At 43.0% G+C, this 53,013-nt stretch carries 42 protein-coding genes, 1 pseudogene and 1 riboswitch; of the genes and pseudogenes, 10 read left to right on the top strand and 33 right to left on the bottom strand.

All coding sequences use genetic code 11. The features are described 5' to 3' along the window. Positions 1–439: 439 nt before the first annotated feature. The 4 genes from DSBG_RS12340 to DSBG_RS12325 all read right to left on the bottom strand — a co-directional run bounded on the left by DSBG_RS12340 (position 440) and on the right by DSBG_RS12325 (position 2,219). Positions 440–1,072 carry an N-acetylmuramoyl-L-alanine amidase gene (locus DSBG_RS12340; protein WP_141694306.1) on the bottom strand — a complete coding sequence of 211 codons (633 nt, stop codon included), beginning with the start codon at positions 1,070–1,072 and terminating at the stop codon, positions 440–442. 209 nt (positions 1,073–1,281) lie between these two features. After that, positions 1,282–1,521 (bottom strand): DUF2922 domain-containing protein, encoded by a 240-nt coding sequence (locus tag DSBG_RS12335; RefSeq protein ID WP_068964624.1) that lies wholly within the window; start codon positions 1,519–1,521, stop codon positions 1,282–1,284. Positions 1,522–1,566: 45 nt separating this feature from the next. Then, positions 1,567–1,788, bottom strand: a complete 222-nt coding sequence (locus tag DSBG_RS12330) for a DUF1659 domain-containing protein (protein WP_068964623.1) — start codon at positions 1,786–1,788, stop codon at positions 1,567–1,569. 215 nt (positions 1,789–2,003) lie between these two features. Beyond that, positions 2,004–2,219 carry a helix-turn-helix domain-containing protein gene (locus tag DSBG_RS12325; RefSeq protein ID WP_068964622.1) on the bottom strand — a complete coding sequence of 72 codons (216 nt, stop codon included), beginning with the start codon at positions 2,217–2,219 and terminating at the stop codon, positions 2,004–2,006. A gap of 343 nt (positions 2,220–2,562) precedes the next feature. On the opposite strand from DSBG_RS12325, the gene DSBG_RS12320 reads away from it, so the two are divergent. After that, the gene (locus DSBG_RS12320; RefSeq protein ID WP_068964621.1) at positions 2,563–4,173 is read left to right on the top strand and encodes an N-acyl-D-amino-acid deacylase family protein; all 1,611 of its coding nucleotides are present in this window, start codon (positions 2,563–2,565) and stop codon (positions 4,171–4,173) included. 298 nt (positions 4,174–4,471) lie between these two features. On the opposite strand, the gene DSBG_RS12315 is transcribed toward DSBG_RS12320, so the two are convergent. The 3 genes from DSBG_RS12315 to DSBG_RS12305 are packed head-to-tail and all read right to left on the bottom strand — an operon-like array spanning position 4,472 to position 9,915. Next, complete coding sequence (locus DSBG_RS12315; RefSeq protein WP_242877587.1) at positions 4,472–6,241, bottom strand: DUF2357 domain-containing protein; 1,770 nt, start codon at positions 6,239–6,241, stop codon at positions 4,472–4,474. Continuing rightward, entirely contained in the window at positions 6,225–8,345 is a 2,121-nt protein-coding gene (locus DSBG_RS12310) for an McrB family protein (RefSeq protein WP_068964620.1), read from the bottom strand. Before DSBG_RS12310 ends, DSBG_RS12315 begins: the two co-directional genes overlap by 17 nt. 13 nt (positions 8,346–8,358) lie before the next feature. After that, a complete protein-coding gene (locus tag DSBG_RS12305; RefSeq protein ID WP_068964619.1) occupies positions 8,359–9,915 on the bottom strand; it encodes a hypothetical protein in 1,557 nt (518 codons plus the stop codon). A 173-nt stretch (positions 9,916–10,088) separates the two neighbouring features. On the opposite strand from DSBG_RS12305, the gene asnB reads away from it, so the two are divergent. Then, positions 10,089–11,978: an asparagine synthase (glutamine-hydrolyzing) gene (gene asnB / locus DSBG_RS12300; protein ID WP_068964618.1), complete on the top strand. Its 1,890-nt coding sequence runs from the start codon at positions 10,089–10,091 to the stop codon at positions 11,976–11,978. A 78-nt stretch (positions 11,979–12,056) separates the two neighbouring features. Here asnB and DSBG_RS12295 read toward each other — a convergent pair whose 3' ends face one another. The 3 genes and pseudogenes from DSBG_RS12295 to DSBG_RS12285 all read right to left on the bottom strand — a co-directional run bounded on the left by DSBG_RS12295 (position 12,057) and on the right by DSBG_RS12285 (position 14,330). Further along, complete coding sequence (locus tag DSBG_RS12295) at positions 12,057–13,370, bottom strand: hemolysin family protein (protein ID WP_068964617.1); 1,314 nt, start codon at positions 13,368–13,370, stop codon at positions 12,057–12,059. A gap of 244 nt (positions 13,371–13,614) precedes the next feature. Then, positions 13,615–13,808, bottom strand: a pseudogene (locus tag DSBG_RS21865) (hypothetical protein); the annotation flags it as partial. 135 nt (positions 13,809–13,943) lie between these two features. Continuing rightward, complete coding sequence (locus tag DSBG_RS12285; protein ID WP_068964615.1) at positions 13,944–14,330, bottom strand: c-type cytochrome; 387 nt, start codon at positions 14,328–14,330, stop codon at positions 13,944–13,946. Positions 14,331–14,604: 274 nt separating this feature from the next. Beyond that, a riboswitch (cobalamin riboswitch) is annotated at positions 14,605–14,779 on the top strand. A gap of 112 nt (positions 14,780–14,891) precedes the next feature. Between DSBG_RS12285 and cobT the strand changes: the two genes are divergently transcribed. Genes cobT through cobS form a run of 3 tightly spaced genes read left to right on the top strand, consistent with a single transcriptional unit; the run spans position 14,892 to position 17,409 of the window. Further along, complete coding sequence (cobT, locus tag DSBG_RS12280; RefSeq protein ID WP_083236843.1) at positions 14,892–15,968, top strand: nicotinate-nucleotide--dimethylbenzimidazole phosphoribosyltransferase; 1,077 nt, start codon at positions 14,892–14,894, stop codon at positions 15,966–15,968. Between the two features lie 49 nt (positions 15,969–16,017). Next, positions 16,018–16,665 (top strand): bifunctional adenosylcobinamide kinase/adenosylcobinamide-phosphate guanylyltransferase, encoded by a 648-nt coding sequence (gene cobU / locus DSBG_RS12275; RefSeq protein ID WP_068964631.1) that lies wholly within the window; start codon positions 16,018–16,020, stop codon positions 16,663–16,665. Between the two features lie 6 nt (positions 16,666–16,671). Further along, the gene (gene cobS / locus DSBG_RS12270; protein ID WP_068964613.1) at positions 16,672–17,409 is read left to right on the top strand and encodes an adenosylcobinamide-GDP ribazoletransferase; all 738 of its coding nucleotides are present in this window, start codon (positions 16,672–16,674) and stop codon (positions 17,407–17,409) included. A gap of 97 nt (positions 17,410–17,506) precedes the next feature. Here cobS and DSBG_RS12265 read toward each other — a convergent pair whose 3' ends face one another. Further along, positions 17,507–18,664: an aminotransferase class I/II-fold pyridoxal phosphate-dependent enzyme gene (locus tag DSBG_RS12265; protein WP_068964630.1), complete on the bottom strand. Its 1,158-nt coding sequence runs from the start codon at positions 18,662–18,664 to the stop codon at positions 17,507–17,509. A gap of 477 nt (positions 18,665–19,141) precedes the next feature. Between DSBG_RS12265 and DSBG_RS12260 the strand changes: the two genes are divergently transcribed. Next, positions 19,142–19,792, top strand: a complete 651-nt coding sequence (locus DSBG_RS12260) for a TVP38/TMEM64 family protein (RefSeq protein WP_068964612.1) — start codon at positions 19,142–19,144, stop codon at positions 19,790–19,792. An 81-nt stretch (positions 19,793–19,873) separates the two neighbouring features. Here the strand turns inward: DSBG_RS12260 and DSBG_RS12255 are convergent, their stop codons facing one another. From DSBG_RS12255 to DSBG_RS12240, 3 genes are all read right to left on the bottom strand, one after another. After that, positions 19,874–20,818: a TIM44-like domain-containing protein gene (locus DSBG_RS12255; protein ID WP_242877583.1), complete on the bottom strand. Its 945-nt coding sequence runs from the start codon at positions 20,816–20,818 to the stop codon at positions 19,874–19,876. Positions 20,819–20,899: 81 nt separating this feature from the next. After that, positions 20,900–21,586 (bottom strand): PspA/IM30 family protein, encoded by a 687-nt coding sequence (locus DSBG_RS12250; protein ID WP_068964610.1) that lies wholly within the window; start codon positions 21,584–21,586, stop codon positions 20,900–20,902. A 246-nt stretch (positions 21,587–21,832) separates the two neighbouring features. Next, positions 21,833–22,477, bottom strand: a complete 645-nt coding sequence (locus tag DSBG_RS12240) for an SGNH/GDSL hydrolase family protein (RefSeq protein ID WP_068964608.1) — start codon at positions 22,475–22,477, stop codon at positions 21,833–21,835. Positions 22,478–22,566: 89 nt separating this feature from the next. On the opposite strand from DSBG_RS12240, the gene DSBG_RS21860 reads away from it, so the two are divergent. Then, positions 22,567–22,692 carry a LuxR C-terminal-related transcriptional regulator gene (locus tag DSBG_RS21860; protein WP_491005737.1) on the top strand — a complete coding sequence of 42 codons (126 nt, stop codon included), beginning with the start codon at positions 22,567–22,569 and terminating at the stop codon, positions 22,690–22,692. Between the two features lie 106 nt (positions 22,693–22,798). Here the strand turns inward: DSBG_RS21860 and DSBG_RS12235 are convergent, their stop codons facing one another. From DSBG_RS12235 to DSBG_RS23740, 10 genes are all read right to left on the bottom strand, one after another. After that, the gene (locus DSBG_RS12235) at positions 22,799–23,845 is read right to left on the bottom strand and encodes a phosphodiester glycosidase family protein (RefSeq protein ID WP_207647233.1); all 1,047 of its coding nucleotides are present in this window, start codon (positions 23,843–23,845) and stop codon (positions 22,799–22,801) included. Positions 23,846–24,051: 206 nt separating this feature from the next. Continuing rightward, a complete protein-coding gene (locus DSBG_RS12230; protein WP_068964607.1) occupies positions 24,052–24,765 on the bottom strand; it encodes a hypothetical protein in 714 nt (237 codons plus the stop codon). A 400-nt stretch (positions 24,766–25,165) separates the two neighbouring features. After that, on the bottom strand, positions 25,166–25,525 hold the full coding sequence (locus DSBG_RS12225; protein WP_068964606.1) for a GIY-YIG nuclease family protein: 360 nt from the start codon (positions 25,523–25,525) through the stop codon (positions 25,166–25,168). A gap of 33 nt (positions 25,526–25,558) precedes the next feature. Then, complete coding sequence (locus DSBG_RS12220; protein WP_068964605.1) at positions 25,559–26,038, bottom strand: DUF6530 family protein; 480 nt, start codon at positions 26,036–26,038, stop codon at positions 25,559–25,561. Between the two features lie 355 nt (positions 26,039–26,393). Then, positions 26,394–29,258 carry a phosphodiester glycosidase family protein gene (locus DSBG_RS12215; RefSeq protein WP_068964604.1) on the bottom strand — a complete coding sequence of 955 codons (2,865 nt, stop codon included), beginning with the start codon at positions 29,256–29,258 and terminating at the stop codon, positions 26,394–26,396. A gap of 175 nt (positions 29,259–29,433) precedes the next feature. Beyond that, a complete protein-coding gene (locus DSBG_RS12210; RefSeq protein WP_068964603.1) occupies positions 29,434–32,886 on the bottom strand; it encodes a pyruvate carboxylase in 3,453 nt (1,150 codons plus the stop codon). 882 nt (positions 32,887–33,768) lie between these two features. Further along, positions 33,769–35,874, bottom strand: coding sequence for a glycosyltransferase family 39 protein (locus DSBG_RS12205; protein WP_068964628.1), 2,106 nt, complete (start codon positions 35,872–35,874; stop codon positions 33,769–33,771). Positions 35,875–36,507: 633 nt separating this feature from the next. Further along, positions 36,508–37,281, bottom strand: a complete 774-nt coding sequence (locus tag DSBG_RS12200; protein WP_068964602.1) for a methyltransferase domain-containing protein — start codon at positions 37,279–37,281, stop codon at positions 36,508–36,510. Further along, positions 37,244–37,609, bottom strand: coding sequence for a LeuD/DmdB family oxidoreductase small subunit (locus DSBG_RS21855; RefSeq protein WP_242877589.1), 366 nt, complete (start codon positions 37,607–37,609; stop codon positions 37,244–37,246). The genes DSBG_RS12200 and DSBG_RS21855 overlap by 38 nt, the downstream gene beginning before the upstream one ends. Next, a complete protein-coding gene (locus tag DSBG_RS23740) occupies positions 37,549–37,806 on the bottom strand; it encodes a hypothetical protein (RefSeq protein ID WP_068964601.1) in 258 nt (85 codons plus the stop codon). The genes DSBG_RS21855 and DSBG_RS23740 overlap by 61 nt, the downstream gene beginning before the upstream one ends. A 95-nt stretch (positions 37,807–37,901) precedes the next feature. Between DSBG_RS23740 and DSBG_RS12190 the strand changes: the two genes are divergently transcribed. Further along, entirely contained in the window at positions 37,902–38,795 is an 894-nt protein-coding gene (locus DSBG_RS12190; protein ID WP_083236842.1) for a LysR family transcriptional regulator, read from the top strand. Between the two features lie 310 nt (positions 38,796–39,105). Here the strand turns inward: DSBG_RS12190 and DSBG_RS12185 are convergent, their stop codons facing one another. The 3 genes from DSBG_RS12185 to DSBG_RS23115 form a co-directional block, all read right to left on the bottom strand. Continuing rightward, on the bottom strand, positions 39,106–41,517 hold the full coding sequence (locus tag DSBG_RS12185; RefSeq protein WP_068964626.1) for a PEP/pyruvate-binding domain-containing protein: 2,412 nt from the start codon (positions 41,515–41,517) through the stop codon (positions 39,106–39,108). A gap of 68 nt (positions 41,518–41,585) precedes the next feature. Next, positions 41,586–42,206 carry a TetR/AcrR family transcriptional regulator gene (locus DSBG_RS12180; RefSeq protein ID WP_068964600.1) on the bottom strand — a complete coding sequence of 207 codons (621 nt, stop codon included), beginning with the start codon at positions 42,204–42,206 and terminating at the stop codon, positions 41,586–41,588. 167 nt (positions 42,207–42,373) lie between these two features. Next, positions 42,374–42,529, bottom strand: coding sequence for a hypothetical protein (locus DSBG_RS23115; protein WP_176716263.1), 156 nt, complete (start codon positions 42,527–42,529; stop codon positions 42,374–42,376). Positions 42,530–42,766: 237 nt separating this feature from the next. Here DSBG_RS23115 and DSBG_RS12175 point away from each other — a divergent pair, with 237 nt between their 5' ends. Beyond that, the gene (locus DSBG_RS12175; protein ID WP_068964599.1) at positions 42,767–43,372 is read left to right on the top strand and encodes a TetR/AcrR family transcriptional regulator; all 606 of its coding nucleotides are present in this window, start codon (positions 42,767–42,769) and stop codon (positions 43,370–43,372) included. Between the two features lie 35 nt (positions 43,373–43,407). Then, entirely contained in the window at positions 43,408–46,041 is a 2,634-nt protein-coding gene (locus tag DSBG_RS12170) for a PEP/pyruvate-binding domain-containing protein (protein ID WP_068964598.1), read from the top strand. Between the two features lie 307 nt (positions 46,042–46,348). On the opposite strand, the gene DSBG_RS12165 is transcribed toward DSBG_RS12170, so the two are convergent. The 6 genes from DSBG_RS12165 to DSBG_RS12140 all read right to left on the bottom strand — a co-directional run bounded on the left by DSBG_RS12165 (position 46,349) and on the right by DSBG_RS12140 (position 52,804). After that, positions 46,349–47,458, bottom strand: coding sequence for a fibronectin type III domain-containing protein (locus DSBG_RS12165; RefSeq protein WP_068964597.1), 1,110 nt, complete (start codon positions 47,456–47,458; stop codon positions 46,349–46,351). 547 nt (positions 47,459–48,005) lie between these two features. Continuing rightward, complete coding sequence (locus tag DSBG_RS12160; RefSeq protein ID WP_068964596.1) at positions 48,006–49,205, bottom strand: ABC transporter permease; 1,200 nt, start codon at positions 49,203–49,205, stop codon at positions 48,006–48,008. Between the two features lie 5 nt (positions 49,206–49,210). After that, complete coding sequence (locus DSBG_RS12155) at positions 49,211–50,368, bottom strand: ABC transporter permease (protein WP_068964625.1); 1,158 nt, start codon at positions 50,366–50,368, stop codon at positions 49,211–49,213. Further along, complete coding sequence (locus tag DSBG_RS12150) at positions 50,361–51,068, bottom strand: ATP-binding cassette domain-containing protein (protein ID WP_068964595.1); 708 nt, start codon at positions 51,066–51,068, stop codon at positions 50,361–50,363. The genes DSBG_RS12155 and DSBG_RS12150 overlap by 8 nt, the downstream gene beginning before the upstream one ends. Before the next feature lie 2 nt (positions 51,069–51,070). Further along, complete coding sequence (locus DSBG_RS12145; protein WP_068964594.1) at positions 51,071–52,138, bottom strand: HlyD family secretion protein; 1,068 nt, start codon at positions 52,136–52,138, stop codon at positions 51,071–51,073. Between the two features lie 3 nt (positions 52,139–52,141). Continuing rightward, positions 52,142–52,804, bottom strand: a complete 663-nt coding sequence (locus tag DSBG_RS12140) for a TetR/AcrR family transcriptional regulator (RefSeq protein WP_068964593.1) — start codon at positions 52,802–52,804, stop codon at positions 52,142–52,144. Positions 52,805–53,013: the final 209 nt, after the last annotated feature.

Genomic DNA, 53,013 nt, shown 5'->3' with positions numbered 1-53,013 from the left:
TTGAACAGGGATGTTCAAGGTTAGAGCGCCGGCCAAGGATGGCGAGAAGGGACCAGCGCCATGGATGGCTAACTGCCGTGCCACTTGGACCGGAATTTTATCTTAGCATTTTCAAGTTGCGTTGTCAATACCTTTTTTGGTCACCAGCTTAAAGTATTCAATCAATGTGATTCCCGTGGCTTTAGGCCGGAATTGAATAATAGCATTTCCGGCTCTCGTTGTCAATGACTAAATTAACCAAATTTCAATTGCATTGTTCGACCATGCATTGTTCGATCGAAAAGTTCGAAGTTTTAATCTCTCAGCTATTCAATCACTGTGCGTCGTTTTGGCCAACCCTATGAGACAAAGGCTAAAGGTTACCTCAAACAACAAAGAGCAACTTCATTGGTGTACACTAATAAGGGCTCTATATGGGACAGTTTATCCCTTATGTGGATTATTCGCACAAACTCTTCTCCAATTCCTGCATCAACACATCTGCTGGGAAATATCGTCCTGGACATTCTGTAGCAACCCTTGCTACATCCCGGTGCAGCTCAACGTCCTCGACCTCCAGTTTAAAAGCCGTCAAAAGCTGTGCCACTTTGTTGATAAGTCCCCTGAGTTGAGCCTCTGGTACTTCAGTCTCGCTAAAATTACCAACTAAACACACTCCGATCCCGCGAGATTTACGATGATCTTCGTTACGATTTGCTTCCACTTGGTATAAGTGCCGTCCGTTTTCACAGCTGCCATCCGGCATGATCACGAAGTGATAGCCAATATCGCCCCAGCCCTCACTTAGATGCCACTCCCGAATTATGTCCGCGTCAACAGGAACGGTTTTTCCTGAGCGACGGACTTCTGTAGGGCTTGCCGAATGGTGGATCACTATCTTTTGCCAATTCATTCCCTTTCTACCCATTAACTTACCCTTTGCCCTTCCCTTCAGCTTTAGAGCGGCAGCGATTTGGGCAGGTTCCGAAATGCTTACATAGAATTCATTTAACTTTTTTTCAATTCGTATCAACAAAAAGGCTGTCACTACGATCGGACAATAAAAGCCCGCAAGTTTCAGCATCTCTTCCATGCAATTCCCTCTTTCGTGTCTTTCTCTACGAATAAATTTAACCAGTGTGATTAACCTCGGGAGGTTCTAGCAAGGAGATAGGCTGGGGGAGGAGGGAACCTATCTATCCTCCTCCAGCCTATCTGCATACTCTTAATCTTATTTTAATTTGAAATCGAGGTTTGCTCTTCAAACTTCGTGCTCAACCTAGTAACTTCCGCTCGCCCCGCTTACACTACTGGCAGATCATACAGGTCATCCGTTGTAGTGTCCACGATCTTTACATCTCGTTTGGATACAAGTGCACCGCCGGACGTTAGAAAAATGTCCTTAGCGATGATTTGATCCATGACAGCCTCGATTTGAGCCGCCGTTAAATCCGCTTTAGGTTCCGGCAAGGTAATACTTACCGCACTACCTAAGGCACTGTTAAATGTCATGCGCAACACTTTTTTGCTGGTACTAGCCATCCTTTTCCCTCCTTTCCTTTCATCGGAATCAGCGTTCCAATATTACTACTCCGTCAAATCAACGCGATTGTCCCGTCGCACGCTGATTAAGGGGTAGCTCTGAAGTCCATAAAGTGCTGTAGCCACATCATAGATATCCTGATCCGCAGCATCGGATCTTACATTCTGAAAGCTGCGCTGACGAAGGATGGGCGAACCAGCTGGGGTTAAACCTGTCTGAAAGTTCACAACTAGCACGGTGTCTTTAGCACTGGCAATAACAGCCATCTTATTCACCTCCTTTCACTTTAAAACAAACATTCTTAAAACTAAAAGCAGCTGGCTCCTGCCAACTGCTTTTGGGAGAGAAGGGTAGCACAAATCTCCAGGGCAGGTAGAGATTGTGCGAACCGTTCCCTGCCCGAGAACGTTTGTTCTATTTCGAGTATACTTGACGCGGAATATTATTGTCAATAGGTTCAACGATGATTGGTAATGAAGTGTTACTCGATCAAATCTCCCCAATAACCTCCTATAACCTCAGTAATTCGTTTGGCCCAAGTTGGACTCATTTGACGTTTGCCACGTTCCAGATCACTGATGATACTCGGCGAGATCCCGGTTTTCTCTGCTAGTTCCTTTTGGCTTCCAATACCAGCTTTAAGACGGGCGTTTCTAATTTTTTGACCCGCATAAATCACATGACCTCTTTTATTCAAATCCCCATCTCCTCTAGAATTTAATATCTAAAAGTCATTTCGTGATATAATTTTTTCTAAGCTCACTAAAGACCCTCTACTGGATATCAAAACTCAATCGTGCAGGCAAGAACATATGTTTATTATGCTTTAGCCAAATATTGGTTATGAAATATAACGAGCCATTGTGGGGCTCTAGTACAGAATATGTCTATAGTGGACAAAGTGTTACCCAGCTAGAGTATTAAAGCAACATTCTAACTGGGTAATTCAAATTACTCGCTTCTTGTAAATGAAAGGCACCTTGTCAGTTAAGACGAATGTGATAATCTAGTGTGGAGCAACTAAAAAGGTGGATTAATTAATGGACTGTGATCTTTTGATAAAAAACGGGTTCATCATCGACGGTACAGGAAACCCGGGATTCTATAGTGACCTGGCGGTAAGCGAAGGGAAGATTGTGGAGATATCTTCCAAAATCGAATACAAAACGCCAAGAATTATCGATGCTTTAGGATTAATGGTATGTCCGGGTTTCATTGACCCTCACGTCCATGCAGAACTTACAGTTTTAACGAACGGCAAATTTGAAGAATTTCTGCGTCAGGGAGTTACGACTACGATTAATGGGAACTGTGGACATTCTATAACTCCCTATTCTTCTGATAATATCTACGAGTACATGGCCAAAAATGGGCTTATTTCGGTTGGGGCAAAACGGAAAAATAAACGTTTCGTCCCTGCCTGGACTGATTTTTCAGGTTATATTGATGTTCTTAAAACCAAAGGTACCAACGTGAACATGGCATTCCTCTTAGGGCACGGCACTTTGAGATGGAGTGTTATGAGAGACTCAAAAAATCGAAAACTGACTGTTGAACAAGAAAAGGAAGTCATTTATTTGATTGAAGAGGGCATGGAACAAGGAGCCTTAGGAATATCGACTGGCTTAGCCTATACCCCAAGTAAATATGCTGACACCGATGAAGTAATTAAACTAGCTAAGATAGCCAAAAAATATGATGGGATCTACACGTCTCATATCAGAAACTATATTGGCATCCTAGCAGCCGTTCAGGAAGCTATAAGAATCGGTGAAGCAGCAGACATAAGAGTTCAGGTTTCGCATCTGACGCCGACTAGTCCTGAGGCTTTTGCCGAAATTCTTGCTGCCAGAGAAAGGGGGGTTGAAATAGCAGTCGATACAATTCCCAAGACCAGCGGCCACTTCAAGAAAAAGGATAGATTTCTCCAGTTTATAGCTTCAGCATCATCAAACCTCTTTGAACAAGGCCTAAACGGTTCACTAGAACCCTTCCAAATTCCCGAGGTCAGCCGAAAGCTTTTAAAAAAGATTAGGTTTAAGGATAGACTTTTGGTTATTAATACCGATGATCCTCAAATGGAAAATCGCACCTTGAAGGAGATTGCTTTAGCTAAAGAAAAGAATGTCGATGAGTTACTTCTCATGCTCTTAGAAAATGACAACAATAAACTAACCTTCTGTCAGGGTGGACTTAACCGATGGGATTTTCCTGGGACTCCTTACGCAGATGATATAGCCCATAATCCACTACTTATGGTAGGGTCAGATAGGATATTTGGAGATGTGGACGATCCCTCCGACTGGTATGAATTATTTAGAGACGGTGCATTTCCAATCTATTTTGATTTATGCAGACAAAAAGGTATAAGGTTAGAAGAGATTATCCGTAGGATAACTTCCCTCCCAGCACAACAATTCAGATTGAGTGATCGAGGCATAATCGCCAAGGGGAAAGCTGCAGATCTAACCTTAATTGATTTAGATAATTATTCTTATCCCTCTGACAAAGAAATTGATCATAAAGACCCCTTAACTATGGCAAGAGGGGTTAAATACACGATCGTTAATGGTCGAGTAACCTTAGATGACGGAAAGGTAAAGGAAATCAGAGCCGGTCAATTACTAGCGAAATATGGCAAAAACTTATAATAAGGTTAGTCCATAGTCTCGCTTCGCCCTTAGAAAAACCAATCACTGGTCTTGTCAAATTACTGTTTTCTATCACAGAACCAATACACAATGCATAGCAACGCTCTTCTGACAACATAAATTGCCGAAGCCGTGCTTAAATTATATATGTTCTTCTCGTGGATTTTTTTCTATGTTACTTTATTGTTCCTATATCTTGGAAATGTCATTTTTAAGAATCATCCGTCTCTAAATAAAGAAAAACAAAGCAGGATTCAACGTATTTTGAATCCTGCTCTTTATTGTAAATCTGTCTGCTTTACCCACTAATCAACCGCTCCAAATAACCTGAGTAGTGGTTTAAACGCTCTTGAGGCCGTAGCTGAATGAGAGTAACATTCGTATCTTCAATGTCTTCAACCTCTGGTCCGTGACTCGGGTGAAGGGCAATAACCCTGAGGGCCTTGGATACCCCGGCAGAATCATTAACATATTTCAGGGAATTAGAATAGTTTTGCAAAGTATTCATGTTTTTGGGACGATTCTCATCTTCCACTTTGTCATTGTTCCAGATGTTTAATCGTTTTCGGTATTTGGCATCCACAATGATCGACCCCGAGTAAACGTCGTTAGCAAAAACGTCAATCCTAATATCCGGCTTATAATTCGTCCCTTCCATGTAGAGAATGCGGTTGTTCCTCAACGCGCCCCGCTTTGCCCGGGCCATTTTCTCATTAAACAACACCGAAAGACGAACCGAACCTTTCACCATTTCCACTAATGTATCATCTTGTAGCACTGGAAAAACAAATTCCAGGCTTGCTTTGTGAGAATCATCGTAAATCCAGCCAGAAGCCGGAGTATAACCTACCTGCTGCAAAGCGATGATTGTTTTAATGTAACACCAGTATTCGTATAAAACATCTGTCCGCTTCCATTGTACTTTAAAATCATGACACAAGGGCATTTGAAAATCCTGCGCCCTAAGCTGCTTCCACCAGGAGAATATTTTTTTGTACCGCCAATCCCTTTGAATTTTAAGCGAAAAATGATCAGAGCTAGTTAATGGTTTAAGCCTTTTAAACACTGGATTTTCTATATATTTTCGCACATAGAAAATCCCTTTTTGCATTTCTCGCTCCATTACTTCAAGACTGAAAATTTTAGCCTTCAAAGCACGCACTTCGTGACTGGTCGATTTTTGAAGGACAACATAAGGAGTTCTTGTTTCAATTGCTCTCTGTTCTTCGATAATCGTACACCGAATCGCTCGCAAGACAGCCTCAAGTTGGGAAGAAACATAATGAAGGAAACCCAGAACCATCCGATTTTCAAGGGTATCGAAAGTAAAATGATCGATGACCCCCAAGATAACTTCAGGTTGAGTCACACTTTTTGCCGTCACGTTAGCGCGTCGCCCTTGGACAGATAACAACCAACGGTAAGACTTGGCATCCTGCTTACATTTAACGTTAGCCTTTACCTCTTGGTATTGCCGCTCCAAATACTGATCTGGGCGACGAGCTAAATCTTCAATGGTTACCCCAAGCTCTTTAACCATGCGATTCAGAATCACAAACTCCGCAAGTAATATTGGGGGGAGTAAGCCCTTTTCTCTATAAAGTTTAATTCCATGACTCATTCGAGTTTGATCATACGCGAGACCCTGAACCATTTCGTTCAGTTCGGAGCGCATCACATCTAGTTGGTCCTCCGTAATATTATTAGGCCTGACCCGAAGTGTGGCCTCTAGCGCATCATTAACCTCTCCTCTACGTTTCACGAAGATCATATAATCCGCAGGAATTAGTGGATAATCTTCATTCGTATCACTATAGAGAGAAAAGTGTTGTGTTCCAGACCTTAAGCACGGAATTCCTTCTTCATCGAGATGCAGCTTTAAAGAATCATACGCATCTAATCCGTCGATATAGAGATAGTCATCCTCGTAGGCCGAGGTGAATGCTACATACAGGTTTTCTCGTTCGAAAACCTCGATAACGCAATCCTGAGTAACCGGATGTGAGATCTCTTGTCGGCCAATGAAAAAGATGACTGAAATCCCTGGATCTTCAGGATGCATAGCCATGATCTAAAAGCTCCTTTGCCTTTTTATGGCATATTTCTCGCGAATAGCTAAACGTCGAAACTGCTTGATGTTTATCAAACAACTGTAAGATTTGACTTGTTGCCTGATCTCGCTCTGTATATTTTCCAAAAAGCTGTTCTAAGTCGCACTCCGGGCCTTTAAACTTTGTCATGATCCTTTGCACTAATTGCAAATCAAACGCCTTGCCGCGATCGAGAAGACTTTGCCCCTCCACATTGCATGGAATATTCTTTAAATATGAACCAATTTGACGAATAATCCGATAACCGACAACCCGATCTTTGTCTATTTTACGTAAGGCCGAGTTCAATTCATCCAGAAAGTCAATTTCAACATCAGTCAACCCGATCTCAGTCGGTGAATTGTTACACCATGAGGAGAAAACTTTGCCAGGAACAGGCGAGAGTTGAGCACGTTCTTCAGAAGGTTTTCCCAAAAGTTTGCCGGATGCTTTTTCTTCAAACATCGCCTTCCAGACGTGCAAAGACTCATAGATTTTGAGTCTAATAACATTTGACCGATCGAGAACCTTATCACTAAATTGAAATGAAGATTCATCTATATTTACCGTTCCAACAAAAAAGACATTGTTTCCAATGGGTACGCGTGGTGAGTATTCGTGCCGATTATATACCTCAGGCGCGAGTTTTTCACTGTATAACGTTAAGTAACGGTCTTCCGAAAGCTCCAAAATACTTAGAAATTGACTAAAGTAATGTTCTACCCGCGCCAAGTTCATCTCATCAAAACAAATAAGATAAAGTTTGTCATCATTATCTTCTTTTGATGCTTCGATGAGCAAATCGACAAGGCCTGTTTCCGACGGTCGATAAACCTTATGAATAGCATCATAAAATCCGATCAGGTCGGCATCATCATTCCAGTGCGGTCGAACTGGAATAAAAAGGAATTGTTTACGTTCTTCCCCTGCTTCATCGACTCCTGAGAGACCTAAAGCCCGCGCATAATTAATCACAAGCTGAGATTTCCCGACTCCAGACATTCCAGCTAAAACCACTAAAGCACCAGTTTTAATCGCGATGTGAAAATTCACAAGGTCTTCCATATCATACACAAGATGATTTGACAAGGCAACTTGATTTAAATCATTGATAAACGTTTGTTCACCGCTATCCACTGCCTCTTGCGCTTCATAATCCGACATCTCAGTTTTTTGTTCCTCAGAAGGTTGTGTCATTTTATCCCCGCCTCCGCGAGGAACCGCAGTCGAAGTTATTACTAACTCAGGGTTAACTGAGCTTAAACTGACCAGATGTGGGCGATTTTCTGAGATTATAGTTCTTTGAGTAGATGCGCCAAACCGTTTGATAAATTCCTCAGCAGGAAAGGGTTCTCCGTAGATCAAATGGTTGTTGATTTCATTTAAATCTTCATCAAGCAAGAACGCTAAATTTCCACGTCTCAAAATTTTACTTTCGGGGATTTCCGCCGGAACACAAGTCACTTCTTCGCCTTCTGGACAATAAATACGCCAGTGTTGCCTCAGCTCCCCTAGCCATCCGGACTTAGATCCGAAGAAATAATCATGGTACCCAATGATCAACGGGGGATCTTCTGGATATTGATACGATAGGAAATCTATCGAAGGGAGCTTCTCGTACAGGATCCTTTGCACACGCTCCACTGGAACGTCCTTCGCAATAATGGGTATCGGTGTGAATTGTGATGTGTAAGGATTAAATGTAATCGGTGTATCGTGAAAGCATACATTTTTACCGTTGAAATATACTCTCTGGGTGTCCTTCTTAACAGCTTCCACGGTGAAGGAAAGAAGTCGACTTTTGAAGAATTCCCGAGCCCTTGACTTTCGACTCTCGTTTATTTCGTACTGTCGAAAATGAGAGGTTGTCACCAATTCATCTGGAAATCCTGCCAACATTAGATCTTTACCCCAAATTGTAATTTGCCGTCTCCCGTCTAAAGCCTTATGTAGACTGTCTGGTAAGATGGAGATCATATCTACCTGCAAACGCAAAGACTGAGAGTTTATATCCACATCAATACTTTCAATGACTGGTTTTCCGATAATGACCGAATTCCAAATCCTGCTATCTCTAATCATGAACAGCCCTCCACTATATATTCAAAAGTTCATTGCACGGGATGTTCCAGTACCTAGCTATATCTCGTATTTCATCAAGTTTCTTAAGCTTCTTGTCATTCATTTTATAGAGCACAATTTCACAGGTGGACATTCGTCGTCTCGGACGTTTCCAATCAATTTCCATGGCCCATATAGGAATGATGCCCAAAGCATTGAGCCTAATATCTACATCATTATCACGTTCTGCAAAAATCAAGGCTTTTCGTCCCTGATATAAAGCAAGATCTATTTCGCCACCTGACTCACCCTTAACTTTCTGGAGTTCTCTCCGCAGAGGTTGCTCTTTTGTTTTTTGAGGTGCTAAGGTTTTTCTCTGCTCTAGCTTTTGTTTCAGTGTATCTAGCTCTTTTTCTTTTTCTAACCGTTCTTCTTCAAGTTCTTTTACCCTGTTACGATATTTCCCTGTTTCTTCTTTCTCTCTGACCCATTGAGATTTTAACGCTACCATTTCTATTTTAAGTTTCTCTAGTTGTCCTTTCGTTCTAAGCCCTTCTTCAATAGCTTTTCGCAACTTATTTTCTAAAGTCTTTATCCTTTTTTGAAGTTCTTCAGTTTCCTCTGTGATTTGTTCTTCGGAAGGTATCCTTAGGGTGGAAGTCACTACCGACTTTTCTTCAGCTTCTCTAGCTTCTATCATTTCTTCTGCCTCTCTAGCTTCTGTCATCGCTTCTGTATCTCTAGTTCTTATCGTTTCTTCTGTTGCTCTAGGCTCTATCATTTCTTCTGTTACTCTAGCTTCTACCACTTCTTCTGTTGTTCTTGCTTCTACCATTTCTTCTGTTGCTCTAGCTTCTACTATTTCTTCTGTCACTCTAGCTTCTACTATCTCTTCAGTTGTTCTAGCTTCTACCATCTCTTCTGTTACTCTAGCCTCTACCATCTCTTCTATTGCTCTAGCTTCTACGACCTCTTCAGTTGCTCTAGCTTCTACTACCTCTTCAGTTGCTCTAGCTTCTACTACCTCTTCAGTTGCTCTAGCTTCTATTGACTCTTCAGTTGCTCTAGCTTCTACTACCTCTTCAGTTGCTCTAGCTTCTATTGACTCTTCAGTTGCTCTAGCTTCTACTATCTCTTTTGCTTCTCTAACTTCGATGCTCTCTTTTTCTTCCTTAGCTTCTGTCGTCGCAGTGATATGGGCAACAAATGCTACACTATCTTCTTTTTCTTGTTCATTTTTTTGTTCAGCTTGGCAATATAATTCTTCCCCTAATGCCCTAATCTCTGGATTAGAGCTCAAGGTGAACATGTATCCAACCTTAAAGCGTTCTTCTATAGGGACATCTGCAGGAGAAAACATCGTACTCACTTCTTCTGAGAACGTTTCTAACTCTTTTCTTAACTGTCTGTTGATTTCTTGCCAAACCTTGACTCTAGCCTCCGGTTTTCCTTTTGGTGGACACAGAATTTCCTGAATAATATCATTTTTTGTCAGCCGTATTCTTCGTTTTAATTTCTTTGCTAACTCTTTTAGAACATCTTCTGGGAGTCCATTTAGGATTCTCTCGGGGTCGTATTGAATGTTGTCCATTAAAATCCCTCCCTTAAATTAAGGCATGTTATAAATTTTCTTCATCCGTGCTCTAATTCCTTCCTAATGTCAAAAATATCTGGAAAATAACAGGAACCCTTTCCACTATAAGGGCATAGATTGTAACGAAGTTAATTGATAATGGTTATCCATTCACATAAGGAGGACTTAACATGTGCGGAATCGTTGGCTTGGTAAGTTGGGAACACGATCTTACTCTCCAAAAGGAAGTTCTATTCCAAATGACTCAAACACTTATACCTAGAGGACCTGATGCAGAAGGCTACTGGATCTCACCTCGTGCTGCTTTTGGACACCGTCGGTTAGTTGTCGTTGACCCTCAAGGAGGTTGTCAACCGATGATTCGTCAGCGTAGTGAACATACGTTTACCCTCATCTATAACGGCGAGCTCTATAATACGTCAGAGATTCGTCAAGAACTCATGAGCCGCGGCTACCATTTTGAAGGGCATTCTGATACAGAAGCCGTACTTCTCTCGTACTTAGAATGGGGTCCCTCCTGCGTAGAACGTTTAAACGGAATTTTTGCCTTTGGAATCTGGGACAGCCAAGAAAAGCAATTGTTTGTTGCGCGTGATCGCTTGGGAGTCAAGCCTCTCTTTTACAGCCAACGGAGTGGTTCAATTATTTTTGCTTCAGAACTTAAGGCTTTATTGCAGCACCCGGACATTTCTCCCATCATCGGGAAAGAAGGATTAGCTGAGGTTTTTCTCGTGGGCCCAGCACGTACTCCCGGAGTGGGTGTCTATGAAGGAATTTCCGAACTAAAACCAGGGCATATACTTTTATATTCTGCAAACGGTCTACAAATTCGCAGATATTGGGCCTTATCTAACGATATCCATAAAGATGATCTAGAAACGACGACCGCTAAGATCCGCGATCTCTTTCTCGATACCGTCAAGCGACAGTTGGTTTCAGACGTACCGATCGGAACCTTACTCTCTGGAGGGCTTGATTCAAGTGCCATTACAGCAATCGCTGCGCAATCCCTAGCTCAAGATGGCAAGGGCTCTCTACCGACCTTCTCTGTAGATTATATTGATAATGATAAATTCTTTCATGCCAATGACTTTCAACCTGGCGCAGATGGGCCATGGATTGAACGAGTGTCCCAAACTTTCGGAACCCAGCACACCAACATCCCATTTGATACCCCTGAACTCGTTGAAACTCTGAAAGCCGCAACACTTGCTCGCGATCTTCCAGGTATGGCCGATGTCGATGCTTCCTTGTTGCTCTTTTCACGGGAAATAAAGAAAAAGATCACGGTTGGTTTATCGGGTGAATGTGCCGATGAAGTGTTCGGCGGATACCCTTGGTTCCATCGTCCTGAAGCCCTCAACGCCCAAACCTTTCCCTGGGCTTTGCATGTTGAAAACCGTTTACAGGTGCTGTCACCCGAACTCCTTGAACAACTACAGCCCCATGACTATTTATCAAGACGTTATGAAGAAGCTCTGGCCGAAATCCCCAAGCTTCCGGGGACTTCCTCAGTTAATCATCAAGATAGTAGAACATTACAAGGCAATCCACAACGCGAAGCCCGCATCCGCGAGATTACCTACTTAACTTTAACCCGTTTCATGCCAACACTCCTTGATCGCAAAGACCGCATGACAATGGCTACTGGACTTGAGGTACGGGTTCCCTTCTGTGATCATCGCTTAGTTGAATACGCCTGGAACATCCCTTGGGAAATGAAAGCACTTGAAGGCAGGGAAAAAGGACTTCTCAGACGTGCTCTCAGCGGGATCTTACCCGACGATGTGCTTTGGCGTCGCAAAAGCCCCTATCCAAAAACGCATCATCCCAGTTATCTGATAGCCGTTCGCACCTGGCTTAGTGAAATCATCGAAGATAAAACCTCTCCGATTCTTCCCTTCGTTAACCTCCCTGCCCTTCGGGATCTCATGAAACTCTCAGATACCATCCCTTCTGGTAGGCCTTGGTTTGGGCAGTTAATGGACATTCCGCAGCTCTTCGCCTACCTTATCCAAGTAAATTATTGGTTACTGGAAAATAAAATTCGCTTTTGCTAAGAACTGTTATTTCAACTCCTTAAGTGGCTCGCGAGCAAACGCCTTGTGGGCCACTGCCTGATTTAAGCTAACTAACGGTCAACCTACTTCATGTGTAGGAGGTAATTCTTTTTCTTTATTTTCGAGCAGCTTTCTGAGAACCTTAACCTTTGTAATTCTAAATCCAATCACCTCGATAACTTCGAAATGGAATCCGTCAAAATATACTTCATCCCCTTTGACCGGCTTTCGACCTAACCGGGAAAAGACATATCCCCCAATTGTCGAGACGGTTTCTTCTTCGAGTTGAATCTCAAGTAATTCTGAAACCTCTTCCATTAACACTCGTCCATTAAGGACGTATTCATTTTCCGCTAATTTTTGAATATCTGGCTGCTCCAGTTCAAATTCATCATAGATTTCTCCAACCAATTCCTCTAACATATCTTCAATTGTGACAAGCCCCGCTGAACCACCGAATTCATCCACAACAACAGCCATATGAGTTCGCTGGCTGCGCATTTTCTGGACAAGATGAGAAATCGGCATCCCCTCAGGAACGACTAGAATATCCCGCTTAATCTGCGTAATATCCTTAGTATCATTTTGTTCCTGCAGTCGGAAAATGTCCCGCATATGTACTAAGCCAAGAACGTGGTCTTTATCATCATCACAAAGCAGATAACGCGTATGCCCATATTTTTTTAAAATGTCTAGAATCTCCTCGAATGTGTCCTGAATAAAGATACACACCATATCTTGGCGCGGAATCATCACTTCACTGGCGATACGGTCTGAAAACTCGAACACATTATCCAAGAGTTTACCTTCCATTTTATCCAAATAGCCATGCTTTTGACTGGCATCGACCAACATCCGCAGTTCTTCTTCACTATGAGCTAGATCCGCCTCGTTGGCAGGTTCAACTCCCCAGATACGCAGCACAAGGTTAGCGACGTTATTGAGTGACCAAATGACTGGATAGAAAATCCAGTAGAAGTCTTTCAGAAATCCTGCCGTCGCCAGGGCTATGCTCTCTGCTTTTTGAATAGCCAATGATTTAGGGACAAGCTCTCCCAAAACAATATGCAGGAAGGAGATCAATACAAAAGCTATAGCTACGGCTATTGTTTCGGTGTAAACCGTACTCCAACCTGCCACACCCTTAAACAATGGTTCTATTAGACTCGCAACTGCGGGTTCTCCAAGCCAGCCTAAACCCAAGGAAGCAAGCGTAATCCCGAGTTGGCAGGCCGAAAGATAAGCATCAAGTTTTGATGTAACTTCAAGAGCTATTTGTGCTTTGCGCGACCCATTCTCTGCAAGCTCAGCCAAACGAGTCTTGCGGACTTTGACCAATGAAAATTCAGCGGCAACGAAAACGCCATTAATTCCAACCAAAAGTAAAGCGATTAAAACTTTAAAAGCACTCCAGAGCAGACCTTCTATGATTTACTCCTCCTTTGAATTTACCAAAAACATCCTAGATCGTATCCTTCATTATTTGTACTAATATTAAGTGTTAATTATACATTAAGGCGCCAAACGCTTTTGACGCCTCACTTACTTGGACTTCGAACTTCGATCTTCGTTTCCCGGGCCTCTTCGCAAATCTTCAGAACTACTTCATCTTCTTCTGTTCCGATAATATGCTTCATCATGTACTCGAAACCGGTGGATGGTATAAGTGTATCCACTGGATGCTCAAAGCAATTGCTAGAGTTGCCGCCATAATTCGAAATCCTGAGGTATTACCAAACTGCGGATCATTAATAAGTAGTTTATTTTCCAATTGTATATGCTCAAAAACCATTTTTTTCCAACTTTGCCGGCAACGAGGACCGTATGCAGTCCAAACCAAAGTAGTGCTCTTTTCATACCATTATATACGAAGGAAACACGCTTGTAAAAATGTGTTTCCTTTTCTTGCATCTACTAAAAGCACCCCTCCGAAACGAAAAGGTGCTTTCAGCTGAAGTCGAATGCTTATTTTTTCAGATCCGCAACATATTGAGCCACAGCTTGTATTTCTGCGTCATTAAGTACAGTGGCGTAGCCAGGCATACTTTCTTTACCTTTCTTGGTAATATTCAGGACTTGAGCCTGCGTCCTCTTTTCCGTATTCAGAGGTGGAGCAGAAGCACCTGCACCGCCTGCGCCATGGCAGGCCGAACAGTTTTTGTCATAAACATCTTTCCCACTGCCTGCAGTTGTCGGGGTCGTGGTTGATGGCGCAGGCGTCTGGTTCGGTGTGGTCGTATTCTGCGTGGTAGGTTGTTGACTCTGCGGGGCTGGAGTTGGTGTTTGCGTTCCACAGCCAGCAACAATCGCAACAGTCCCTACAAGTAGTCCAATCATCAAGATTTTTTTCATTTATTTGAGCCCTCCTAATTAAACTATATTTATTCATTCTCCTTAGCAATTCGCATCATCATACAAATCCAGCTTCAAACTAAGAAATAATGAATAATCCCGTCAACGTTCGTATACCGTTAACGCGACTTATAGTATACTTCTAATCTTCGAACTTACCAAACCAGCTTTTTTGATCTTTAAGGTATAGCTCCTTTAACGCATAACATTATAAATTTAATGAATTCTAGTGGTGCGTATTGAGATTAGAAAAAGGTTGTGTTATGCTAAAAGAAAAAATAATGTCATTTTAGGTGCCCTAAGGGGAGAATAGGGAAGTTCGGTTTGAAACCGACGCGGACCCACCACTGTATTCGATGAGTTTCGTAAACCACTGGCTCTTGCTGGGAAGGTTACGAATTGAACGATGATTCGATAGCCAGGAGACCTGCCTAAATTGTTTACGTCTTCCCACAACAGGGGGAGCGGCGGTGATGACGGTAAAGTCCCGACCACAGAGTTATTTGTGGTCGGGACTTAATTTTTTCTACAGAAAATTTGAAAATGAGAGGGGAAAAAACCATGGAAAATTTAACTGAAGCCAAACTGTATGCCCAACTTCAAGAACTCATAGCGAGAATTACAGACCTAGACGAAAAGTCTATGACCCAAATCCAAGAACGCTTAGATTCACTCACCAAACCACAGGGAAGCCTTGGACAGCTGGAACATTTCGCTAAGCAACTGGGAGGGATTCAACGTACCTCACGTCCCAATATCCAGAAAAAAGCTGTCCTTTTGATGGCTGGAGATCATGGAGTCGTTGAAGAAGGGGTGAGCGCCTTCCCTCAAGAAGTTACACCTCAAATGGCTTATAATATCATGGCTGGTGGCGCTGGCATCAATGTTCTCGCTCGCCAGGCGAAAGCCGAGGTTTTTTTAACCGATGTCGGCGTTGCCTTCCCCTTAGATGGAAATATCAATCACCAGCGAGTTGCCAACGGTACCCAGAACATGACCAAAGGCCCTGCCATGACACGACAAGAAGCCCTACAAGCGCTAATGGTTGGAGCAGATATTGCTGATGAAAAAATCCACGCAGGATATAACCTTTTTGCGACTGGAGAACTCGGAATTGGTAATACTACCCCTAGTTCAGCTATCGTCGCCCTCTTAACCGATTCTTCCATCGAAGAAGTCGTTGGTCGTGGCACGGGAATTGATGATGCGGGATTACTAAAGAAACGCAGCGCAATTGAAAAAGCCATTGAAGTTAATAAACCGGATAAAGACGACGCTCTCGATGTGCTAACTAAAGTAGGGGGCTTAGAAATCGCAGCGATTGCTGGCAGCATTCTTCAAGCCGCCGCCAGCCGCGTTCCCATTGTAATCGACGGATTCATCTCGACTGCCGGAGCGCTTATTGCCGCAAAGCTTGCCCCTAAAAGTACTGCCTTCATGATTCCTTCCCACGGCTCAGTAGAAATCGGTCACCGTAAAGCCTTAGCTGCACTAGACCTCGAACCAGTCCTTAACCTAAATATGCGACTCGGGGAAGGAACCGGAGCCGCCTTAACCTTTTACTTTGTTGAAGCTGCTCTTCATATTCTCGAAGAAATGGCAACCTTTGCTGATGCCGGAGTCTGCGAACAGTTATAATTTATAGTAGGCGAATCCTATCCGAAAAACCGGAGAGTAGGTGAATGTAATCTCACAATTTACATTAGTCACTGGCGGTGCCCGCAGCGGTAAAAGTCGCTTTGCCGAACTTCTCGCCACTCATGCACATCGTCCCGTCATTTACATTGCTACCGCCCAAATATGGGACGAAGAAATGGCCCTGCGAGTCAAGAAACACCAGCAACAGCGTCCGTCTACTTGGCGGCTTATCGAAGAACCCCGCAATATTCGTGAAACCTTACTTGAACTTAAAGATGAAGATGGGGTTATCCTTCTCGACTGTGTCACGCTCTGGCTCACCAATCTTCTCTTAGCAGGACAAGCAGAACAAATCCAACGCCCCACCCCTGCCGACCTCAATGGCGAAGAATTCCCACTAACCCTACAAAATGATAAACCTATATCTAACCAGGTTGAACCTCAAATTTTAACTATTGTTCAAGAGGTCGCCCGACTCGCCCAAGAGATTAAACCCTCCGTGATCTTTGTTACCAATGAAGTAGGACAAGGAATTGTTCCCGAAAACCCCCTATCCCGAGCTTACCGAGATTTGGCCGGTCGGAGCAATCAAATTTTGGCCCAAAGTGCTGATCAGGTTTATATGGTCGTGGCAGGTTTCCCTATGGAGATTAAACACTCCGGTGAGAAGCTGCTTGCTTCCCTGCTCAAGGAGTGAATAAATTTGCGTGGATTTCTGATTGCCCTGACCTTCCTAACGCGAATCCCTCTACCCGTACCTAAAGTAGAAATCACCTCAGAGGAATTTACGCGGAGTTATCGTTATTACCCCTTGGTCGGACTTGCTATAGGACTACTCCTCTGGCTTCTAGCAAAAATATTGGTCCTTTATTTTCCGCCTTTAGTTCTTGGTGCTCTCCTATTGGTAGCTGAATTAATCCTTACAGGCGGACTCCATCTCGATGGATTTATGGATAGTATGGATGGTTTGCTGTCCGCTCGAAGTCCAGACCGAATCTTAGAAATCATGAAAGACAGCCGAGTCGGGGCCCACGCTTCCATGGCTCTCATCGGCTTATTACTCCTCAAATTCTCCTTGCTGGCCAGCCTAACTCCTTCTAAGTTTTCCATTCTCCTAGTTATGCCTATGATTTCACGCTGGGTATTCCAAATTGGGGTGATTGCGTTTCCCTATGCCCGTGCTCAAGGACTTGGCAAAGGAATTCATGATACAACTCGCTGGATTCCTTTACTTGTTAGTGGAGCCGTAGTTTTAGGAATTTCCTTTATGCTCGCTAAAATTGCTGGACTTATTACCTTTGGAGTTTGCGTCATCGTTGTGACTCTTTGGGCTTTCAAAATTTCCTCTCTCCTTGGAGGATTAACTGGCGACTTGTACGGGGCTATTATCGAACTTTCAGAAGTTATCTGTTTATTAGTGGCATTTCCTTTCCTACATTAAATGTAAGAAGGATTATAAGAAACGACATTAAACTAAAGAAAGCGTAAGGTTAATGAACCTAAATCATTAACCTTACGCTTTTGTTTTTAAAAGTCTCCTAGCGGATCGCCCGAGCTAAACGTTGAATGCCCTCATCAATGATCTCCGGAGTTGAACAGGAATAATTCAACCGCACCTCTGGCGTCACTCGCCCGTCTGGGTAAAATACAGCACCAGGCACATAAAGCACATTCTGACGTATGGTCTCCTGTACGTAGTCAAAACTATTCTTTATCTTCTTGAAGCGAGCCCAGAGAAAAAGCCCTCCAGAAGGAATAATCATGTCCACCTCTTCCCCAATGTGCTTTTCGATAGCTTGGACCATTGCATTTCTACGTTCTCTATAAAGGGTACGCAATTCCAGAATATGCGCAGGCAGCAGCCCTTCATTTAAGAATTCAAGCACGGCACGTTGCGTGAGGTTATTGCTATGCAAATCCACCCCTTCTTTGGTCAGACAAAGATGTTTCAATATATCGGGGTTCGCCACAACATACCCCACTCTTAATCCAGGCGCAAGAATCTTAGAAAAAGTACCTAAGTAAATCACATTATCTCCCAATTCGATTAGATCCGGTAATGCTTCTCCTTCAAAGCGTAAATTGCCATAGGGATTATCTTCAATGACCAATAAATCATAGACCTGAGCGACACGGAGTAGTTCAATCCTGCGTTCAAGCCCCATAACCTTACCGGAAGGATTTTGATAGTTTGGAATGAGGTATAAAAACTTTGGAGTCACAAGTTTTAGCATCTTTTCTAATTCTTCTGGGATAATTCCTTGCTCATCACATGGAATCATCATCATCCGAGCTCGAAAGGATTGAAAAGCCTGGATCGCTCCCAGATAGGTGGGGGTCTCGACAAAAACAACATCCCCTGGATCAAGAAACGTTTGTGCTAATAAACTCAATCCCTGCTGGCTGCCCGTTGTCACCACAATCTCTTCTACCTCAACCTGCTGGCCTTTTCTCTTATGCTGCTGGGCCAGCCACTGCCTAAGTGGAGGATACCCTGAAGTTTGTGCATATTGCAAGGCGGGTTTTCCTTGCTCTTCAAAAACACGTTGAAAACAACGCTGTAACGCCTGATCCGGGAAAAGTTCAAGCGCTGGCAATCCCCCTGCAAAAGAAATCATACTGGGGTTCTGAGCCGCTTTTAATATTTCTCCAATAAAGCTTTCACCTGACGCTTCGATCCAACTTGCGTATTTTATCCCAACCACTTCCCCTCTGTCATCAGCTTACCACGCAGTATCAACTTTTTCACTAATAATATGTCAAAATTCTTTATTATTTTCATTTCCTACCTGCAGACTCCAAACGAAAGAGCCATCCAACGGACGGCTCTCAATATTTTCCTATCTACCAAAAAAGGATCCATATGTTCCAGGCACTTAAATGTACGTATTTTTCGTAACAATATGCCCTTTCCCATTTTGCTTACCGATATAAAGCCGATGATCTGAAACCTTATAAAACGTTACTCATCTCCGCCTGTTCGGGCCACAATATCTACCTGCCTAACGGATTTCTGAAGATTTTGCGCCAAATCATTCTTAACTAGCTGTCCGTCACCCTAATCGAGACTAAAGTAATTATTCTATATGAGAAATGACCTATCATAGGATCACTGAATATGTTACGATTATAACTACTAGAATCGCTCTCAAATATTTTAGGGAGGTTAACCATTGAACAAGAAATATTGCTCTTTCCTAACATTGTTGATCTCCCTCATTTTTGTAATTTTACTTTATCCTGAACTCCAGCGTCCTGCTGCTTTACAGACCTTTGTCACTCAATGGGGATCAATAAGCATTATTGTCGATCTGTTTATTATAACGCTTCTGATGCTTTTTCCAGTCGTTCCGTTTGTCTTAATTGCTGGAGTTAACACCATTCTTTACGGATGGGTCGGTGGCTTTTTGCTCTCCCTTGTCGGAAGCTTGTTAGGTGCCTCTTTAGGTTTTTGGTTAGCCCGCTCGCTCGGACAAACGTGGGCTCAGCCAAAGGTAGCAAAGCTTGGCAAATGGGGCACTCTTATCGAAGGGAATTGTTTTTCCATTGTCCTTCTCTCCCGACTAGTCCCGATCCTTCCCTCTGCAGCTGTAAATTATGCAGCTGGATTATCTCTAATGACCTTTCCGGCGTTTTTATTTGCCACCCTTGTTGGTAAGATTCCCATGATTGCTTGGGAATCCTGGGTTGGCCATTCCTTTTGGCGAGTTTCACATCATCCTGGTCAGTTATTGCTCTCTCTAGGGATTGGCACTCTCCTCTTCGGGTCGTTAGGCCTGTATTGGTATTTTTCGGCCAAACGGCTGAAAGATTATATGTCTTAAATAAGGAAGAACTTTGCTAGCCCAATTACTTAGTCCAAATAGGAAATAGCCTCCACGCTGGAGGCTATTTCCTATTTCTAGTTATTCGTCTTCACCACGAGCGATTTTGGCAACTTCTAAAGCATCTTCTTGATAAATATTGGAAAGCAACCACCGATCATCCTGCCATGCAAACTCCCAAAATTCTGTAAAGTAAAGCCTGTGCGTATTATCGCCGGATATCTGTCGCTGAGAGGCGTCGACAGTATAATCAATCAAGCTTGCTGAAACCATGACCATAAAATGCTGTGTTGATTCATCTAAATGGCTATGGATGAATTCGATATCTCCTGTGTTTAGCACGGGTTCTTTGATTATATTGCGTTCTCCACGTGCTTTCATTCCTTGAAGATCTGTCTGATACTTATTCTGTAGAGTTGCAGCTAAATAATCACTCGCTGCTGAAAGGTCTTGACGACTCCAGGCATCTTGCAACCAAAAGAAGACCTGACGAACTCGCCCCACAAGAAAATCTCGATCCCATCGAGGAAAGGTTTCTGAATAATAACGCATGTTCTCACGTGTGAAGTTGATCACCTTTCCAAAACGCTGTAGATTATCTGAATTTGTGATCGCACGACCATTTAGATCCACCGGCATCTGGCTGGAATTGATGTCCATGCCTCCTCCTCCGCGACCCTTGCTCGATCTGCCTCGCCCACCGCGCCGAGACGAGCTTAAAGTTTTAAAAATAAAGTAGAGAATAACCATTAGGAAGAGAAAACTGAAGAACCCTCCTGAACCTGAACCTCCTGAAGACGTTCCCCCAAAGAAAAAAAACGGTAAGGGGAAAAAACCACCAAGCCCTCCTGAAGATCCTCCCGAAAAACCACCCCCAGAGAAAGATCCACCACTAAAACTTCGGCCAGCACTTCCTCCCAGACTTCCGCCCACTCCTCCGCCTCCGCGTGCTAAGGCCAAAGAAGCTTGGCTCACCATGAGTATGAGAGCTATGACGGCAATCTTAATTTGTTTTTTCCGCGACATCGTGTCCATCCCCTTATCCATACCATCTCTTTTTGCGATTTATGTCCACAAACAACACATTGGCACACGCCTCTTGGCGAATTACTCCTTTTCTAACCCTTCTTTAAGTCCGGCCTTAAGTTTAGCCAGTTCATCCTCAACTTCTGAATTCGCTTTGTTCTTCTCCAATTCAGCAAATTGATCCTCAACCGAGTTGGTGTTTACCATTGAGTGGGAAGCCTTGGCCTCCGCCTCCATGCGTTGAACCCGTTCTTTCATACGATCAATATCTGCCAAGGGATCATGTGTGGACAGTCCTGATATTGCTTCATTAGCACTTTTCATCGTCTGTGCACGGCGTTGACGCATGACCAAGTTATTTCGCTCTAATTTTGCTTTTTCCAATTTCTCCATAAGAATGCGGAGGTTCTCCTGAAGGTCGTCAACTGCTTTAGTCTGATCTACAAGCTGAGCCTCGTCATCTAGCTTGCTGGCTTCTGCCTGTTTCTTATAGGTCAAAGCAGTCCTTGCTAAATCATCCTTACCCTGTTGCACGGCAAGCATCGCCTGCCCACTGCGCAGTTCAATTTCTTTAACTGCACTCGCAATACGCTCTTCAAGTTGAATCTTATCCGCTACAGCACGATTTACTTGAACCTGGAAATTGCGAACTTCCTCCATTGCTCTGTCTACATAGAGATTTAACATTTTCTCAGGATCTTCAGACTTATTCACTATATCCATAATATTTGCTTGAAGAAGATCTTTTACTTTGCTAAACAAGCCCATAGTTTCCAGTCTCCTTTCGTTATCTGTGAACCATAACTAATTAGGTTCACCCAATAGTCTTTTTTGTTAAGTTCTCGGCTTGAGGAATAAGTGTAACCCATACTCTTAGTTTATCCATTTTGCGATCGATTGCAATCTTTAAATATTTTTCATTTTGCAAGAGAATTCCTTTCTTACAAAAGGTTCTTTTGCTTTTATCTCCATGACAAGCGGAATAAAAAAACTTGGCTGTCGCCAAGTCCTATTCTAATAACGTGCAAACGCTTTAGCAATCACCTGATATCCCACAGCGTTAGGATGCACGTGATCCTGACTGATAAGCAACTGCTCTTTACCTCTGAACTCACGATCTAAATAGATCACCTTAAATCTATAGTGTTTCGCCCAAGTTATAATCATTGCATTAGCATTGTCTATAACCCCTTGTGCTAGCGCCATATATACTGCATAGGGTCCCGCTGGCAGGGGATTGTAAAGAGTCGCCACTTTAACTGTTGCCATAGGATTGAGCCGCCTAACTTCTTCCCCGATTTGCGCCAGGGTTTTGCTCATGTTATTGAAGAGAATAGGCAACTGAGTTGTGTTGATAGTCTGATTGGGATTTCCAATAAGATGAAGTAAATCATTCGAACCAATAGTGAGGGTGATCAGAGAAGCCTGGGAGACAGAAAGTCGAATATCATGATTACGCTGTAACAAAACAAGGAGTCCACTGATCGTGAGGCCATCAATCCCCAGGTTAACCATGTGCAGACCCGGGTTATGCCTCCTAAGAAAATCGGCATATAACCTTGGAAAAGAAAAAGAATTTGGAACACCATAGCCTTTAGTGATTGAATCTCCTAAAGCTAGATATAAATTCACTTTTATCACCGCTTTCAAAGCATCCATATTTATAAGGTATGCATGTTTACCGCTCTCGTCACCTAGAAAGAATAGACAATGAAAATCTTAGCATACCTAGCACAAGACCAAGAGAAATGGATTTAACAAAACTTATTGCTGACGGAAAAAGCAATAAGGCCCTTTTTTTGACTGAGGGTACGGTAAAGAACTATGTTACAAGAGTATTAGAAAAGTTGGATTTAATTGCCGGACAGAGTTAGCTCTTTATATGAAGCAAGTAAATCTATAGAAAACGTGCCAACCAAAAAACGTTGGTAAGGAGGAGGGTACTCCAAACCAACGTGAAAACAATTATGACTTTCAAACTTATTTCACAATAAAAAATGACGGCGCATAGCGTTCACCATATTGACTCGATGGATGATTGACGATCTTACCATTGTAGTAAAGAACCGAGGAAGCACCGCCGTCAAGATTCGCAACATTATAGGCACCATATTCGAGCATTACATCCTGTACATCTTTAAGAGTTGCACCTAGGGACCCGATCTGACGTCCATCAATAACCAGCATCAAAATACTGCCATCCCTCGTTTGTCCTATCGCCGTCCGAGGGGCAATACCCCACCCCCCATCTCCGTGGGTGATCGCAGGTTTACCGTCGACGACAAGGAAAGGACTGAAGGTGACGGCATCCCTGATGCCCATCTGTTTGATTTGGTCCAAAGTATAATGACCAAGCACCAAAACATTGTCCTTATTTAATCCAATGATATCGAAGGTATGGATTGGATCTTTGTAGAGAATATGACCGCCCGAGATGAGGATACCCAGAGGTTGACCGCCGTTGCCATTACCCTTGGGGTCATCGAACACCCCTCCATTAATAACTGCACTTGCTCCGTTCTCCTTGGCAATATCCTCAGCCTTTTCTCCAATCTTGCCGAGATAACGCGTTGCTGCCACTTTAACACGTCCAGGATCCTTAATTTTAAGCAGATATCCTTTAAAGCCCTTTTGACTGATATCAATGAGTTCCGATCCAGTGTTCTTACTGGTCCCGAGCATCTTAATATTTGATGGGTCTGAATTGCCTAGATCCGTGGCCTTGTCATTATCCATAATTTTTTTAATCTCTGCTTCGCTGAACAAGTACGTTGCTAAATATTGATGACTCATCGTCGTCATTGCGCTAGTCACCCACAACTCACGCAGCTTCTCAAAAGGTTGAAAAGGTACAAACAAAAACCCTAAAAAGCACAAGCTAAAAATTAGTAAAAGACTAAGCATCCCTGTCAATACCTGCTTTAACCTTTTCCTCTTGCGGCTATAATAATAAATCCCTGCTGGATTTCTATCAAGTCTCGACTGCATTATTGGGTTTGAGGACCTAGGTATCCCTGTATTACTCATTTTGCCTCCATTCCCTAGGAATAAACATCATTCATTAAATATCTTTATTCTATACCATATTTATTAATAATGTTCAACCAATTTTTAGGATGTTTCAGGAACATCTAGGGCATTTGAGTAAAACCGCTCAACCTATATAGCCTACTGGCCAAGATATCTCTGAAATAAAGAATTACAGCCTAACGATTGCAATTCCTTACCTAACTTTACCCAAATAAGGACGCAATCAATAAGCTAAAAATTACAAGATTAATCATACCTTCCATAGCCAATAGTATCCGAGTCGTGTTTTCAGTTGGCAGAATATCGCCCACAGCCCCCGTGGTTAAGCCCAAGGCACTGTAATAAATGAATGCAATTGCCTTATCAACCCAACGTTTCCCTATGTGATCTGTAAAACTGCTTGGAAATACAACAAACAAAGCTAGGTTGACTGAAGCAAACAAAAAAGTCGCTAATAACAATCCGATCCCAATGGGCAACAACCGATTAATAGGATTTTTGTTGTGATCCCCCATTATACTTCGGTATATAAACATTGCAATCCCGATTACAGAAACAAAAACATAGGAGAGTGTAATTAATTTCGCTGCACTGTTTGTGTAACCATTCGGAAAGTCCTTAACTGTTCCCTGTTCAATTGAGTTTGGAGGATTGTTGTACACTGTTTGCTCAAACTCTGATTTCAAACTGATAAGATAAGCAATTCCGATGCCAAACACAGCTGGAAGAAGTAGGTATGCGTTCTCTAAAATGCTTTTTTCGAAAATAGAAGCCCTTGAGGATATTGAAGGAATCTCCAAATGGGTATTTGGATAAGATTCCTTAAGTTGGGTGATCTGAGAACCTCCCCCTGACAAATAAGGGTTCATGTTCTTGTCAGAGAATAACTTTGATTTCAATAAACAAATACTGCCCACCTTGTTCATTCTCCCCACATAAATCATCTCTTGACACATTTTATGTTAGGGCTAGTCACAGCGTGCTTTGTATAGTGGCATTATTAAAGGAACAAGGACACTCCACAATAGACAAGCAACAAGGCCATAACAATATTGGAAACCTTACCATTCCTGGAGAGGAATTTTGAAACAAAGAGCCAAATAATGACCAACAACAGGTCGACACAAATCCGACGAAGGCTAGAAATATAGAAAAGCTCGTGAGCACGAACATAGATTTAAATGCTATATTCAACATAGATTATTGCCCCCATTTTTCGCGATATATACACAAATACTATTATAATAGTGCACTACAAAATAATATTGTGCACTATTATAATAGTATTTGTGCAATATAATATCAATATCGCATTGGTTATTTCTCTGGCGGCTTATTATATCCTCTGTCTCCGTACGGCTGCAACTTCTCCAGCCACGGTTTTACTATTTGCTTAAGCTCCCAGCGCATGTCGGTAACTTCGCCGGTTTCTTTTTCCTCAAGCACCACGTAGGTGAAGAGTTCAGGTCCTAGCTCCTTCCAGTCCTTTTGCAACTGAGAATTTGCATGCGTACCCATAACTAGCTGACTCTCTATGGTCAACCATTTGTTTTTCAGGTTGGGATAGGCGGCTACGTATATTTTTCCGTTGGTATTGTTTGTTATTTGGATTACACCCATGTAGCTCTTAAGCTGCTTGTATTCCTGCAGCAGTTCCTTGCGGCTTTTCTTGTCCATCGTTTCCTCTCCATTTCACCTTTCCAAAGAATTCTAATACCCCATCTCTTTTAAGAGACGGGCTAATACGCGAAGTCGTTCTCCAATCATTTCGCCATCATCACTAAGAGCCTGAGAAAATAACTTAATATCATCATCAATCATGGGATTTTCTGAACACACAGAAACGCTCATGGCATCCCCTTGCAGCCCAATCCGGTCAATCATTGTGTTATCAGGATCATACAATTTCGGGAATCGATAGGCGTCCTGAAAATATAGGGTGCTTCTGCAAATCAAAATAGCAAGATCGAGAACACGGTGCATAGGCAACTCTTCTGATTGACGGGACCATTTTTCTCCGGTGTAACGCCATACTTTTGCGGAAATATCCAGTTTCCCTCGATCATTCCACTGGGCGAGCCCCAAAGAAAGACCCTTAGTATCCGTACTGTAAGCCTTCCGGCCATCAATGTTTTCATAGTTTTCAGAAATGATAACCGGTTTGTGCTTTAAAGTAGTTGGTATTTTCATTAATAAATCCCCCTTGAATATTTACTAGTTTAGTAAATTAGTAAATCACTAGATGAATTATAGCCATTCCCAGAAGCCATGTCAATACTTAGCGCAAGTGATCAGCTATTAAATTACCTCGATCTACTGCGCAGAAATCAAAAGCGACTTGTCACATCACCGGTCACATCAGCTTCTAGAACTAAAAAAACCCGCTTTAGTGCGGGTTTTTTTGGTTATTCAGTATTTATACCCAATAACATTGTAGCCACATATGCAAAAACTGCCGATTAGGGCAACTTACACCCTAGACCGACAGTTCATGATTGACTAAGGACCGATGATTCATTCCTTACGTAGGTATAATCACCAAGCCCTATTGGGATGTACTCTCTTTCAAAAGATCTTTTAATTCATAGGTAATATCATTACCCATTACCGTCACCTCAAGATATTTTGCTGCAGTCGGTTTTTCCGGAGAAAAATCAGAGCTACTAAAACCAGCACAAGAAATATACCGAACTCCCCTATCCAGTTCACTTTGATTTACATCTCCCTGAAACAAGACCCAGACATTTTTTCCGCTTTTCTCTCGATATTCGGCCAAGGTGTCCTTGAGCAGCTCACCCTCTTTAGTATTAATAAAAGTAGCCGGAGCATCTGACATGACGATAAAAGCATTACTGCCAGTCAGGTTGTCCAACTCCTTAAACAACCATAGCCATTGTTCAGGGTCACTTCTCCGAAGTCCACCTTTGCTGATATCCAACTGAATGAAGTTACAGTTCTTATAGTTATAGGCTTTATATTCGGTCTCAGTTATTAGAGCAGGTTTTTTCATATCTCTGACAGCGGATGCAGCGTGGCTTCCGGTATAAACCGCCATGTCCAAATTTTCATTAATATAGCTTGTCATTTCGTTCAACAATTGCTCTTCCAGAGTATTATAGCTTTCCTGCCTACTACCAAAAACAGAGAACTTAAAATTATCAGGACCTGAAACAAACTCTGTTGTCCTATTGGCGTCATCTTGGAGGAGTGAATCCTGAGGTATTTCACTTTGGTCAATGACCGGATGATTTACAACCTTTGCCGTAAGGTCATCAAAATAAATCTTTCCCGAGCCCTCAACAGGATCACTATTTTGCACATAGAGTCTCCTAAGATTGGTTGGTTTCTTGATCTCTTCCAGGGAAACCTCTATTCTCTTCCAACCTATCCAATCTAATTTTGGAGCAATTTCCAACTGATGTTTTTCTCCTGTGTCATCCAAGACTTCACCGAGGACCCGATTTGAATTTTCATGAGTATTGTAAAGCCAAACGGCTAAGCCGGAAGTGTCAGAATCAAGCGAAAGCCCTGCTCCCGTGAAAACCAACGAAGCTTCACCTGAACTATTATCGTCAACAAAGTCATAGACTAATTGCCCTGAAGTATTTCCTCCGTGAACCTGATCTGTAGAAAGCTGAAAAATACCTTGGGCTATCTGCGGGTTAGCTTGGAAGAAAGCATGGTCGTCTTCAAAGGAATATATTGCATCGGTAGAATCTGCATAGATCGATACAGCAGTATAGGCACGGACGTACCCAACCCCCGCCTCGATATATCCTGCGCCAACAGTAGCGGCTTTAATGGTCCCCTCTTGAAAATCTTTAATTCCCCCGCTTGCGGCCCACTGAACATCCTCCGGCTCAATTTTCGCTTGGAAACCCTGTTGGTCGTAGCCAGTTGCCTGAAGGGTTTGGCTCTGTCCAACAGGTATCTCTAACTTATCTGAACTTAGTCTAAGTTTGACGGGAGCACTTAAAGAACGGATATCCAACTCTGCTGTTAATTTTCCAACCTTGGTAATTATCTTACCCTTGCCTACTGAAGTAGGCCGAAACTGATTATCTATAAATCTTCCTTCAATTCCGCTCACACTCCATTCTATCTGCCGAGGATTAACCTCTACAGGGTTAGAAAAACTGTCCACTCCCCTAAGTGTATATTTTCTCGAAGTATGAACAAAAACATTAGGGTCCTCAGTCTCTAAGATCAGCTTCGCCAGCGAACCAGGAGAGGCTTGAGAAAAAATTCCGATACCATTCGCAACAGAACGTAAAGAACCGTCAGAAGGTATATTGACAATATCTAAGTTAGAAGTTCCCAACTTTCTAGCTACCATGGTAGTAGATCCGCCACCATCTAAATTCAAGGCATTGTAGGCACCCAATTCCTGCATGAGTTGAGCGGACTCGGTCTGAGTGAGACCGACACTGTTATCCTGTCTACCATCCACCGTGACCAGAATCAGTTGTTTTCCATCCTTAGAGCTTCCGACCAAGGTTCGAGGGTTGTTGTTATTAATACTGTCAGTGCTAAAAGAAAAAGTCTCAGGAATCTGACCGTCCTTGACCAGGATGGAGGACCCGGTTACCGACATTTGCAGATCGGACCAGTTTGGGTTGGAGGTAACTGTGAATTTTGCCGGATCTCCCGTCCTGAAGCTTTCTAGAAGTTTGCCAGCTTGTTCTCCCCGGGAAATCACAACATAACCTTTGGCAGGTATAGTTGCGGCAGGCAAAGCTTGTCGAATTTCTATCACCCGTCCCTGGGAAACAAGGATTTCCACCAAATCAGGATACTTTTCCGAGGCTCCGAGGGTGGTAGGTCCCCATTTATTATCCAACACGGTAATATCATTATATTGCTGACGGCTAGGTTGATTGTATTGAGACACAGCAAATGAAGCATCGTTGAGTCCTGTCAGGGTAAGGGCGTTTTTCCAGTAGTTAAAGAGCATGTGACCGGCATTATCGAGCGAGAACGAAGCCATTTCATCTTTGTTTTGATTGTACCAGCCAGATGTTGCTAAGAGGTCTCCTGCTCGTACAATGGGTCCGTCAGGATATCCGGTAGCTCCATCCATCGGATTGAAGAAGCTGGCGTTCACGGCAGCTAGCGCATCATTTTCCTCGGCTAAGGTAAGTACTGTAGAAAGTTGATCCGTGGTCTGGCTATTAGCCAGAGCATCAATTTTGATATTAGGATTCGTGGTATCAATACGTAAAACATTGATATTTAACCAACCGTCTGCTGTGAACCGTGAAATATGTTCCAGAGTTGCTCCATCTGTGATGGTATGTTTAGATCCAGTCTCATAAAGAGTCTTCGGTTGGGCTACCGCTGTGCCGGTGATTGTTGTGAGGGTGAAGATCGTTGCTAGTAAGATTACCAGTACTTTATTCAAATAAGACATTTCATTTCCTCCTTGTTTACTTTTTAACAAAGAAAGATCTGGCTTCTAGACCAACCAGTTACTAATGGTAAATAGAACCTTAAGCTAATCCTTGATTGGCCTAAGGTTCTATTCACTGTTTTGCTATACCCAGATTATGAAACTTCTTCCTTAGAGATTGGCTTTCCTCTACCACTTATTTGACAACGATAAGTAGTTCTCCAGCCTTGACCTGCTGCCCTTCCTTGATATTCACCGAGCTGATAATCCCTGCAATAGAACTCGTTATCCTTGTTTCCATTTTCATGGCTTCGACAACAGCTAATGGCTGGTTCTCTGTCACTGTGTCCCCCTCTTTAACCAGCAATGTCACGACAGTCCCTGGGATAGGGGACCCGATTTCATGCTTATTGTCGGGGTCTGCCATCTCCGTCAAACTGTATTCTCCTGACTGGTTAAGAAGGTTGATGCTACTCCAGTTCTTGTCCTTGATTTTGATTTCTCTTCTGTTCCTGTTGACTTCAAACACTAGAGTTCTGTATCCTTCCAGATCCGGCTTCTCAATGGAGCGGAGTTTAATCATTAGACTCCTTCCTTCAGCGACCTCAGCCTCGATGATTTCTCCTTCGTGAAGGCCGTGGAAGAACACGTCGCTTCCGAGCCTGCTCAGGTCTCCGTATTCGGCTGCAATCTTTAAGAATCCTTCAAACACTTCCGGGTACAGGGCGTAGCTCAGGATATCTTGCTTAGTTGGATCAAATTCAAATTTATCCCTCAGGTGCTTGGCGATACAGGCAAAATCCTCGTCTGGGAGCAGTTCGCCTGGACGCTCGGTTATCGGTTTTTCTCCTTTCAGTACCAGCTTCTGGAGTTTCTCTGGGAATCCTCCCATCGGCTGGCCCATCATGCCCATGAAATAGGATACAACCGAATCAGGAAAAGCCATATTTTCCGCTTTCTCGTAAATATTCTCTGGGGTGAGGTTATTCTGGACCATAAATATGGCGAAATCACCTACAACTTTTGAGGACGGAGTGACTTTCACGATATCCCCCAACATTTCGTTGACTGTCTTGAACATTTCCTTGATTTCCGTAAACTTATGCCCGAGACCGAAACTTTCCACTTGAGGCTTAAGGTTGGAGTACTGCCCTCCGGGAATCTCATAATTGTAGATTTCAGCCGATCCCGATTTCAGGCCTGACTCGAACTTGCCGTATACTGGGCGGACCGCTTCCCAGTAGTCTGATACCTTTTGGATTCCCTTCAGGTCAATGCGCGGATCCCTGTCCATATTTTTAAGCGCTGCAGCAATAGAATTCATGGCTGGTTGGCTCGTTAGTCCTGACATGCTGTTGAAGGCAGTGTCCACAATATCTACCCCCGCTTCCACAGCCATAAGAACCGTTGCCACACCATTTCCTGTTGTGTCGTGGGTATGGAGGTGAATAGGAATTCCGATCTCGTTTTTTAAGGCGCTGACCAGCTTAAAAGCTGCATGAGGCTTCAGGAGAGCCGACATGTCTTTGATGCCCAGGATATGGGCTCCGGTTTTTTCTATCTCTTTGGCGAGCTTAATATAGTAATCCAGGTTATATTTTTTCTTGCTGCTGTCAAGGATATCCCCGGTATAACAGATGCAGGCTTCAGCGACCTTTCCGCTCTTTAAGACTTCATCAATTGAAATTTCCATGCCTCTCAGCTCGTTTAGGGAGTCGAAGATTCTGAAGACATCGATGCCTGCGACTGCTGACTCTTTAATGAATTCTCGGATGACATTGTCAGGATAGTTCTTATAGCCTACCCCATTTGCTCCTCTTATGAGCATCTGGAACAGGATGTTCGGGACTCTTTTCCGCAGTTGCTCCAACCTCGCCCAAGGAGACTCCTTGAGGAACCTGTAGGCCACGTCAAACGTCGCGCCCCCCCACATTTCAATAGAAAATAGGTCTTTGCCGTAGACCGAAGTTGCCTTGGCGATCTTGATCATGTCCTTGGTCCTGATCCTTGTCGCCATTAGAGACTGATGGGCATCCCGCATGGTCGTGTCTGTAAGCAACACCTTCTTCTGATCGTTTATCCAGTTGACAAGCCCCTCTGCACCTTGAGTATCCAGGATTTGCTTGGTCCCGCTCAGATCGCTCAAACTAATACCGTCGATTTGGGGCACCTTAGGGACATCGTATTGTGGCTTAATCCCCATCGCCTCGTTAACCACGACATTGCCGAGGAATTTTAGCAGCCGGCTTTCATCATCGGTCTTCTGGGTGAGCGAGATCAGGTCAGGATTTTCCTCGATGAAACCGGTATGACATTCTCCGTTCAGAAACTGCGGGTGATTAAGCACGTTGATCAGAAATCCGATATTGGTCTTGACTCCTGTAATCTGCGTTTCGGTTATAGAGCGGATCGATTTTTTGATGGCATCCTGGAAACTCCTAGACCAGGAGATGTTCTTGACGAGGAGGCTGTCATAATAAGGGCTGATTTCAGCCCCAGTGAATCCGTTACCGCCGTCCAACCTGATCCCGAATCCCGAGCCCGTCCTGTAGGATTCGATCTTCCCCGTGTCAGGAGCGAAATTAATCGAGGGGTCCTCCGTCGTGATTCTACATTGAATGGAATACCCGTTGAGCCTTATGTTATCCTGAGATTTTATACCAATTTCGGGAGAATTCAGGGCGTATCCTTGAGCGATCTGGATCTGAGCCTGTACGATATCTATCCCTGTAACCATCTCTGTCACCGTGTGCTCAACCTGAATCCGTGGATTCATTTCAATGAAATAATAATTCCCTAGGTTGTCTACTAGAAATTCGAGGGTTCCTGCGCTCCTGTAGTTTACAGACTTCGCAATCTTCAGGGCGTCCTGATAAATATTGTTTCTAATTTCTTGGGGGATGGAAAAGGCCGGGGTGAATTCCACAACCTTTTGGTGCCTTCTCTGGATTGAACAATCTCGTTCAAACATATGAACTAGATTGCCGTACTTGTCCCCGAGGACCTGCACTTCAACATGCTTCGGTTTTTCAATGAATTTCTCCATAAATATATGATCAATGCCAAACGCTTTTTTTGCCTCGCTTTTAGCACTTAAGAAGGCAGACTCCAGCTCACTCTCGTCCCTGACGATCCGCATTCCCCTTCCGCCGCCTCCAGCTGCTGCCTTAAGCATCAGGGGGTAACCGCACTCTGTCGCGTGCATTCTTGCTTCGTCCACAGTTTTGACATCCTTCTCATAACCCGGGATGATCGGGACTCCGACTTCCTTGGCGACGATCTTTGACTTGATCTTATCTCCCAACCTGTCCATCATCTCCGCCGTCGGTCCGATGAATTCGATACCTTTCTGCTCGCATCGCAGGGCGAATTCAGGATTTTCTGACAAGAAGCCGTATCCTGGATGGATGGCATCCACACCCTTCTTGAGTGCCAAGCTGATGATCTCCTCAATATTCAGATAAGCATCAACAGGACTCCTACCTTCGCCGATGAGATAAGCCTCATCGGCCTTGCTTCTGAAGAGGGAATATTTGTCTTCGTTGGAATAGATAGCGACAGTCCTTATTCCCAGCTCATTGCAGGCTCTGAATACCCTAATCGCGATTTCACCTCTATTGGCGACCATCACCCTTTTAAAATTAGCCATGATGTCTTCCTCCATCTCTTATTGGTCATTCTCGAACTTTGCCGTGGCCCTTCAGGTCGTCTTACTTAAGCAGCACTTTTATTAAAATAGAGGTTCTAACTACAAGGTGTTGTAGTCTCCACTTGGTGTCTTGAAAATACCCCATTCATCTGCTATTCTACAATTATTGGTAATTACCTCTTAGAATCACAAGAAAAGTAATTGAATAGTATCATAATCTAAAATTATGATACTACTTAAGCTAGAAAGCAATAAAGAGCCATTTTCAATTATATATCCTTCATTTTCAAGAAATATGCTTTTGTTTTCTACTAATATTCTCATCATCGTCTTCAGTATATATTCTTTCTTTCGATTCTAACCTAAGTAATCGTCCTCCCCTTTAGAAAATCGGCAGTCAATCTATTATCTTTCAAACCATAGAAAACAAGTAGACTACGAACACAAATGAACACCTAGGATGGTGCTTTCTTATTGGGTTGATTTTTTGATTATACCATCAATGGTTCTGCTGCAGAAACCCCTATTTTATACAGAATCATCTCATTACTCTTAATTGCTGAATTCCTGACAGGCATCCCTGTCTTCAATCTGTTCAGCACAATTTACCGCGCAGTTCCATACAGACTTGGGCATAGGACATGGGTTCAGGTAAAGCGTAGCTTTCCCACTCAGCCATTCCCAGTGCCACTAACTGAAGTGCGGTCAAATGCCATCGCCCTGATTGCAACAAATGAGGCCGTTGAATCTAAACTAAACGTTGAAGTAAGTAAAAAAGCATCCATAACACAAGCGTATCATACGTTCATGCTATGGATGCTGATTTCATCCGCCGAACCCTTCAGAATTTACTGTACCTTCCATTCATCATTCAAGTAGTCATTACTTTTTCGCTATGGAGTCAGCATATGCTTTTAAGTCATATAACTGCCCGGAATTTTCGCCGCCAAATCCACCCACTTGTTGACTATTAGCATCGGTAGGTTTTTCATTAATAATAGCTGTGGAAGCCGTATCAGTTGTTTTGGTCGTATCAGTTGCATCCTTCCATTCACTCGCTGGAACGATGGTACCGACTTTTGCCGCCCAGGTCATAATATCGTTACTCGAGCCACCACCTTGGCCTCCTACCATTACATATCTTACTTCACCTATACTAACGAGTTCTTGAAACTGTGCTAGTGTAATGGCTTTATCCGTTCCGAAAAAGCCCCAAGTCATGACAGATTCACCCGTTTTAATAATTATATCCGCTGCATCCCCACTCGTAGATGAAGTTACAAGGATATACTTTTCAGTTGTTTTATGCCTCGTTAAGAATTCGATTAACTTTGAATTACTACTAGAAGTCGTTGTCGTTGAATTTCCCTTTGAAGAACTCGAAATTAACGATAACCCAGCCGATGGAAAGGTTCCAGACATCGGGTAAAACATGGTCGTAGCGGACCAGACCGTCGGAGTTATCAAAAGCCCAACAAGAGCCGTAGCCACCAGGATTTTCTTTAACCTTGTATTCCCATTTTTCTTCAAATTTGCAATAATAAGCAGGATTGAAGAAACAAAGCACAGGATTGAAAGTATAATCATCAATATCTTGGCGATACTTGAGGTCTCGTAGTAATAGGAAAGGATCAAGAGCTGGACTAAGCCATCGACAATAAGCGCTCCTGGTAAAATCCAAGACTTCCATCCGCCCTCTTTATAAAGTTCCCACATTGCAACAACACCGATTCCAACTAACGCAGCTATGGGTGGCGCAAGCATCGTCAGATAATAGGGATGAAACAGACCTGTTGTAAAGCTAAAGTAGACAAATGCAGGTACTAACCACATTGACCATTGGATTAGATCTGATTTTCTTCGGTTATCCAAAGCGATTTTCAGTTTTTCTTTGATTGCGGCGGCAATGAAGCCAAATATAGCAAGGGGAAATAACCAAATTATTTGATCTGATAAGCTATTATTGGAAAATAACCTCGTGATGCTGGACGGCTCACTGCCTCCCATGCTGCCACCGCCGCCACCGTTCGCTTTTCCCGCTGGAGCCTGCCCTCCTTGACCTAATCCAGTCGGTGCAGCTCCCCCGTCCATTTGTTGTCCAAATCCCGTAGGAGGGGTCCCCCTTTCCATTCCTTGGCCCGAGCTGTTTTCACTAGCAGGTGGGGTGATACCCGTTAAATTACCGCCCCCACCGCCAGTTGAGCTGCTTCCAATTCCAAGCCGTTCCAATCCATTATGACCAATTATCAGTTCGATCTCTGAGTTATTGGTACTACTTCCTACATAGGGTCTACTTGCTGCAGGTATCAAATCGACCACTATGGCCCAAGAGAATGAAACAACCAGTAGCACAACCGTGCCCATAATTAGATGAGTTAGTCTCTTTTTCATGGGAACTGCGGTGGAAAGCAGATAAGTTAGATAGATCGCTGGAATTACCATATACGCTTGAAGCATTTTAATATTGAAACCAATTCCCACGATAGCTAAACTTAGGAGAAGATATTTCAGTTTTCCTTTTTCTGCAGCAATCGAAAGTGCCCAACTAGCTAAGAGGAGCGTTAAAACAAGCAAGTTATCACACGTATTGTTTCTGCTTACGGCAACAAACACCGGGGTTACTGCTAGGCATAAGGCTGAAATTAGCCCTGCTATACTCCCAAAGGATCTTTTAACAATATAGTAGATTACTGCGACCGAGATCACGCCAGCAAGGGCCTCTGGTAGAAGTATACTCCAGCCACTAAAACCGAATTGTTTAGCAGATAGAGCCTGAATCCAAAAACCTAAGGGTGGCTTATCAATCGATACAAAGCTAGTCGGATCAAAGGATACAAAAAAGAAATTCTTCCAACTCATGGTCATACTTTTTACACCGGCAGCGTAATAAGCATTTGCATAGCCCTCTATTCCTAAATTAGCAAAATTCAATATTGCAGATAATATTAAAATTAGTGATATTCTAAAGGTTTCCTTCGAGAACTTCATTTTATTGTTCAACTAAATTTCCCTCCTTTATAATTTTTCGCATATTTATAAATCCTTTATTCAACTTAGTTGATTCTCCCTTAGAATTTGTATGTCTTTCACGACAATATCATTATGCAATACTAATCTGAAATACAGCTGATGTTAAACTGAATGTTTGCTTAAGATTAATATAAGCTCTTCATTTAAAAACTTTAGATCCAACCAATAACAACATTGTGTTGAGTTTCTTAGTTAAAATAAACTTATTAGACTTGTAAGGGCACCACAAAACGAGACTGAAAGCAAATCGCTTTCAGCCTCGTATATGGAGACTGGAATCATATGAATGTGTAGTTTTAAGACTTAGGATGATATCGTCGCTAGGGGATTGATTGAGGCCAATACTTATCCCTGGACATTCTGGAAATTAGAGATAGGGGATGTGTGAAAACTCAGTCTCCAAAATTTCAAGTGGTTACAACAATCAATAAGCATCCTCATTTCACTATTAAAGTGGAGTGAGGACACTTGTATTTTGATGATATAGAAGCAAAAGTGGGGATGTGAAAAATAACAAGTTTTAGCACAGCCCCTATCTTCGCATTCGCACCTCGTTGATCCAAACGACCTCCTGCACAAATCACTTCCCATTTATATAGGATGCGCCATCAGAAACAAGCGTGGGAATCGGAATAGAACATCACCATTTTTCTGTTGGGGATAGCTGTGAATGACGCCGTTTAAAACATCCTGTTCAAATAATGGCTTCATTTCTTCTGAGAGAGCACTAAGATAGGGACGCATTCCCGTTCCCCGATACCATTCCAAGATGTCCTCATGTGATTTTAATACATGGTAGTAGGTAACTTCCCAAACCTCAAAATCAGTCGCTATCTCGGAGAAAATATCATAATACTCGCTTGGGTTCAGGGTATGATATGGACGCTTCCAAGGAAAATAACCCGTCCATTTCTCTGAAGTTCTGATTTCGTCAATGATTTGTTGAATGGGTTCATTGAAATTAAACGGAATTTGAATCGCCAAAACTCCTCCGTTTCCAAGGAGTCCCAGTAGGTTTTTTAATAGGAGCCTGTGATTTGGCACCCATTGAATACAGGCATTAGAAAAAACGATGTCAAAATCCTTGTCCAGCCCTAATAAATCTCCGCCGACATCACAAAGTGAGAAATCAAAGTGTGGATAATTCTTTTTTGCTTCTGCAATCATATGCTCCGAGTTGTCGACGCCTGCGATATACGCCCCCTTGAATCGACGTCCAAGAACCTCTGTACTGTTTCCCGGTCCGCAACCGATGTCGATAATCTTCTTCGGGCTCTCCACACAAATTCGATTCACCAAATCAATAGCAGGTTGTGTCCGCTCATTTTTAAATTTCAGGTATTGATTTGCACTCCAATCCGTCATATTGCCCCCTCCTATTATCAATATACTTTACGATCCCACCACAATTCAATATTTCTTGCATGAAAGGTTGCAAAGGAGTGATTCCGAGGTTACTGTCGGATGTGAGATTTCTTATGACCCCCTTTTGAGTGTCGATCTCCAATACATCACCATGTCTGATCTCATCCGCCTTTTCACATTCCACCAACAGCAGCCCAATGTTGATGACGTTGCGATAAAAAATTCTGGCAAAGCTTCTGGCAATGACTGCACTGACACCTCTTTCCTTTAGAACGGCAGGAGCCTGCTCCCTTGAAGATCCGCACCCAAAATTATCATTGCCGGTAATAATATCCCCCGGTTTAAAATCTTTCGTAAAGTTCCCATAGAATTCAAAGGTATGGGGAGCCATTTGCATACATCAATCGATAGAGTGGTTGTAGCATTATTGGCCATCACATAATCAAGTTTCACATCAACGATCTGTCCCGGTTTAACGGTTTTGAGACCTGCATGGGCAGCAATGATTTTTTCAATCGCGTTCATAGGCAATCCCCCTTTTCATTTATTTCATCCTACTCCATTTTTTGTTATAATTAAAATGCCGGTTTTTCATACGACCCATAACTGGAGGTTATACCATGTTGCATACAGAGCTTTATAAGGTTTTCTATTTCACTGCTATGTACCGGAGCCTTTCTGAAGCTGCACAAATGCTCTATATTAGTCAGCCAGCCATCAGCAAATCTATTAAAAAGTTGGAAGCCTTGACTGGTTGTACCCTTTTTATCAGAAATTCTAAGGGTGTCACCCTCACAACAGAGGGGCAGATTCTCTATGATTATGTGAAAAGTGCCTTTGAAACCTTGCACAATGGAGAGATGATGCTTGAAAAGCTAAAAAAGAGGACCGAGGGCATTGTCAAAGTAGGCATGAGTAATACGCTTTGCAGATACTTCTTTTTACCCCATCTGGAGGCCTTTCATTATCAGTACCCGGGCATACACATTCAAATCATCAACCGGCCTTCACCGGATACTTTGAAGCTTTTGGAGCAAGGGCAGCTTGATTTTGGCATTATCAGCATCCCCATGGACAAGGGAGACCTGGAATATATTGAGTTGATGACCATCCAGGACATCTTTGTGGCAGGCAGGAAGTATGACATCCCAGATTGTGCCCTCCCCCTTAAGAAACTTGTAAGTTACCCACTCCTCATGATGGAGGCCGAGAATCTGTCACGGATCCATATCGACGACTATTTTAGGGCTAATCAACTCAGTTTTACACCAGAAATAGAGATCAGCAGTATGGATATCTTAATTGAATTTGCAAAAATCGGGTTGGGGATTGCCTCGGTGATCAAAAGTTTTGTTACTGAGGAACTAGCTCTAGGTATACTGAAGGAAATTCCGATCTCCCCTGCCATACCAGAGCGTACAATAGGCATTGCACTGAAAAAGAATATTCCGGTTTCTCTGGCTTCCCAGTCCTTTATAGCGTTTTTAAAAGGAACAAGGGGTACGAGTCAGTAAACAATACCCTCCCTTTGCCGATTTTGCAACAAAAGGAGGTCGCCATGGAACATACAAAGTGGTAGTGAGCAGAAGCATACATATATATGACAAATGTCATAATGAAAGCGAGTAGACAAATCAACATATCCCGTCTATTTCATAAAAACGAATTTCGATTATACAAAAAAAGACTGGAAGACATATTGCTTCCAGCTTTGTTTGGTGTGGTATTTTACATCTCCCACAACAGTAAAAATTCCAGAATTACTCTTTGTTCCTGGAAGCCATTTCCTTAATGGCAAGTTGATTCGTAACTACAGCATTGTTTTTATCCTCTTATCGATACAACACCTTGCCCGCCGTCGACAAGTACGCGGTCACCGGTCTTCAAACGCCTGGTCGCATTGCCACAGCCTACCACTGCAGGAATGCCCAACTCACGAGCAACGATAGCAGCATGCGAAAGCGGTGCTCCCACATCGGTGACAATTGCACCCGCCCGAGGAAAGAGAGGTGTCCAAGCGATGTCTGTTTGGGAGGTAACTAGGATCTCCCCTTTTTGCAATTGATCTCCTTCCTCTGGACTGTCTAAGCGACGAACCACTCCCTCGAATCGACCTGCTGACCCTGCGGAACCAGTTATCAGATTATCGTTTAATTCACTGGAATCCGACGTAGCAGCGGAGGTGAAGCCAGAAGCAACATAGATGTCATGGCGTCGCTTGGGATCAGCCGCCCATTGGAACGGATCAAAACAACCGCATATAATCGATGGATAGGCGGGCAAAGACGAATACCTGCTATGGATGTCTTTCCTGGCAGCGATCAATTGCAGGGCCGCCTCATCTCCCGACAGAACATCTAACACCTCTTCGATTGTCAGAAAGAAAATGTCGTCTCCTAAACCTGTCAATTGCCCTGCGCGCAGAGCAAACTTGCGAGCAACCCAACGATCACGCACGTATTCAGAGCGAACCGCTTCGCGCAGACATGCCTTTGGAGCCACTTGATTTATACGGCGTTTCATTGATCGCACCTTCCGTGGATGGCTTATTTCCAAGCGATTCCAAGCCGCAGCAATCTCAGCGTATTGTTTAATAAGCAGCGCTTCAACATCGATGGGCGCTTCCTCGAACTGGGCCAACTGTTGATCGAGCCAACCCGAGTCCTCAGCTGGACGAGGAACAGACAGCTCAAACTCATTGGGTCCCCTGTGGCCATACTGCGCTATATATTCTGTCCGGTCGATTTCTCGACGGGCCACCTTTGCTATGCCAAGAACAGGACCAAGACTTGCTAATAGTCCTGAACCGTCTCTGATGTCCGTACTACTACTCAGACCTGATATGAATGTATCTGCCTCCTCCGGCCCTAGTAGTTCAATTAGCTCGCGTCGCAACTTAATCGTATAGTCTGAGAACTGAGTCACGCTGCCCATTACGCTCCAAACCGTGTTCTGCAGGTGAGGTAATATCTCTGTGTGCCACAAGAAAGTCAGTTCGGATTTCTTATTTGTTTCATGGATCCGTTTCTGCAGTTTCTCACACCAATCTGCATTCACACTCAGAAACCTAGGTAATTCTCGAACCGCCCTGATCTGTTTCATTATCATTCCTACAAAATTAATAAGAACGGCTACTCTCGACCCCATGGACAGAGGTATCAGGGGAATCTCTAAGCTCTCGGGAATCCGTGTGTATAACAAGCCTTCCAGAAACCGCGTTATACCTTGTTTGTTTTTACCCAAAGCAGTTAAAACCGTAGCATAGATACTTAAGTTAAGATAGATACGGCCACCAATATTGCCGGATGATTGATATCCGGATAACAACTGCCACGATTCGTATATGTGCTGTTGAATACTCCAAGTGAGAGGGGTCATCACTTGGGGGATTGCTTCCCCGAAATTAACGTTTGACCATAAGTAATTGCCAGTCCTACTATCGTTGCGCTCACCAGTGACCGGGTTATCTCCGATCAAGGTCGTCACTGGCCGGGACTGCAGCAAATATAATGTGCCGTCAGCGATCGCCCATTCGATATCCTGTGGACAGTCCATTTCTCGCTCCAGGCTGTTCCCCAGTTTTGCTAGCTTGGCTGCAAACTTTTTCAATTCTAATGGTCCATCATAGCCACCCCTGCGCCAACTCCCTGTTTTCCTCCCCAGTTTAAACTTATAAGCTGTAACCTGACCAGACACCAATTTCTCACCTAAACCGAAGATGAAGTTTCCTGCCATTTCATTGCGGTTCCCAGTAACCGGGTCTGCTGTAAACAAAACGCCCGAAATATCTGCTATCACCATTTGCTGAATAACCACTGCCATGTCGTGAGACCCGTTAACACCTTTTGCCTCGCTGTATACCTGCACTTCCTTACTATACCGTGACTTGCGCACAGTTCGGATCGCCTTCAGGATTTCATGGTCAGTGCTAACATCCAGCACAGTGTCAAACTGGCCGGCAAAAGAAGCCATGGCTGAATCCTCAGACAATGCAGATGAACGGACAGCGAAGGAGGTTTCACCCCCTCTCTGTCGTATTTCCTTAAGGTACGCCTGGAGCTGAGCCCCAGCTTCCGGTATCAACTCGTCTTTTTGGAAAGCCATCGGCATAATTATCAAGCCATCGGGCACTGGATAACCCTTTTGAAAAAGGTGCGCAAGGGTTCCTCCTTTCCCCCCTGCCAGATGCTTATATTCAGTTCTCAATTCCTTAAATAAACAAACTAATTCTTTCACTCTACCCCCTCCTTTCTGGTCTGCTTTATCATTCATGTCATCTAGCATGGTTATCTCCAAATAGTCTCCTACGGTTGCTCATCCTCGTGCCGGGTTAAATCTTGAATCAGAGTTTGTAGCACCCAATTCATTGCTTCAGCCGTTTCAGTAGAGTTTAGCCCATACCTTTGCCTAAGGGTTGCCCAGGTCAGAGAACTGCAGAGATGGGAAATTATAGAAGCAACTTGCTTAGCGCCTCCCGAAGACAAGCGAGGGGTGCTTTCCATAACCATTTCCTGGATAGTTTGATCTCGTTGGTGCCTACTTTTAGGTTTAACATTGTTAACCAACAAAGCTATCGTGAACGCCTGTACAAGAGTTGCTCTTTCCTCGAACTTCTCTATTGTCTTTCCTGCCATGACAGGGATGTCGTTCAGCGATTGCGGGCTAAACGGTGCACTCTGAGCCATAATTTCTGAGGCTTCTTCATAAAGAGCCTCCAGAAACGACTCCCGCGTTGGAAAGTGACGGTAAACTGTACCGTAGGAAATGCCCGTGCGGACGGCTACATCCTTCACACTAAAGTCCAGGATACGGCCTTCACTAATCATCTTCGCCACTGTATCTAAGATGCGATTCCGCGTATCTTCCTTCTGGTTACAACGCAAGGGGCTACTGTAAGAGCGGCGATTAGATTTTTCTTCGGACATACAAGGTTCCTCCAATCCCTATAAATTAAATATAGAATGACTATATTCAATTATGTTTATATACCATTAAAAAGTCAATAGGCAAAATATTAAACCCTGGGCACGATCACTCGATCAACCTAGGGTTTAAAAATTTCCTTTCTATTTCCCAGAGGAACTGTATAAGATCATTCGAGTTGTTCATGACGGTGGAGTCTGCCTACATCCTGATGTGACCCAAAAAGTTCTTGCCAAGATATCAGATCAGGATAGGAAGGCTTCCGTGGATAATCTATCTGATAAAAATCCTTCACCAACACGGCTTCCATTATTAAAACATTCATTGACAACAGTGGCAATGACATTCATGAATCTTTCCTTTACGATATAAGAAATAGATGTTCAAAACTGCTCTTGAGGTTATATCCGAACCCCTGCCTGCTGATATTATTATCAATCACTCTTAAATAGGCTCTGTCTCCCCAGACTAAGAACAATCAGGTATTTACTGGATGGTAAAAAAGTGCTATTATGCAAGCATAGAATTTTATTCTATGCTTGCAAGGAGGTGCGCACTAACTATGCCCTATCGAACACCAAAATGGGTTCAAGAAAAAAAAGATGCCAAACGAGCTCAGATATTAGAGGTTGCCCTGCATCTGTTTGCGGAAAAAGGTTTTCCAAATACTTCTATTCAGGACATCTGCGAAGCAGCAAAAGTATCCGTTGGATCTATATATTTTTACTTTGCTAATAAGGAAAGTATTTATGAAGCGGTATATCAGATGATAAACGAAGAATACGAAAACCAGATGGTCAACGCCCTAAAAGGTCTTTCGGATATCAGAGACATTATACGAAAAATAATTGAAGTAACTGTTAGACATTCTTTACCGGATGTCTCTAAATCTAAATTTTTCATAATGAATCGTTCACTAAGTGATTTAAAATCCAAAAGAGACACTTCATTAAAAGCTTCAGTGCCCTTTGTGCAAGACTTGCTCGATAAGGCCTTAATAAACGGTGAGATTGCCCCTATCAATACAAAAATGGCAGCAGTGAGCTTTATCTATGGTACTTATCAGGTACTCCGATATTGGAACATGTATGAAAATGCCATTTCAGGTGATGAAATGATTGAATTTCTCTATAATTATCACGTGCCTGGACTTGGCTTGGTTAAGTGAATAAATGGTGATATATCCAAGAAGGGGGTAGGCGGGTGTTTATTAAGAACTTTTCGGAAATTTCACTTAGGGATACTCTGACAGTAGGAGGAAAAGGATCTAATTTAGGGGAGATGACTCAGGTAGGTCTACCCATTCCGCCTGGTTTCTGCATCACGGCTAAAGCATACCAATACTTTATTAATAGCACAGAGATCAATAACCTAATTGAACAGCTCCAAAACCTTTCGCCAAATGACTTAGCCAATGTAAGTGTTATTTCCAAACAGCTTACAGAACTCATCCTGAAAAGAGAGATACCCCAGGATTTGAAAGCCGCAATAAATGATGCTTTTATTCGCTACATGTCCCAAGATCAATATGTCTCGGTTAGATCATCTGCGACCGCCGAGGATTTACCCGAGTCTTCCTTTGCCGGTCAACAGGAGTCTTTCTTATTTGTACCCAAGAATCACTTGTTTACCTACATAAAAAGATGTTGGGCCTCCTTGTGGATTGAGAGAGCTATTCATTACCGCAAAAACCACGGATACGATAATCGCCAAATTTCTTTGGCAATCGTTATTCAAAAGATGATTCCTTCAGAGATATCTGGCGTTGCCTTTAGTATTAATCCGCTTAACCAGCGAGACACGGAAATTATTATTGAATCCGTGTGGGGTTTAGGTGAAGGAATTGTCTCCGGACAAGTATCTCCAGACCGTTATATTATAGATAAGATCCAAGAGGTGATCCGCGAGAAGGACTTGGCCGATAAAATCCATAGGGTTATTTATAATGTAGCAGGCGAAGGAACAAATCTAGTCCCGACACCGGAACAGCAACGGACCATATATTCACTGACCGACCAACAAGTGCTCGAACTTACGCGCTTGGTTAAACAGATTAAAAGGCATTATCAATCACCACAAGATATTGAATGGGCCTATGCCGATAATCAATTCTATATTCTTCAGTCTCGCCCCATTACCACGCTAAACAAAACGCTGGACCCACTTAAAACAGAACCTGAACTATTTAGCTTTGACCCGGAAATTGAATGGACAAATTTAGGAGGTCTTAAAGAACGTTACCATAATCCCCTGTCCACATTCGGTTGGTCAATTCTTGAATCTTGTCAGAACGAGGGCATTTATTACTCTATCAAGATGGTTAGTAAGAATAAAGAATTATCTACGCAAAAGTTCGTGACTAACATTTATGGTTATCTTTATATGAATTTTTCAATTCTCAAGGAAATACAGCCACTCTCAATGCTTAAACCATATTTGGATGAAGACAAAACCGGCGAATTACGGCCCAAACGAAGTAAAATTACGGATTTATACATAACTTTTAAATCTTACACAGCCGGAATAAAAATGATACGGTCTTTAGATAAGGTGTTTTATAATACTCTTCCTAATTATTTGTCTGAACTAAATAAACTAAAACGATACACTCTGGAGACTCTCAGCGAAGAAGAATTGTTATCCTTTATCAAACAAAACTTGGAGTTGGCCAAATCCTACTTTAGATATCAAACAGCCAGCTTAGCGGTTGCCGAAGGCCTATACAATATGCTTACAGGATTTTTGACAAAATCGTTTAAAGCTGATCTGTCATTATGCTCGAAATTGGTTTCAGGACTCCACAACAATCTTACGATAGAAACCAATAATGATGTCTGGCAACTCGCTAAGCTTGTAAAGGAGTCCAAAGAGCTGTGCACACTCCTTGAAAACTCCCCTTCTGAACTCTTTCTTTCAAAAGCAACTATTCTCCCCGCTGCCCAAACCTTTATATCCAAACTAGATGAGTTACTTACCAAGCATGGTCATTTAAATATTGACATGGATATCGCCAATGATTTTTGGTGGGAAAACCCGGATATCGTCCTATCAATGGTGAAAGGTTTTTTAACGAATGATGACAACTTCGATCCGGCAAAAAGAGAAGCCCTCAAACAAAAAGAAAGAACGGACGCGGAGGGTTTCGTTCGTTCCCGCCTCAATCCTGTGCAAAGGGTATTTTTCAATAAACTGTTAGACGCAACCCAATCCTATATGCTCCTAAGAGATAACCGTCATTATTATGTTACTATGCCTTTTGCTTCGATGAAAAAAGGCATTAAGCAACTGGCAATCAAACTTAATGAGAAGGATTACATTCAGAATGAGCGGGACATTTATCATTTAACTCTTAATGAGATCGAACAATCAATCCAAGGTATTCTTAAGCAGGACCAACTAAGCGAGATAATAATTCGCAGAAAAGGGGCTAAAAGAATTAACCTAAACGAACTGCCACCATTCATAAAGGGATGGCCAAAATTAGAAGAGTCATACGTTCAGGTTGCTGGCACCAACAGCATGGAGCTAAAAGGTAGGGGCAGTAGTCCGGGCACTGCTGAAGGACCGGTGAAGATTGTCCGTACACCGGCTGACTTCTCCAGCTTCCGACAGGGTGATATTCTGGTCGCTGCGAGCACTGATCCCGCATGGACTCCCCTCTTTGCCATTGCCAAAGCGGTTATCACGGAACATGGCGGCATGTTAAGTCATGGCGCCATCGTTGCCAGAGAATATAATATTCCTGCTGTGTTGAATGTGAAAAACGCAACAAGTTTACTTAAAGATGGACAAAATGTAACGGTAAATGGAAATAATGGGCTAATAATAATTCATTAAACCCTATCAACTATTCATTGGTGGCATGTCAGCTACTTGAACCAATAAAACCCATTAACGAGTTGCAGCTTGCAAACCATACCAAGACGAAGATATTAGACCTGGTAGGACCATGAAAGAGGCTGAAACAGTCGCTTTCAGCCTCTTTAGAATAAGGTAATGCATATTAATAGTAACTAGTCATTACTTTTTCGCTATGGAGTCAGCATATACTATCTTTCAGAGCACAATTACATAAAAAGCCTCCAAAACTTTATAAATTTGAGTTTCGGAGACTTTTTATGTATTAATTTATTATATATAGTCTCTAGTCTTCAGTAGTTGCGGAAACTATCGATGAATATGCGCTTGTTTCAGAACTGTTTACCGCCTTAACTTTGTAATAATACTTTGTATCAGCTGACAAGCTAGTATTTGTATAACTTGAGGTTGTAGTAGTAGCTATTTTCGAGTAAGTACCCGAGTACGAGGTAGATCTGTAAATATAATAGGATGTTGCATTACTCACTGAATCCCATTCTAGTGATATTTTACTGGAACTTTTAACAGTAGCGGTCAGATCATCGGGTGCAGACAGTGCGTCAGATTCATCAGTAGTTGCAAAAACTATGGACGAATATGCACTTGTTCCAGTACTGTTAACCGCCTGTACTTTGTAATAATAGGTTGTATCATCTGCCAAATCGGTATCATCGGTATAACTAGTAGTTGTGACGGTATCAATTTTTGTGTAAGTACCTGAATAGGAGGTAGCTCTGTAAATACAATAGGATGTTGCATCATTCACAGAATTCCAGTCCAGAGATATTTCATCGGAACCATCAGATGAAGCACTAAGATCATTTACTGCCGACAGAGAAGTGTTCAAACCATTCGAATTGTTAAATAGGCTTTCTACAAGCTGTGTTAAACGCTCAGTTAATTGATCTTCCATTTCTGTGGCTTGGGTTTCGGTAATGGTGCCAGCCGTTACTGCATTATCAATAGTATCACCAAAAAGATCCTCAAGTTTTGACAAAAGAGTGGCTTCACTCACATCGTAACTTTCTGCGATTTCTGCCAAGGTTTCGCCAGCTTGTAAATTATCCATAATGGTTTGTTCATCGACATCCAGAATACTTGCTACTTGTGAAAAGATGTCAAATTGCAACTTTTGTTGCCCGAATTGTTGTCCTTGCTGTTGTCTAAGTTTCCGCCCTTGCTGTTGCCCGAATTGTCGTTGACTCGAAATACCCGATTGAAGCCACCTATTCAACAACCCCTGACCATTTATTCCTGTTTGGAAGCCAGTTATTTGCTGGGAGCTTCCTTGAATAGTAGCCGCATTTGCAACTGTTACATTTGACAGTAAGCCCCCCCCAAATAAACACCCTACAGTTACAGCACCAATGAATGCTTTTTTCCCGATATTGAACATTAGTTTATACCTCCTCGTAAAGTAATAATAAGCAGGGACCTATGAGTTTCGATACGCAGTTTTCCAAGTATTACCACAAACGCACAAGTCCTGTAACTAGTATACTAAACAAGTCTAAATCTTCTCTGAAAAGGAACTGAACTAATGCTGAAATGTAGCTGAAAGTATACTTAAAATTCGAAAAAACTCTGAATATCTTGCTGACTTTTTAGGACCATGAAGGGGCCTGAAAACAGTCACTATCAGCCCCTCTAGAATAGGTCATGCAAGTTAATTGTTAATCTTCCTTAGTCTGAGGATCCTTGAAGATTTACCTCCGTGAATAAAGGAAGGTCCCAGACATCGTGTATATAGCATATAATAACCCCACCTCGATATTTTCAAGGTGGGGTCTAAACTAGTTAGATTTACTTTTTACTCACCAAAAACTTTTTGACATTGATGCCGCGAGACCTTCGATGCTTTTTCGCATATCATAGGGTTTGCTACTTACGAACCTACGAACCTACAAACCTGCCTGTCATTGACTTGTCCTGAAATTAGCGATTTAAAAGTTCTTATTAGGATAATCAAGAGCGCTGTTGACAGCCGGTCCGATTTGAGCCGGTGGTTTCCTTCGCTTAGGGAAAGTCAAGGCAAAGAAAGTCGTTGCCGCTGCCATAAGGATTAAAACCATAATTTTATCAGCTATATAATCAAAACCCAGGTTCTTTACTGTGAGCAAACGGAACCCTTCGGCCATCCAGGTATAAGGCATCGTTCGAAGCAGTTTATTAATCACTGCCGGGATATGAGTGCTCGGCCAGGAATAGCCCGAAGCCACAAAAATAGGAACCGAAATCAGCATGAGATAACGAGTTACCAACAAAGAATTCGGAAAATATACCGAAACGATAAACCCTACTGAAACAACAATAAGGTCAAAAAGCAAACCCAGCAAAAGAATTAATCCTACCGAACCTTCGATCTTTACGTTCACAAAACGTGCCGCAATCCACAATAATAAGCCATAGTTAAAGAAATTAGCGATAAAATAAGGCAGAGCTTTACCTATGAAGATCTTCCACTGAGGGACTGCCGCGCAAAGAAACTGAAGCCAGGAATTCTCTTCCTTCTCCCGAGTTACTGTCAGCCCAACTCCCAAAAGCCCAATCTGCTGGAGAGTCATAAGAACTAAACCCATATAGATGAAGGTAGCGTAGCTGAAGGTCGGATTATACCATACCTCCATACTATAAGAAACCGTATCCATGACGTTGGTAATCTCTCGCTTCGTCATTCCCAAACCGCTTAAGTAAGCAGCCGTATGGTCAGCGCTGAAGGTATTGAGTACTTGCTGAAAGTACTTGCGCGTGTTAAACCCATAAATCAGATTTGAGCCATCATAAACGGTCAAAATCTGAGTCAGCTGATGCTGCGCCAATTTCTGAGAGTAGTCCGCCGGAATGACAACACCTGCTCGAACCAGGCCATTTTTCATGCCTGCTTCCAAGTCAACGTAGGTACTCACTTGCGGGAACACCTCGAAATTCGAGGTGTTCTCAAAAGCCGACACAACAGCACGGCTTTCCTGAGAATGATCAAGATCAACAATTCCGAGCGGCACATGCTGCAGAATAGCGGAAACATAGACCAAACCAAACATCGAGGCATAAAGGAGCGGAACGATAAATAATATCGCCAAAAGAACCCGCTCCCGAAAAATACGCATGATTTCATAATGAGCTATGTTTAAGATTTGCTTCACATCAATCACCCCTTATGCGGAAAGTCGCTGACCATTAACCGCAATGCTGCCACACTATAGAAAAGAACAGCCATGAGCCCCAAGGCCAAAAAATAGTGACTCATAAATCCCCAGCCCGGATTTTTAAAGGTCAGAAAACTCACACCCTGAAAGAACCAAGTCTGGGGGAAAAACCAGACAACATGCTGAAGCCACAGGGGCATGGCTTGAAGCGGCCAGGTGAAACCGGAAAGCAAAAATGAAGGCAGAGCTATAATCATTCCATACCGTGAGGCATTGACAGCATTGGGGGAAAGACTTGACATCATCGTACCTAACCCATGCAAGGCCAGGATAAAAATTAAGGTAAACAAAAGAAAACTCGACCAGCCGCAGGCCAGAGGAAGTTTAAAGACTACAAAAGCGAGAAAGTAAACAGGTAACACAGTCAGCAGCAAAATGCTAATATGCACAAGAGATTTACAGAAAAAAAGCTTAAACAGTGATATCCCCGAAGTCCTAATCTGATACCAGCTGCGCCGCCCATTCTCACCAATTATCGTCATACAAGATGCCAGAGTACAGCACTGCTGCCAAACGTTTAAAGCAAAGGCTAAGACCAGGAAATAAGCGTAATTGGCCGTAGGATTAAACCAGGCTTCTTCAGGAAAAGCAATGGACTGATAGGCTTCTTGGGCCTGATTTGCTTGAATCCCCTTAGCAATTAAGGTTTGAATCCCGACCTGAGCCCCTAAAGTTCGGGTAACTGTCAGCACAGCACTGGAAGCATTTGTCGCATAAGCCATGTTCATACCATCAATCATTACCGCAACCTTAGTCTGACGCTGCAAAGCAATATCTTTGCCATAGTTCTCGGGAATTACCACCCCAACAATTACTTCGCCTCGCTTAATCGACTCCTCCAACTGACTAAAGGTATCGAAATAGGCAACGACCTGCAAGTTTTGGCTGTTTTTTAAATCAGTTATCACTTGACGGCTGGCACTGCTCCTATCTAGGTCCACAAGGGCTGTTGAAATATTTTCAATCCGCTGAGAACTATAAACACCGGCCATAAGCAACAACGCCAGCAACGGTCCGACGAGCAAAATATTGCGCAGACTTTTGTCCCGCCACATGTACAATAATTCGCGCTGCATAATAACCAGACATTGTCTAATCATCATAGCGACCACTCTGTTCTGCGTAATATTTCTCCTGCCTTTTCCATTCCTCCTGAGCAGCTTCCGGATCATAAATGGCCATCTCTCCACCCTCCAGCCAGGCAACTTTACTAAACGATTGCGAAAAGGCAAAATTACTAAAGGTGCTGACACAAGTTCCACCTTCAGCTAAAAATTGCTCCAGCTCCTTCAATATAAGATTACGTGAAAAGAGATCAATATCCTTAATAATTTCATCAAGAATTAACAACTTTGGCTGATTAAGCAGAGCACAAGCCAGAGAAACCCGCTGCAAAACACCGATATCCAGCAAAGTTACCGGCTTCGTCAAAAACTCCTGAAGTTGAAGACGCTCATTCATCTCACGCACAGCGGCCCGAGAGGCTTTTTTTAAGGCGGCGATAAAATCGAGATTTTCCACTACCGTCATGTCCCGGAATAAACTGCTCTCTTGAGTCACAAGCCCCAAGCTCCGCTTGAACTTCTCTGTTTTGTTAATATTAAACCCCAAGATTTCAACCTGACCCGATTTAAAGCGATCGACTCCTGCTAAAATATGTACTAAGGACGTCTTGCCTGCTCCCCGAGTACCAAATATGCCAAAGCATTCTCCAGACTGAACTTCAAACGAGATTCCCTGAAAAAGCAGCTTGCGGCCTATTTTCTGGACAAGATTAGTAACCCTAATTACAGGCTCCATACTTACTTTGCCCCCTCTAGGATTTTGACTTTGGCAGTCATCCCCGTCTTAAGTGCTAAATCTTGGTTGGGGATATCAATCTTGACCTGGAAGCTCCGAATATCATGTTCATATTGTTCATTGATCGCTTTCTTGACGGCAAATTCGCCGGCCCCATTAATTAAGACGACCTTACCCTTAAATACCTTGCCGGGAAAAGCATCCACGGTAATTTCCGCTTCTTGATTCAGCTGAACACGCCCTATCTTCGCTTCGCTGATGTAAACGTTCACATAAGGGTGAGACAAATCTGTAATCTCATAGACCGGAGTACCGGCATTCAACATTTCACCTGCCTGAAGGTACTTCTGAGTAATGAACCCGGACATCGGAGAAAGCAAGTGGGTATTACTAAGATAAGCATTGGCTTTTTGGACAGCCCCATCGGCTTGTATAACCGTTCCTTGAGCTGCCTGAGACTGAGCCTCAGCAATGGTCACATTCGCCCGAGCCGACGTAGCCTGTTCAAGAGCAGCCTGAGCTTCCTGAAGCTTGCTCTGCGCCAAATTATAAGCATTAGTGGCATCATCCAGCGTCTTTTGCGGTGCAGCACCACTCTTAACTAATTCTGTGGCACGGTCAAAGGACAACTTAGCATCGTTAACCCCTATTTCCGCTTGAGCAACTTTTGCCTGGGTCTGAGCTATCGTACTTTCCGCCTGCTGACTCGTCAACGGAACAGCATCGGCTGCCCGCTGAGCATTCCCTACCGCTGCATTATACGCTCCCTGAGCGGAAACAAGATCAGAGCTTATTTCCCGGTCTTCCAAAGACGCTATTTCCTGACCGGCTTGCACTTGGCTCCCCTCGTCAACAAACGCCTTCTCTAATTTGCCGGGAACTTTGAAAGATGCCATCACATTCGTAGCTTCAATAGTACCCGTTGTCGAAAGACTCTGCTCCACAACAGCTAAAGCTGCCTCATGCCGGTAGAAATAGCGGTTAAAAATAAACAGACTGGCGATAATAATTCCCATAAAAATAATAAAAGTCCCTATTTTCTTTAAGTTAATCTTGGCTAGGGCATCCATTCTCTATTCCTCCTTATGACAAAAGATACCATTAAAAATAAGTGCCAGAATATGCTGCAATCGTGCTTCAAGCATCTTCTCAGAAAGCAGATCTTCCTGCCAAAGAGGCTGAACAATCTCACGCCGATTAAAGTAGGCCAGACATAAAGCCTGAACACTAAGGATGACCTGCCGAAAATCCATGTCCGGCTGAATATATTTGCGCTTTATCCCATCCTTAATAATGTCACCAAATTCTAACTCTACCAAATCAAAAAATTGAGGTATCACCTTACCTGCATATCGGCCCCTATTGAGTGCTTCCCAACTGATAAGCCGGACAAAAGACTCATTCTCAGCTAAAAAGTAAAAGTACGCCCTGACTGCCCTGGTCACATTCTCTTTAGGATCATGACCTAAATTAAAAGCGTTTTTGCCCACCGCATAGATTTTGTGGTAATTGTAACGCAAAACTTCCACATAGAGATCTTCTTTGCTGCCATAATAATGATAGAGCATCCTTTTATTAATACCCGCATCCTCAGCAATCTCATCGATCCGTGAACCATCCAGTCCTTTCTCTGCAAAGATCTTCGTCGCCGAATTTAAAATCCGCGCGCGGCTTTCTTCGGAGCGTTGTTCCCGACCATCTCCCTTTTTAGACATTGATTTTTCGTGATTGCTCATTGGGGTACCTCCCATTTTAAAGTATGTAACTAGTTAGTTACTTTCTTTCAAATATATTCTACTGCGTTTGACCCTAGCACGTCAAGGTATATTTTTCCAAATTAATTATTTTTTGTTTTACTGCCTCCGCCGTCCATTGTTGTTAAATTATAGCCCGAGTTTCTATTGATCATTGCAGACACCTAGATAGTTGAGAGAAACACAGGTAC

Origin of the sequence: Desulfosporosinus cupriresistens, assembly GCF_001707885.1 — a bacterium.
In the GTDB taxonomy this organism is placed as follows: domain Bacteria; phylum Bacillota; class Desulfitobacteriia; order Desulfitobacteriales; family Desulfitobacteriaceae; genus Desulfosporosinus.
The sequence above is the reverse complement of the archived record's forward strand: the minus strand, read 5'-3'. Positions and strand labels throughout refer to the sequence as shown.

What these genes read in the sequence shown, in the direction of transcription:
- DSBG_RS12340 (WP_141694306.1), bottom strand. Translation starts at nt 1,072, where the DNA reads ATGGAAGAGATGCTGAAACTTGCGGGCTTTTATTGTCCGATCGTAGTG.
- DSBG_RS12335 (WP_068964624.1), bottom strand. Translation starts at nt 1,521, where the DNA reads ATGGCTAGTACCAGCAAAAAAGTGTTGCGCATGACATTTAACAGTGCC.
- DSBG_RS12330 (WP_068964623.1), bottom strand. Translation starts at nt 1,788, where the DNA reads ATGGCTGTTATTGCCAGTGCTAAAGACACCGTGCTAGTTGTGAACTTT.
- DSBG_RS12320 (WP_068964621.1), top strand. Translation starts at nt 2,563, where the DNA reads ATGGACTGTGATCTTTTGATAAAAAACGGGTTCATCATCGACGGTACA.
- DSBG_RS12315 (WP_242877587.1), bottom strand. Translation starts at nt 6,241, where the DNA reads ATGGCTATGCATCCTGAAGATCCAGGGATTTCAGTCATCTTTTTCATT.
- DSBG_RS12310 (WP_068964620.1), bottom strand. Translation starts at nt 8,345, where the DNA reads ATGATTAGAGATAGCAGGATTTGGAATTCGGTCATTATCGGAAAACCA.
- DSBG_RS12305 (WP_068964619.1), bottom strand. Translation starts at nt 9,915, where the DNA reads ATGGACAACATTCAATACGACCCCGAGAGAATCCTAAATGGACTCCCA.
- asnB (WP_068964618.1), top strand. Translation starts at nt 10,089, where the DNA reads ATGTGCGGAATCGTTGGCTTGGTAAGTTGGGAACACGATCTTACTCTC.
- DSBG_RS12285 (WP_068964615.1), bottom strand. Translation starts at nt 14,330, where the DNA reads ATGAAAAAAATCTTGATGATTGGACTACTTGTAGGGACTGTTGCGATT.
- cobT (WP_083236843.1), top strand. Translation starts at nt 14,892, where the DNA reads ATGGAAAATTTAACTGAAGCCAAACTGTATGCCCAACTTCAAGAACTC.
- DSBG_RS12255 (WP_242877583.1), bottom strand. Translation starts at nt 20,818, where the DNA reads ATGTCGCGGAAAAAACAAATTAAGATTGCCGTCATAGCTCTCATACTC.
- DSBG_RS12250 (WP_068964610.1), bottom strand. Translation starts at nt 21,586, where the DNA reads ATGGGCTTGTTTAGCAAAGTAAAAGATCTTCTTCAAGCAAATATTATG.
- DSBG_RS12240 (WP_068964608.1), bottom strand. Translation starts at nt 22,477, where the DNA reads ATGGATGCTTTGAAAGCGGTGATAAAAGTGAATTTATATCTAGCTTTA.
- DSBG_RS21860 (WP_491005737.1), top strand. Translation starts at nt 22,567, where the DNA reads ATGGATTTAACAAAACTTATTGCTGACGGAAAAAGCAATAAGGCCCTT.
- DSBG_RS12235 (WP_207647233.1), bottom strand. Translation starts at nt 23,845, where the DNA reads ATGAGTAATACAGGGATACCTAGGTCCTCAAACCCAATAATGCAGTCG.
- DSBG_RS12225 (WP_068964606.1), bottom strand. Translation starts at nt 25,525, where the DNA reads ATGGACAAGAAAAGCCGCAAGGAACTGCTGCAGGAATACAAGCAGCTT.
- DSBG_RS12220 (WP_068964605.1), bottom strand. Translation starts at nt 26,038, where the DNA reads ATGAAAATACCAACTACTTTAAAGCACAAACCGGTTATCATTTCTGAA.
- DSBG_RS12215 (WP_068964604.1), bottom strand. Translation starts at nt 29,258, where the DNA reads ATGTCTTATTTGAATAAAGTACTGGTAATCTTACTAGCAACGATCTTC.
- DSBG_RS12210 (WP_068964603.1), bottom strand. Translation starts at nt 32,886, where the DNA reads ATGGCTAATTTTAAAAGGGTGATGGTCGCCAATAGAGGTGAAATCGCG.
- DSBG_RS12205 (WP_068964628.1), bottom strand. Translation starts at nt 35,874, where the DNA reads ATGAAGTTCTCGAAGGAAACCTTTAGAATATCACTAATTTTAATATTA.
- DSBG_RS12200 (WP_068964602.1), bottom strand. Translation starts at nt 37,281, where the DNA reads ATGACGGATTGGAGTGCAAATCAATACCTGAAATTTAAAAATGAGCGG.
- DSBG_RS23740 (WP_068964601.1), bottom strand. Translation starts at nt 37,806, where the DNA reads ATGAACGCGATTGAAAAAATCATTGCTGCCCATGCAGGTCTCAAAACC.
- DSBG_RS12190 (WP_083236842.1), top strand. Translation starts at nt 37,902, where the DNA reads ATGTTGCATACAGAGCTTTATAAGGTTTTCTATTTCACTGCTATGTAC.
- DSBG_RS12180 (WP_068964600.1), bottom strand. Translation starts at nt 42,206, where the DNA reads ATGTCCGAAGAAAAATCTAATCGCCGCTCTTACAGTAGCCCCTTGCGT.
- DSBG_RS23115 (WP_176716263.1), bottom strand. Translation starts at nt 42,529, where the DNA reads ATGAATGTTTTAATAATGGAAGCCGTGTTGGTGAAGGATTTTTATCAG.
- DSBG_RS12175 (WP_068964599.1), top strand. Translation starts at nt 42,767, where the DNA reads ATGCCCTATCGAACACCAAAATGGGTTCAAGAAAAAAAAGATGCCAAA.
- DSBG_RS12165 (WP_068964597.1), bottom strand. Translation starts at nt 47,458, where the DNA reads ATGTTCAATATCGGGAAAAAAGCATTCATTGGTGCTGTAACTGTAGGG.
- DSBG_RS12155 (WP_068964625.1), bottom strand. Translation starts at nt 50,368, where the DNA reads ATGATTAGACAATGTCTGGTTATTATGCAGCGCGAATTATTGTACATG.
- DSBG_RS12150 (WP_068964595.1), bottom strand. Translation starts at nt 51,068, where the DNA reads ATGGAGCCTGTAATTAGGGTTACTAATCTTGTCCAGAAAATAGGCCGC.
- DSBG_RS12145 (WP_068964594.1), bottom strand. Translation starts at nt 52,138, where the DNA reads ATGGATGCCCTAGCCAAGATTAACTTAAAGAAAATAGGGACTTTTATT.
- DSBG_RS12140 (WP_068964593.1), bottom strand. Translation starts at nt 52,804, where the DNA reads ATGAGCAATCACGAAAAATCAATGTCTAAAAAGGGAGATGGTCGGGAA.